This is a genomic window from Amorphus coralli DSM 19760 (genome assembly GCF_000374525.1).
In the GTDB taxonomy this organism is placed as follows: domain Bacteria; phylum Pseudomonadota; class Alphaproteobacteria; order Rhizobiales; family Amorphaceae; genus Amorphus; species Amorphus coralli.
On the sequence record NZ_KB894570.1, the window covers coordinates 1 to 56933 of the forward strand.

The 56933-nt window shown below is 68.4% G+C and carries 54 protein-coding genes and 1 riboswitch; of the genes, 28 read left to right on the forward strand and 26 right to left on the reverse strand.

Translation table 11 applies throughout. The features are described from left to right. Positions 1–303: IS630 family transposase (locus C507_RS0100005; protein WP_018697585.1), on the forward strand; the 303-nt coding region annotated here is incomplete at its 5' end. A gap of 31 nt (positions 304–334) precedes the next feature. Here the strand turns inward: C507_RS0100005 and C507_RS0100010 are convergent. Next, the gene (locus tag C507_RS0100010; RefSeq protein ID WP_156829105.1) at positions 335–1498 is read right to left on the reverse strand and encodes a patatin-like phospholipase family protein; all 1164 of its coding nucleotides are present in this window, start codon (positions 1496–1498) and stop codon (positions 335–337) included. A gap of 498 nt (positions 1499–1996) precedes the next feature. On the opposite strand from C507_RS0100010, the gene lipA reads away from it, so the two are divergent. Continuing rightward, on the forward strand, positions 1997–2983 hold the full coding sequence (lipA, locus tag C507_RS0100015) for a lipoyl synthase (RefSeq protein WP_018697587.1): 987 nt from the start codon (positions 1997–1999) through the stop codon (positions 2981–2983). Between the two features lie 84 nt (positions 2984–3067). Further along, complete coding sequence (locus C507_RS0100020; protein ID WP_018697588.1) at positions 3068–3520, forward strand: type II toxin-antitoxin system RatA family toxin; 453 nt, start codon at positions 3068–3070, stop codon at positions 3518–3520. Positions 3521–4096: 576 nt separating this feature from the next. On the opposite strand, the gene C507_RS0100025 is transcribed toward C507_RS0100020, so the two are convergent. The 4 genes from C507_RS0100025 to rsmI form a co-directional block, all read right to left on the reverse strand. Next, the gene (locus tag C507_RS0100025; protein WP_018697589.1) at positions 4097–5626 is read right to left on the reverse strand and encodes a YifB family Mg chelatase-like AAA ATPase; all 1530 of its coding nucleotides are present in this window, start codon (positions 5624–5626) and stop codon (positions 4097–4099) included. 113 nt (positions 5627–5739) lie between these two features. Beyond that, positions 5740–6684: a glutathione synthase gene (gene gshB, locus C507_RS0100030; RefSeq protein ID WP_018697590.1), complete on the reverse strand. Its 945-nt coding sequence runs from the start codon at positions 6682–6684 to the stop codon at positions 5740–5742. 106 nt (positions 6685–6790) lie between these two features. After that, positions 6791–7168, reverse strand: a complete 378-nt coding sequence (locus C507_RS0100035; protein WP_018697591.1) for a YraN family protein — start codon at positions 7166–7168, stop codon at positions 6791–6793. Continuing rightward, positions 7165–8079 (reverse strand): 16S rRNA (cytidine(1402)-2'-O)-methyltransferase, encoded by a 915-nt coding sequence (gene rsmI, locus C507_RS0100040; RefSeq protein ID WP_018697592.1) that lies wholly within the window; start codon positions 8077–8079, stop codon positions 7165–7167. The genes C507_RS0100035 and rsmI overlap by 4 nt, the downstream gene beginning before the upstream one ends. Before the next feature lie 134 nt (positions 8080–8213). Between rsmI and C507_RS0100045 the strand changes: the two genes are divergently transcribed. The 11 genes from C507_RS0100045 to C507_RS0100095 all read left to right on the forward strand — a co-directional run bounded on the left by C507_RS0100045 (position 8214) and on the right by C507_RS0100095 (position 19551). Continuing rightward, complete coding sequence (locus tag C507_RS0100045) at positions 8214–9407, forward strand: penicillin-binding protein activator (RefSeq protein WP_018697593.1); 1194 nt, start codon at positions 8214–8216, stop codon at positions 9405–9407. A 35-nt stretch (positions 9408–9442) separates the two neighbouring features. Next, positions 9443–10687: a bifunctional phosphopantothenoylcysteine decarboxylase/phosphopantothenate--cysteine ligase CoaBC gene (gene coaBC / locus C507_RS0100050; RefSeq protein WP_018697594.1), complete on the forward strand. Its 1245-nt coding sequence runs from the start codon at positions 9443–9445 to the stop codon at positions 10685–10687. Next, positions 10684–11154, forward strand: a complete 471-nt coding sequence (gene dut / locus C507_RS0100055) for a dUTP diphosphatase (protein ID WP_018697595.1) — start codon at positions 10684–10686, stop codon at positions 11152–11154. Before coaBC ends, dut begins: the two co-directional genes overlap by 4 nt. A 55-nt stretch (positions 11155–11209) precedes the next feature. Next, positions 11210–12004 (forward strand): HesA/MoeB/ThiF family protein, encoded by a 795-nt coding sequence (locus C507_RS0100060; protein ID WP_018697596.1) that lies wholly within the window; start codon positions 11210–11212, stop codon positions 12002–12004. Between the two features lie 122 nt (positions 12005–12126). After that, a complete protein-coding gene (locus C507_RS0100065; protein ID WP_018697597.1) occupies positions 12127–13398 on the forward strand; it encodes a multidrug effflux MFS transporter in 1272 nt (423 codons plus the stop codon). A 173-nt stretch (positions 13399–13571) separates the two neighbouring features. Next, positions 13572–15026, forward strand: a complete 1455-nt coding sequence (gene ccoG, locus C507_RS0100070) for a cytochrome c oxidase accessory protein CcoG (RefSeq protein ID WP_026318705.1) — start codon at positions 13572–13574, stop codon at positions 15024–15026. Positions 15027–15100: 74 nt separating this feature from the next. Next, a complete protein-coding gene (locus C507_RS0100075; protein ID WP_018697599.1) occupies positions 15101–15634 on the forward strand; it encodes a FixH family protein in 534 nt (177 codons plus the stop codon). Next, a complete protein-coding gene (locus C507_RS0100080; RefSeq protein ID WP_018697600.1) occupies positions 15631–17883 on the forward strand; it encodes a heavy metal translocating P-type ATPase in 2253 nt (750 codons plus the stop codon). The genes C507_RS0100075 and C507_RS0100080 overlap by 4 nt, the downstream gene beginning before the upstream one ends. Beyond that, on the forward strand, positions 17880–18062 hold the full coding sequence (ccoS, locus tag C507_RS0100085) for a cbb3-type cytochrome oxidase assembly protein CcoS (protein WP_018697601.1): 183 nt from the start codon (positions 17880–17882) through the stop codon (positions 18060–18062). The genes C507_RS0100080 and ccoS overlap by 4 nt, the downstream gene beginning before the upstream one ends. Before the next feature lie 39 nt (positions 18063–18101). Next, on the forward strand, positions 18102–18527 hold the full coding sequence (locus C507_RS0100090) for a DUF427 domain-containing protein (protein WP_018697602.1): 426 nt from the start codon (positions 18102–18104) through the stop codon (positions 18525–18527). Between the two features lie 157 nt (positions 18528–18684). Beyond that, positions 18685–19551, forward strand: coding sequence for a dienelactone hydrolase family protein (locus C507_RS0100095; protein WP_018697603.1), 867 nt, complete (start codon positions 18685–18687; stop codon positions 19549–19551). Between the two features lie 176 nt (positions 19552–19727). Here C507_RS0100095 and C507_RS0100100 read toward each other — a convergent pair whose 3' ends face one another. The 7 genes from C507_RS0100100 to C507_RS0100130 form a co-directional block, all read right to left on the reverse strand. Next, positions 19728–19922 carry a heavy-metal-associated domain-containing protein gene (locus C507_RS0100100; protein WP_018697604.1) on the reverse strand — a complete coding sequence of 65 codons (195 nt, stop codon included), beginning with the start codon at positions 19920–19922 and terminating at the stop codon, positions 19728–19730. Positions 19923–20089: 167 nt separating this feature from the next. After that, positions 20090–21424, reverse strand: a complete 1335-nt coding sequence (locus tag C507_RS0100105; RefSeq protein ID WP_018697605.1) for a M16 family metallopeptidase — start codon at positions 21422–21424, stop codon at positions 20090–20092. Positions 21425–21509: 85 nt separating this feature from the next. Next, on the reverse strand, positions 21510–22880 hold the full coding sequence (locus tag C507_RS0100110) for a M16 family metallopeptidase (RefSeq protein ID WP_018697606.1): 1371 nt from the start codon (positions 22878–22880) through the stop codon (positions 21510–21512). A 237-nt stretch (positions 22881–23117) separates the two neighbouring features. Next, entirely contained in the window at positions 23118–23837 is a 720-nt protein-coding gene (locus C507_RS0100115) for a hypothetical protein (protein ID WP_018697607.1), read from the reverse strand. A gap of 165 nt (positions 23838–24002) precedes the next feature. After that, positions 24003–24548, reverse strand: a complete 546-nt coding sequence (gene lspA, locus C507_RS0100120; RefSeq protein ID WP_018697608.1) for a signal peptidase II — start codon at positions 24546–24548, stop codon at positions 24003–24005. Between the two features lie 20 nt (positions 24549–24568). Further along, positions 24569–27607: an isoleucine--tRNA ligase gene (ileS, locus tag C507_RS0100125; RefSeq protein WP_018697609.1), complete on the reverse strand. Its 3039-nt coding sequence runs from the start codon at positions 27605–27607 to the stop codon at positions 24569–24571. 271 nt (positions 27608–27878) lie between these two features. Continuing rightward, positions 27879–28364, reverse strand: coding sequence for a peroxiredoxin (locus tag C507_RS0100130; protein ID WP_018697610.1), 486 nt, complete (start codon positions 28362–28364; stop codon positions 27879–27881). Between the two features lie 219 nt (positions 28365–28583). Between C507_RS0100130 and C507_RS0100135 the strand changes: the two genes are divergently transcribed. The 5 genes from C507_RS0100135 (at position 28584) to C507_RS0100155 (ending at position 35710) form a co-directional block, all read left to right on the forward strand. After that, complete coding sequence (locus tag C507_RS0100135) at positions 28584–29180, forward strand: YqgE/AlgH family protein (RefSeq protein WP_018697611.1); 597 nt, start codon at positions 28584–28586, stop codon at positions 29178–29180. 149 nt (positions 29181–29329) lie between these two features. Further along, on the forward strand, positions 29330–30742 hold the full coding sequence (thrC, locus tag C507_RS19880) for a threonine synthase (RefSeq protein WP_018697612.1): 1413 nt from the start codon (positions 29330–29332) through the stop codon (positions 30740–30742). After that, positions 30739–32040, forward strand: coding sequence for a M16 family metallopeptidase (locus C507_RS0100145; RefSeq protein WP_018697613.1), 1302 nt, complete (start codon positions 30739–30741; stop codon positions 32038–32040). The genes thrC and C507_RS0100145 overlap by 4 nt, the downstream gene beginning before the upstream one ends. 3 nt (positions 32041–32043) lie before the next feature. Beyond that, on the forward strand, positions 32044–32670 hold the full coding sequence (locus C507_RS19885; RefSeq protein WP_018697614.1) for a GNAT family N-acetyltransferase: 627 nt from the start codon (positions 32044–32046) through the stop codon (positions 32668–32670). A 223-nt stretch (positions 32671–32893) separates the two neighbouring features. Next, complete coding sequence (locus C507_RS0100155; RefSeq protein WP_051089678.1) at positions 32894–35710, forward strand: EAL domain-containing protein; 2817 nt, start codon at positions 32894–32896, stop codon at positions 35708–35710. Positions 35711–35819: 109 nt separating this feature from the next. Here the strand turns inward: C507_RS0100155 and C507_RS0100160 are convergent, their stop codons facing one another. From C507_RS0100160 to ispH, 4 genes are read right to left on the reverse strand one after another with little or no spacing between them, the layout of a single operon-like run. Continuing rightward, positions 35820–36785 carry a diacylglycerol/lipid kinase family protein gene (locus C507_RS0100160; RefSeq protein ID WP_018697616.1) on the reverse strand — a complete coding sequence of 322 codons (966 nt, stop codon included), beginning with the start codon at positions 36783–36785 and terminating at the stop codon, positions 35820–35822. A gap of 42 nt (positions 36786–36827) precedes the next feature. Then, entirely contained in the window at positions 36828–37307 is a 480-nt protein-coding gene (rnhA, locus tag C507_RS0100165; protein ID WP_018697617.1) for a ribonuclease HI, read from the reverse strand. Continuing rightward, a complete protein-coding gene (locus C507_RS0100170) occupies positions 37304–38269 on the reverse strand; it encodes a homoserine kinase (protein ID WP_018697618.1) in 966 nt (321 codons plus the stop codon). The genes rnhA and C507_RS0100170 overlap by 4 nt, the downstream gene beginning before the upstream one ends. A gap of 10 nt (positions 38270–38279) precedes the next feature. After that, positions 38280–39242, reverse strand: a complete 963-nt coding sequence (ispH, locus tag C507_RS0100175; protein WP_018697619.1) for a 4-hydroxy-3-methylbut-2-enyl diphosphate reductase — start codon at positions 39240–39242, stop codon at positions 38280–38282. Between the two features lie 371 nt (positions 39243–39613). Here ispH and C507_RS19890 point away from each other — a divergent pair, with 371 nt between their 5' ends. The 5 genes from C507_RS19890 to gcvPB all read left to right on the forward strand — a co-directional run bounded on the left by C507_RS19890 (position 39614) and on the right by gcvPB (position 45112). Next, on the forward strand, positions 39614–40204 hold the full coding sequence (locus tag C507_RS19890) for a hypothetical protein (protein ID WP_156829106.1): 591 nt from the start codon (positions 39614–39616) through the stop codon (positions 40202–40204). Between the two features lie 125 nt (positions 40205–40329). After that, positions 40330–40418: riboswitch (glycine riboswitch) on the forward strand. Between the two features lie 161 nt (positions 40419–40579). Next, positions 40580–41722, forward strand: coding sequence for a glycine cleavage system aminomethyltransferase GcvT (gcvT, locus tag C507_RS0100185; protein ID WP_018697621.1), 1143 nt, complete (start codon positions 40580–40582; stop codon positions 41720–41722). Positions 41723–41775: 53 nt separating this feature from the next. Continuing rightward, a complete protein-coding gene (gene gcvH, locus C507_RS0100190) occupies positions 41776–42147 on the forward strand; it encodes a glycine cleavage system protein GcvH (protein ID WP_018697622.1) in 372 nt (123 codons plus the stop codon). 37 nt (positions 42148–42184) lie between these two features. Then, positions 42185–43525, forward strand: coding sequence for an aminomethyl-transferring glycine dehydrogenase subunit GcvPA (gene gcvPA, locus C507_RS0100195; RefSeq protein WP_018697623.1), 1341 nt, complete (start codon positions 42185–42187; stop codon positions 43523–43525). A gap of 3 nt (positions 43526–43528) precedes the next feature. After that, a complete protein-coding gene (gene gcvPB / locus C507_RS0100200) occupies positions 43529–45112 on the forward strand; it encodes an aminomethyl-transferring glycine dehydrogenase subunit GcvPB (RefSeq protein ID WP_018697624.1) in 1584 nt (527 codons plus the stop codon). Between the two features lie 100 nt (positions 45113–45212). Here the strand turns inward: gcvPB and C507_RS0100205 are convergent, their stop codons facing one another. The 5 genes from C507_RS0100205 to C507_RS0100225 form a co-directional block, all read right to left on the reverse strand. Continuing rightward, entirely contained in the window at positions 45213–46844 is a 1632-nt protein-coding gene (locus C507_RS0100205) for a BCCT family transporter (RefSeq protein ID WP_018697625.1), read from the reverse strand. Between the two features lie 237 nt (positions 46845–47081). Continuing rightward, on the reverse strand, positions 47082–48119 hold the full coding sequence (gene ruvB, locus C507_RS0100210) for a Holliday junction branch migration DNA helicase RuvB (protein WP_018697626.1): 1038 nt from the start codon (positions 48117–48119) through the stop codon (positions 47082–47084). A gap of 31 nt (positions 48120–48150) precedes the next feature. Next, on the reverse strand, positions 48151–48771 hold the full coding sequence (gene ruvA, locus C507_RS0100215; RefSeq protein WP_018697627.1) for a Holliday junction branch migration protein RuvA: 621 nt from the start codon (positions 48769–48771) through the stop codon (positions 48151–48153). Then, the gene (ruvC, locus tag C507_RS0100220) at positions 48771–49289 is read right to left on the reverse strand and encodes a crossover junction endodeoxyribonuclease RuvC (protein WP_018697628.1); all 519 of its coding nucleotides are present in this window, start codon (positions 49287–49289) and stop codon (positions 48771–48773) included. Before ruvC ends, ruvA begins: the two co-directional genes overlap by 1 nt. 115 nt (positions 49290–49404) lie before the next feature. Then, positions 49405–50253, reverse strand: coding sequence for an alpha/beta fold hydrolase (locus C507_RS0100225; RefSeq protein WP_018697629.1), 849 nt, complete (start codon positions 50251–50253; stop codon positions 49405–49407). A gap of 277 nt (positions 50254–50530) precedes the next feature. Here C507_RS0100225 and C507_RS0100230 point away from each other — a divergent pair, with 277 nt between their 5' ends. After that, complete coding sequence (locus C507_RS0100230) at positions 50531–51280, forward strand: YebC/PmpR family DNA-binding transcriptional regulator (RefSeq protein ID WP_018697630.1); 750 nt, start codon at positions 50531–50533, stop codon at positions 51278–51280. A gap of 108 nt (positions 51281–51388) precedes the next feature. Beyond that, positions 51389–52915 (forward strand): cryptochrome/photolyase family protein, encoded by a 1527-nt coding sequence (locus C507_RS0100235; protein ID WP_018697631.1) that lies wholly within the window; start codon positions 51389–51391, stop codon positions 52913–52915. Here the strand turns inward: C507_RS0100235 and C507_RS0100240 are convergent. Further along, on the reverse strand, positions 52912–53088 hold the full coding sequence (locus C507_RS0100240; RefSeq protein WP_018697632.1) for a hypothetical protein: 177 nt from the start codon (positions 53086–53088) through the stop codon (positions 52912–52914). The two genes, C507_RS0100235 and C507_RS0100240, sit on opposite strands and share 4 nt — an antisense overlap. Before the next feature lie 58 nt (positions 53089–53146). Here C507_RS0100240 and C507_RS0100245 point away from each other — a divergent pair, with 58 nt between their 5' ends. Beyond that, a complete protein-coding gene (locus C507_RS0100245; protein ID WP_026318713.1) occupies positions 53147–53500 on the forward strand; it encodes a c-type cytochrome in 354 nt (117 codons plus the stop codon). 629 nt (positions 53501–54129) lie between these two features. After that, complete coding sequence (locus C507_RS0100250; RefSeq protein ID WP_018697634.1) at positions 54130–54489, forward strand: hypothetical protein; 360 nt, start codon at positions 54130–54132, stop codon at positions 54487–54489. 182 nt (positions 54490–54671) lie between these two features. On the opposite strand, the gene C507_RS0100255 is transcribed toward C507_RS0100250, so the two are convergent. The 4 genes from C507_RS0100255 to C507_RS0100270 form a co-directional block, all read right to left on the reverse strand. Beyond that, positions 54672–55226 carry a VOC family protein gene (locus tag C507_RS0100255; protein WP_026318714.1) on the reverse strand — a complete coding sequence of 185 codons (555 nt, stop codon included), beginning with the start codon at positions 55224–55226 and terminating at the stop codon, positions 54672–54674. A 178-nt stretch (positions 55227–55404) separates the two neighbouring features. Next, positions 55405–55947: an MOSC domain-containing protein gene (locus C507_RS0100260; protein ID WP_018697636.1), complete on the reverse strand. Its 543-nt coding sequence runs from the start codon at positions 55945–55947 to the stop codon at positions 55405–55407. A gap of 79 nt (positions 55948–56026) precedes the next feature. Further along, positions 56027–56557, reverse strand: a complete 531-nt coding sequence (locus tag C507_RS0100265) for a hypothetical protein (protein ID WP_018697637.1) — start codon at positions 56555–56557, stop codon at positions 56027–56029. Between the two features lie 16 nt (positions 56558–56573). Beyond that, positions 56574–56810, reverse strand: a complete 237-nt coding sequence (locus tag C507_RS0100270; RefSeq protein WP_018697638.1) for an Lrp/AsnC ligand binding domain-containing protein — start codon at positions 56808–56810, stop codon at positions 56574–56576. Positions 56811–56933 lie beyond the last annotated feature (123 nt).

Genomic DNA, 56933 nt, shown 5'->3' on the forward strand with positions numbered 1-56933 from the left:
CTCGTGCCGGTCCTTGCGGCCGGCGACATCGTCATCCTGGACAATCTCGGCTCCCACAAGTCGGCCGCCGTGCGCGAGATGATCCACGACGCCGGCGCCGAGCTGCGCTTCCTGCCGCCCTACTCACCCGATCTCAATCCCATCGAGCAGGCCTTCGCCAAGATCAAACACTGGATGCGCCACGCCCAGAAGCGCACGATCGAGGACACATGGCGCCACCTCGGGCAGCTCGTCCACACCATCGAACCCGACGAATGCCGGAACTACCTAACAAACGCTGGATACGCTTCCGTCAAAACATGAAACGCTAGATCAGGGCTGCGCCGGAGCCCCCTCAGTTCTTTGCGAGCGCGCCGCCGGTGGGCGGCGCCGTGCGCCAGACGTCGCCGGAGAGCGCGCGCTGGTAGCCGTAGTCGTAGAGGGCGCGCATGTAGTCCGGGTCGAACGGCTCGCCCAGCTCCACGTCGAAGTCCAGCCCGACATAGGTCACGTAGAAGGCTGCGCCCCGCGCCTTGGCGATGTCGTACATGATCTCGATCGACTGGATGCCGTGGCGCTTGATGATGGTCGACAGCGACCGGCCGGCGATGGAGAACGTCTTCGTCTTCGTCTGCTCGAAGCGCGGCCGCATGGTGTTGTTCATGAGGACGTAGACGGCGCGCTTGCGCCGGTCGAGCCGCTGCCTTGGATCCCGCACCGACTGGATGGTGGTCGGCAGCGTCAGGACCTGCATGCTGGAGCCGCCATCCACGTGCATCTCCTGGAACACCGTGCCGTCGGCTTCCGCCTCGATGAACACCGGCGGAAAGATGCCGGGAATGCTGGCGGAGGCCTGCAGCACGTCGAGGAACAGCTTGCGCCGGTCCGGAGAGGGGCTGTTGGCGATGGCGCCCATGTCCCAGACCACCGGGCGCTGGGCGTCGAGGTCGGTGGTGACGACGTAGAGCCGCCGGCCGGACCGGTGCTCTGCCGCGATGGCGTCGAGCGTCCGGTCGGAGAGCTTTTCCTCCATGGTCGCGCGCAGCGGCGCGGAGCTGGCCGCCGCCATGCCGCCGAAGATGCCGCGCAGGCCGACGATGGAGAAGATCTGGTCGCGGCCGACCTCCGTGTAGATCGAGGTCAGCTCGTCGTCGTAGGACGGGCCGAGGAACACGAACGGCGCCATCAGCGCGCCCGTCGAAACGCCGGAGACCAGGTCGAAGTCCGGCCGCTTGCCGGCCTTGGTCAGGCCGACCATGACGCCCGCGCCATAGGCGCCGTCCTCGCCGCCGCCGGAAATCATCAGCCAGTCGGACCGTCCCCCCTTCAGGATGCCACGGCCGTGCACCGCGACCTGGTTCTGGATCTGGGCGAAGACGCGCTCGCGGAAGTTGGTGCCGTCGTCGTCGGCGTAGAAGCGGACATTCTGGAAGCCGGGAACGACAGGATTGGCTTCCGCCGACAGCGTGAAGTCGGGGCGGTTGGGGCCGGAGGAACAGGCGGCCAGCCCGGTTGCCACGAGCCCCAGAGCCGCGACTGCGGCGAGCGACTGCCGGGACGCAGCGCCTTTCGATGCGGGCGCGCTGTCCCGGGGTGCCCGCGTCCGGGTGGAGGCGGAAACGACGGCTTGGATCCTCGTCCAGGCGACAAGGGCGCGGATGGCCCGGTCTGCGCGGCGGGCGAAACGGTTCTGTTGCAAGCTGGCCCCCAGGCGCGGCGGCTTCCGGCCGCGCTTTCGCGGTGACGCTATAGGGCGGACGCGGTCACGGCAACGATGGTGCGCATCGCGGCGTCGTTTGGTGGGCCCTTCCGGGAAAGGCGGGCCGCCTGACCGTCATCGGGATGGCTGCCCTGCACGTGCGCGATACCGGAAGCGAAGCGCCTCGGCTATGGCTGACGGGCTCCGCCACGCGGGGCGGGGGGTTGACCCGCCGCCTGGAAGGGGCAGCTATGTGGGACAGGGCGATTGCTCGCCCGACCTTGATTCAGGGCTCTCGGCGCTCGACAATAGGCCATCATGGTTACACTCATCGATCTCAACGACCGAACCCGCTCCGAAACGGCCGCAAGGGACGCCCGTCCGCGCCACCCGGAAAAGGCCCGACGGGCCGACACGCCCATGCAGCGCAAGCCCGACTGGCTGCGCGTCAAGGCGCCGGGATCGCCGGTCTATCGCGAGACCCAGAAGATCGTGAAGGACAACGGCCTCGTCACCGTGTGCGAGGAGGCGGGCTGTCCGAACATTGGCGAGTGCTGGTCGAAGAAGCACGCCACCTTCATGATCATGGGCGACACGTGCACCCGCGCCTGCGCCTTCTGTAACGTGCGCACCGGCCGGCCGGAGCCGCTCGACAAGGCCGAGCCGCAGAAGGTCGCGGAAGCCGTCGCCACGCTCGGCCTCAACCACGTCGTCATCACCTCCGTCGACCGCGACGATCTCGATGACGGCGGCGCGGAGCATTTCGCCCAGGTGATCGAGGCGATCCGCGCGGCGGCTCCGGGCACCACCATCGAGATCCTCACGCCCGACTTCCTGCGCAAGCCGGGCGCGCTGGAGCGCGTCGTGGAGGCGCGGCCCGACGTCTTCAACCACAACCTTGAAACCGTGCCGGGCCTCTATCTGACGGTCCGGCCAGGCGCGCGCTACTATCACTCCATCCGGCTTCTCGACCGGGTGAAGCAGCTCGACCCGGCCATGTTCACCAAGTCCGGCATCATGGTCGGGCTCGGCGAGGAGCGGAACCAGGTGCTCCAGCTGATGGACGACCTGCGGGCCGCCGAGGTCGACTTCCTGACCATCGGCCAGTATCTGCAGCCGACCCGCAAGCACCACGCGGTGATCCGCTTCGTCACGCCCGAGGAGTTCAAGTCCTATGAGGCGATCGCCTACGCCAAGGGCTTCCTGATGGTGTCGTCGAGCCCGCTCACCCGCTCGTCCCACCATGCGGGCGAGGATTTCCAGCGCCTGCGCGCCGCCCGTGAGGCGAAGCTCGGCGCCGCGTGACGCGGGGAGGGGCACACGGCGGGCGTCGAACCGTCCGCGCCGCCCCGCGTTGACCCAGACAGCGATCCAGGATCTTCAGCCGGTATGCCGCATTTCGACACCTCCCGCCGCGTTGCCCATTCCGCCGAGGACATGTTCGACCTCGTCGCCGACGTGGACAAGTATCCGGGCTTCGTGCCGCTCTGCCAGTCGCTCACCGTGCGCGGCCGGCGCCAGCAGGACGACGGTACGGAGCTTCTGATCGCCGACATGACCGTCGCCTACCGGTTCATCAAGGAGACCTTCACATCCCGGGTCGTGCTCGACCGGCCGAACCGCAAGATCCTGGTGGAATATCTCGATGGCCCCTTCCGCCACATGGAGAACCGCTGGACCTTCCAGCCCATCGACGAGGGCCATTGCGAGGTCGGTTTCTACATCGACTACGAGTTCAAGAGCCGCACCCTCTCGGCGGTCATGGGCTCCGTCTTCGACCGCGCCTTCCGCCGCTTCGCCACCGCCTTCGAGGAACGCGCCGACCAGGTCTACGGCACCTGAGGGCGCACCAAGCGCCTGACCCGACGGACGGGCCCGGATCCCAGGCCTGCCGCCCTTGGGTCTCGGCTTCCGGCCTTGTCGCCCGGGGCCGAGACGCAGACACCGCATCAACCGCAGCCGGCGGACGGGTGAACGGGGCGGCCACTGCTGTACCGCACGCGAAGCACCGTGCGCTCGCAACTGTCGGGCAGCCCTCCGTCAGGCGCTGATCATTGATCAGGCCGCCATATCCGAGGCGGCCTGCTCGGTCCGATGGGTCGCGGGATGCCCTGATCCCCGATCGGGCGATCCCGGATCGTCGGCTTTTCCGGTGCCGTCCTGTCTTTCTCCCTCCATATCTCGGGCCAGACTGTCCGCCCTGTCTGGCGCGGCCCGGCCAGCCGGTCACCCGGCCAACCCGTCGGCCGGTCTCATCCGGGCGCGACCCCGAGGGCCGGGCACCCGATCCCGCGGGGCCTGGTGCCGATGGCCGCGGAGGTCGCACCACCGTCCCGCGCATTGCCGCGTGCCACATCGGCTGCGCAGGCTCCCGCGGCTGCGCAAGATCGCGCATGTCTGCGCAGGACTGCGCAGGCCTCAGGCCGCCAGCGCAAGCCGCGGTCCGGCCTGGCGGTAGGCCAGCGCCTCGGCCAGGTGCAACCGGCCAACCCGGGGGCATTCTTCCAGGTCGGCCAGCGTCCGGGCGACCTTCAACACCCGGTGATAGCCGCGCGCCGACAGCCGCATGGCGTCGGCGGCATCGTTGAGAAGGCGGGCGCCATCGGCATCGGGGGCGGCGATTTCCTCGATCAGGCGCGGTCCGCACTCGGCGTTGGTGCGGGCCGGAACGTTCAGGTCGGCGAAGCGGCGCGTCTGGAGGGCGCGCGCTGCTGCCACCCGCGCGGCCACCTCCCGCGATCCTTCCGTCGGCGCGGGAAGGGCAAGGTCCGTCGCGGGAATGGCCGCAACGTCGATGCGCACGTCGATGCGATCGAGGAACGGGCCGGACAGGCGCGCCTGGTAGTCGGTGGCGCAGCGCTCGCCGCGCCGGCATTGGTGGCCGGGCTCGCCATAATAGCCGCAGCGGCAGGGGTTCATGGCGCAGACCAGCTGAAAAAGGGCGGGATAGTTGACCCGGTGGTTGGCCCGGGCGATCACGGCGCGGGCGGTCTCGAGCGGCTCGCGCAACGCGTCGAGGACGGCCGGGTTGAATTCCGGCAACTCGTCAAGAAAGAGGACGCCGAGATGGGCGAGCGAGACCTCGCCGGGCCGCGCCTTCACTCCGCCGCCCACCATGGCGGCGGTGGTGGCGGAGTGGTGCGGCGAGCGGAAGGGGCGGCGCGCCGACAGCCGGGCCTCGCCGAGCTCGCCGGCGATGGACTGGACCATCGAGACCTCGAGCAGTTCGCGCGGCGACAGCGGCGGCAGGATGGATGGCAGGCGCTGGGCGAGCATCGACTTGCCGGCACCGGGTGGGCCGACCATCAGGAGATTGTGGCCGCCAGCGGCAGAGATTTCCAGCGCCCGCTTTGCCGTCTCCTGGCCCTTCACGTCGACGAGGTCGGGCAGCGGCCCGCCGTCCTCGCGCACTTTCGGGTCCGGCCTCGACAGGACCTGGGTGCCCTTGAAGTGGTTGGCGAGCGCGATCAGGCTGCGCGGCGCCAGGATCGCCATGTCGCCGGAGGCCCAGGCCGCTTCGGGCCCGCTCTTGCCGGGGCAGATGAGCCCCTTGCCGAGCGCGTTGGCGCCGATGGCGGCGGGCAGCACGCCGGCGACCGGCGCGATGGTGCCGTCCAGCGAAAGCTCCCCCAGAACCACGTAGTCGAGCACCTGGTCGGCCGGGAGTACGCCCATCGCCGCCATCAGCCCGACCGCGATGGGCAAGTCGTAGTGGCTGCCTTCCTTGGGCAGGTCGGCCGGGGCGAGATTGACGATGATGCGCTTCGGCGGCAGCGACAGTCCGGAGGCGAGCAGCGCCGAACGGACGCGCTCGCGGCTTTCCGCAACGGCCTTGTCCGGCAGGCCGACCACGGCGAAGGCGACGGCGCCCGGCGCGATCTGCACCTGCACGTCGACCGGCACGGCCTCCACGCCCTGAAAGGCAACCGTCGTCACGTGGGAAACCATCCGCAACCCTCCCGGCCCGTCCGCAATTCAAGGTAGCGGACGGGGAGGGGCTGCGCAAGAACAATATGAGAACAAGTCGTCCGGGCGGCGACCCGCTGCCCGGCTGCGAGGCCTCACTTCGCCCGATCGGCCTCGATCGTGTCCCAGATCAGTGCCGCGATGTCGGGGCCGCCCAGGCGGGCGACGGCGCGGATGCCGGTGGGGGAGGTGACGTTGATTTCCGTCAGGTTGCCGTCGATCACGTCGATGCCGGCGAACAGGATCTTCTCGTCGCGGAGCGCCGGCCCGACGGTCGCGACGATCTCCTGCTCGCGCGGCGTCAGCTCGGTCTCGGCCGCGGCACCGCCGCGCACCATGTTGGAGCGGATGTCGCCCTTGGCGGGCACGCGGTTGACGGCGCCGGCGAACGCGCCGTCGACGAGGATGATGCGCTTGTCGCCTTCCGTCACCTTCGGCAGAAAGCGCTGGACGACCCAGGGCTCGCGGAAGGTGGCGGCGAAGAAGTCGTAGAGCGAGCCGTAGTTGAGATCGTCCTCCGTGACCCGGAACACCGCCTGGCCGCCGGCGCCGAACAGCGGCTTCATGACGATGTCGCCGTGCTCCGCCCGGAAGGCGTCGATGGCAGCGCGGTCACGGGTGATCAGCGTCGGCGGCATCAACTCCGGAAAGCGCATCACGTAGAGCTTTTCCGGCGCGTTGCGCACGGCGGCCGGGTCGTTGACCACAAGCGTGTCGGGATGGATGCGCTCCAGCATGTGGGTGGCGGAGATGTAGGCGAGGTCGAAGGGCGGATCCTGGCGCATGAGGATCACGTCCACCTCCTTCAGCGAGGTGCGAACCGCCTCGCCGAGGGTGAAGTGGTCGCCGGCCTCGTCCTTCACCGTCAGCGGCTCCAGCGCCGCAACCACGTCGTCCGCCGTCTGGGCCAGCCGGTCGGGCGTGTAGTGGTAGAGCGTGTGGCCGCGCTTCTGGGCTTCCAGCAGCATGGCAAAGGTGGAATCCCCGGCGATCTTGATCGTCTCGATATGGTCCATCTGGACCGCGACCTTGAGGGGCATGTGCGTCTCCAAGCGGTGTCGGGGCCGCGCGGCGGCCTGTTGCGCCCTTGATGCGCCAGAACGGTGAGCGGGTCCAGCCGGCGGACGTGCCGATCGCGTGAGGCAGCTATGCGGCCGCCTCGAAGGCGTTGACGAGATGGTGCGGCCAGCGGCGCGGCCGGACGACAACGATGTCGAAGCGGATCGTGTGTCCGCCATAGCGCGGATTGCGGGCGAGCCAGGCGTGCGCCGCGCGCACCAGCCGGGCCTGCGAGCGGGGGCCGACGGCCTCCAGCGCGGTGGCGAGCTCGCTGCGGGCCTTCACCTCGACGATGGCGACCGTCCGCCCCCTCAGCGCGACCAGGTCGATCTCGCCCGCCCCGGTGCGCACCCGCCGGCCAAGGATGCGGTAGCCCTTCAGCATCAGGGCCAGCGCGGCACGCGTCTCCGCCGTCAGGCCGCGCCGATAGGCGCGCTGGCGGGCGGGCGGCGCCGCGCCGCTCACGAGGCGTCGTCCTCCGCAGGGGCTGCCTTCAGCGACAGCGCCATCTTGAACAGCTCCTGGCGCTCGCGGCCGGTGATGCGGGCCACTTCCGCCGCCGCCTTGCCGGCGGGCAGGCGGCCGAGCGCCGCCGCAAGCAGGGCCTCGGCGTCCTCGGCGCTGGTGGTCTCCTCCGGCGGCGGCGCGATCACCACGGCGATCTCGCCCTTGACCGTGGCGCCGGCCGGGTAGGCCGCGCAGAGCTCGGCGAGCGGCCCGCGGGTGACCGTTTCGAATCGCTTGGTGAGTTCCCGACAGACGGCCGCCGGTCGATCAGGCCCGCAGATTTCCGATGCGTCTTCAAGGGCTTGCGCCAGCCTGTTCGGGGATTCGTAGAAGACGAGGCTGGCCGGCTGGCGCGAAAAGGTTTCCAGCCGCCGCCGGCGCGGGCCGGACTTCGAGGGCAGGAAGCCGAGAAACACCACCGTGTCGGTGGGCAGCCCGGCCGCCATCAGGGAGGCGGTCAGCGCCGAAGCGCCGGGAATCGGAAACACCCGGTGCCCGGCCGCCGCCACGTCTTCCACCAGCCGGAAGCCGGGGTCGGAGACAAGCGGCGTACCGGCATCGGAGACCAGTGCGATGGCCTGGCCGGCGGCCAGCCGCTCCATGAGCTTCGGACGCTGCCGGACGGCATTGTGTTCGTGGTAGCTCGTGGTGTGCGCCCGGATGCCGTAGCGTTCCAGCAGCACCCGCGTCACGCGGGTGTCCTCGCAGCAGACGAGATCGGCGGCGGCCAGCGTCTTCAGGGCGCGCAGGGTGATGTCGTCGAGATGCCCGATGGGCGTCGCGACGATGTACAGACCCGGCTCGAGCGTCGGCGCGTCGAAGCGCGCGCTGTCGATGGAAAAGGAGGGCGTGCGTCGCTCTTCGGTCATAAGTCTTTGCCAATGCTGGCGTGCGTACCCCTTGCGGATCCGCAATCGCCGGTGTTTGTTGGGGCCGACCCCCGGCCAGAACCCTGCGCCGGGTCGGGGGGCGCGCGCAAGGCTCGCAAGAGGATCCTATCGTCATGACCATCCTCCGGTCGCTCCGTTCTGCTGTTCTGGCCCGCCTGGGTGCCGTGGTCGGCGTGTCCGCGCTCGCCGCCGCCTGCGTGGCCACGCCCACGGGCCCGCAGACCTCCCAGCCCACCCAGCAGCGCCCGGCCCCCGCCGGCGAGACCATCGGCTCGGGCTCGGTCCCGGTGGCGCTGCTCTTGCCGATGTCGGCCGGCGGCGAGGCATCCGGCCTTGCCACGGCGTTCCGCAACGCCGCCGAGCTGGCGATGAACGATTTCCCCAGCGCCGACGTGCGCATCCTGGTGCGTGACACCGGCGGCACCGACACCGGCGGCCGCGATGCCACGCAGCGCGCCATCGGCGAGGGGGCCAAGCTGGTGCTCGGCCCGGTCTTCTCGCCCGCCGTTGCCGGCGCTTCGGCGCCCGCGCGCCAGGCCGGCGTGCCAATCATTGCGTTTTCAACCGACGCCACCGTCGCCCGCCGCGGCGTCTACCTCCTGAGCTTCCTGCCGCGCCAGGACGCCGACCGCATCATCTCCTACGCCGCCTCCCAGGGCCGCACGTCCTTCGCCGCGCTGGTGCCGGACAACGGCTACGGCCTGGTGATGGAAGCTGCCTTCCGCGAGGCGGTGTCGCGCTCCAAGGGCCAGGTGGTCACCGTGGAACGCTACGCAGCCGACGCCGGCGACATGGCTGCCAAGGCTCGCGCCGTCGCCGCCAAGGGCAACGTCAATGCGGTCTTCATGCCGAACGGCGGCCAGGACCCGCAGATCCTCGCTGCAGCGCTGTCGGAAGCCGGCATGGGTGGGGCCAAGCTGCTCGGCTCCGGCCAGTGGGACAACCCGGCCGTGCTGCAGTCGTCGGCGCTGGCCGGTAGCTGGTTCCCGGCGCCGCAGAAGCGCGGCTACCAGTCCTTCGCCTCCAAGTACCAGGCGAAATTCGGCTCTGCGCCGCCGCGCACCGCCTCGCTCGCCTACGATGCCACCAGCCTTGCGGCCGGCCTTGTCCGCGCCCGCGGTGCCGGCGCCTTCACCGACGACATGCTGACCAACCCGGACGGGTTCCTCGGCGTGGATGGCATCTTCCGCTTCCTCTCCGACGGACGCAGCCAGCGCGGCCTGGCGGTCTACGAGGTGTCGGGCGGTGGCAACAGCCGGGTGGTGTCGACCGCTCCGCGGTCGTTCACCAGCGGCGGCGGCTTCTGAGGCGGCGGGCGCCGCATCGCGATCGGGGACGGACCATGCTGGCCGGCAAGCGCATCCTGCTCGTGATCGCCGGCGGCATCGCGGCCTACAAGGTGCTGGAGCTGATCCGTCGCCTGAAGGAGCGCGGTGCCGGCGTGGTGCCGATCCTCACGCCGGCGGCGGAGGAATTCGTCACGCCTCTGACGGTCGGGGCGCTGGCGGGCGAGCCTGTTCACCGCGATCTCTTCGACCTGACCCGCGAAAGCGACATCGGCCACATCCGCCTGTCGCGCGACGCCGATCTCCTGGTCGTGGCGCCGGCCACCGCCGACCTGATCGCCAGGATGGCGAGCGGTTTCGCCAACGATCTCGCCACCACGGCGCTCCTTGCCACCGACAAGCCGGTGCTGATCGCACCGGCCATGAACCCGCGCATGTGGGATCATCCTGCCACCCGCCGCAACATGGCGCGACTGGTGGAAGACGGCGTCATGGTCGTCGGCCCCGGCGTCGGCGAAATGGCGGAGCGTGGCGAGGCGGGCACTGGCCGCATGGCCGAGCCGATGGAGATCCTGGCCGCCATCGAGGCCGCGTTCTCCGGCGAACCGGCGCTGATCGGCGGGCCGAAGCCGCTTTCCGGTCGGCGCATGATCATCACGTCGGGCCCGACTCACGAGCCCATCGACCCGGTGCGCTATCTCGCCAACCGCTCGTCGGGGCGCCAGGGTCATGCCATTGCCGCCGCCGCGGCGCGCGCCGGCGCCGAGGTGACGCTGGTCTCCGGCCCGGTGACGATCCCCGATCCTGCCGGTGTCTCGGTGGTGCCGGTGGAAAGCGCTGCCGATATGCTGGCCGCCGTGGAAGCCGCGCTGCCGGCCGACATCGCGGTGATGGCGGCGGCCGTTGCCGACTGGCGCGTTGCAAGTGCGTCGGAGAAGAAGCTGAAGAAGCAGGCGAGCGGCGCGCCACCGATGTTGGAACTCGTGGAGAACCCGGACATCCTGGCTTCCATCGGCCGTCATCACACGCTGCGCCCGCGCCTGGTGGTGGGGTTCGCGGCGGAGACCAACGACCTGATCGAGAACGCCCGCTCCAAACTGGAGCGCAAGGGCGCCGACCTGATCGTGGCCAACGATGTCAGCCCGGAGACCGGCGTCATGGGGGGCGGCGACAACACGGTGCGGCTGGTCAGTGCGGCCGGGGTTGAGGACTGGCCGAAGCTTTCCAAGGACGAGGTGGCCAACCGGCTTGTCGCCCGCATCGCCGAGCTGCTGCCGGCCCCGGACGGGGAAGGGGCATGAGCGGCCAGCCGAGCCTGATGGTGCGCCGGCTTCCGCACGGCGCCGATCTGCCGTTGCCGGCCTATCAGAGCGAGGCGGCGGCGGGCATGGACCTCCTTGCGGCCATCGATGCCGACGCCACGCTGGTGGTGGAGCCGGGCGCGCGCGTCCAGGTGCCGACCGGGCTGCAGATTGCCTTGCCGGCAGGCACGGAGGGTCAGGTTCGACCGCGCTCGGGGCTCGCCGCCCGCCATGGCCTGACGGTGCTCAACGCGCCCGGCACCATCGATGCGGACTATCGCGGCGAGGTGGGGGTGTTGCTGGTGAATCTCGGCGCGGAGCCGGTGACGATCTCACGCGGCGACCGCATCGCCCAGCTTGTAGTCGCGCCGGTGGTGCAGGTGACGGTGGCAGAGGCCGAGACGCTGCCGGAAACGGTCCGCGGCGCGGGCGGCTTCGGCTCCACCGGCGGCATGACCCAGGCCTGACGCGGCGGTCGACCGGCGCGCTTGACCAGAACGCGCAGCGGGGGCAGATCAGGCCATGAGCTTTTCTCCCGACGAGATCGAACGCTATGCCCGCCACCTGGTCCTGCCGGAGGTGGGCGGCCCCGGCCAACAAAAGCTGAAAGCCGCGCGGGTGCTGGTGATCGGCGCCGGCGGGCTTGGCTCTCCGGTCATCCAGTATCTCGCTGCCGCCGGCGTCGGCACCATCGGCATCGTCGACGACGACATAGTGGCGCTCTCCAACCTGCAGCGCCAGATCCTGCACGGCACGGGGGATGTCGGCCGGGAGAAGGTGGCGTCCGCTTTCGACGCCGTGGGGCGCCTCAACCCTCACGTCACGGTCGAGACCCACGCGACGCGGCTGACGGAGGAGGGGGCCCGGGCGCTGGTGGCCGACTACGACATCGTCGCCGATGGATCCGACAACTTCGCCACCCGCTACGCCGTCTCCGATGCCTGCTGCCTGGAGGGCCGGCCGCTGGTGACGGCCGCGGTCGGACGGTTCGATGGCTCGCTGACGACGCTTCGGCCGTTCGAGACCGGTCCGGGCGGCGCACCGAACCCGACCTATCGCTGCCTGTTTCCGAAGCCGCCCGCGGCCGGCGTCGTGCCGACCTGTGCCGAGGCGGGCATCCTGGGTGTGCTCACCGGCCTCGTGGGCACGCTGCAGGCGCTGGAGGTCCTCAAGGAGATTCTCGGTATCGGGCAGGGCCTTGTGGGGCGCCTGCTGCTCGTCGATGCGTTGTCGCTTCGCTTCGAGACGCTGGGCTATGCTTACGATCCGGCCAATCCGCTGACCGGCACCGGTCCGAGGTCCGGCGCGCCGGCCTAACCGCGCGGGTCCGACCGGAACCGAATTGTTGTGCTATACATTTATGCTGCTATGCGGCATGGGCGGGGGAGCAATTCCCGTCTCGTCGTGGCAGGCCCTGACGAGAACGGCTATCAGACCGCATGAACAATCCGGATCCTTCCTCCTCCGCGCAGGCCGCCCCGCCGAGCCAGACTAGCACGCCCATCGGCATGCCGTTCGCGGAGTTCATCTCGCTGCTGGCGCTGATGATGGCGCTGACGGCCTTCTCCGTCGACATCATGCTGCCGGCCCTGCCGGAGATCGGTGATGCCTTCTCCGTCACCGACGAGAACCACCGCCAGCTGCTGGTCGGCGTCTACATGCTGGGCTTCGCGCTCGGCCAGATCATCTACGGCCCGTTCTCCGACCGCTTCGGGCGCAAGCCGATCCTCTATGTCAGCCTGACCGTCTACCTGGTCGGCACGGTGCTGTGCATGCTCGCCCCGGAATTCGGTCATCTTCTCATCGGCCGGCTGGTACAGGGCATCGGCTGCGGCGGCCCGCGGGTGATCGCCATCGCCATCGTGCGCGACCGGTTCGAGGGCCGGGGCATGAGCCGGGTGATGTCCTTCGTGATGATGGTCTTCATCATCGTGCCGGTCATCGCGCCCTCCGTCGGCGGTGCCATCGGCGCGTTCGGTCCGTGGGTGTGGATCTTCGCCTTCCTGCTGCTCGTCGGCGTCGTGCTGTTCATCTGGGCCGGCCTCCGGCTGCCGGAGACCTGCCCTCCGGAAGACCGGACGCCGCTGACGCCGGCCGGTCTCTACCGGGCCGCGGCCACGGTGCTGACGACGCGTCAGACGGTGGGCTATGCCATGTCGCTCGGCTTCATGTTCGGCACGCTGATCGGGTACGTCAGTTCCGCCCAGCAGATCTACCAGGGCGTCTTCGGCCTTGGCGCCTCGTTCCCGATCTTCTTCGGGGCGGTTGCGATCTTCATGTCGGGTGCATCGCTCGCCAACGCCCGCCTGGTGGAGCGCCTCGGCATGCGGCGTCTTTCCCATAGCGCGCTGGTGGTGATGGCGCTGATCCTGTTCGTGCTGATGGTTCTGGACGAGATCGCGCCGGTTTCGCTGCTCACCTTCTCGGTCATGTTCGGCATGGCGTTCTTCTGCGTCGGGCTGATCCTGCCCAACTTCAACGCCATCGCCATGGAGCCGCTCGGCAAGGTGGCCGGCATGGCCTCGTCGCTGATCGGTGCCTACATGACCGGCATGGGCGCGATCCTGGGCACGCTTATCGGCCAGCAGTTCGACGGGACTGCGCAACCCCTGACCCGGGGCCTTGCCGCCTTCGCCGTGGCGTCGCTGGTGGCGGTGTTCATCACAGAGCGTGGCCGGCTGTTCGGCGTCGGCGAGAGCCACAAGCGCTGAACGCCGCCGGCCGCACGGGGCAGGGGACGCTTCCGGCGTCCATCGGCTCGCGCGGCTGCGGCATAGCGCCCGGCCCTTGATGCCAATCAAGGCGATCGGACCCCTTCGCGATCACAGTCGGTGCACCCTGGAACGGGTCTCAGGCGGACGGAACGATTGCGAAGGACATGACGATGCGCGCCGACACAGCGGGCGGGGGAGCGGCCGGCGACGGGCCGATGTACGTCGCGGCTAAGAAGATCTATCCGCAAGCCGTGCAGGGCCGCTTCCGCCGCATCAAGTGGGGTGTGCTCGCCGTCACGCTTGGCATCTACTACTTCCTGCCATTCGTGCGCTGGGACCGCGGCGCCAACGCGCCGAACCAGGCGCTGCTCATCGATATGGAGGGGCGGAGGGCCTATTTCTTCTCCATCGAGATCTGGCCGCAGGAGGTCTACTACCTCACCGGGCTGCTGATTCTCGCCTCGCTGATGCTGTTCCTCATCAATGCCGTGGCGGGCCGGATCTGGTGCGGCTATCTCTGCCCGCAGACGGTGTGGACCGACCTGTTCATGCTGATCGAGCGCTGGATCGAGGGCGACCGGCGCGAGCGCATGAAGCTCGACCAGCAGCCGATGAGCGCCCACAAGCTGGCCAAGAAGGGCATCAAGCACGTGCTCTGGCTGGCGATCGCCATGTGGACCGGCGGCGCGTGGATCCTCTATTTCGGCGACGCGCCGACGATGGTGGTGAACCTGTTCACCGGCCAGGCGTCGCTTCTCACCTATGTCTTCGTCGCCATCCTGACGTTCACGACCTACTCGCTCGCCGGCATGATGCGCGAGCAGGTCTGCATCTACATGTGCCCGTGGCCGCGCATCCAGGCGGCGCTGACCGACGAATGGGCCCTCAACGTCACCTACAAGACCGACCGGGGCGAACCGCGCGGCTCGCTGAAGGAGATGCAGAAGCGCGCCCAGCAGGGTCTGCCGGCGGGCGACTGCATCGACTGCTACCAGTGCCTGCACGCCTGTCCGACCGGCGTCGACATCCGCGACGGCCTGCAGCTCGACTGCATCCAATGCGGCCTGTGCATCGACGCCTGCGATACGGTGATGCAGAAGATCGGCCGTCCGACCGGATTGATCGGCTACGACACCGACATGAACCTGGCGCGCCGCGCCGAGGGAAAGCCGCCGATCTACAAGCTGATCCGCGCCCGCACGGTGCTCTACGCTGCGATCATCGTCTTCGTGGGCTCGTTCATGCTCTACACGCTGACATCGCGGTCCTTCGCCGACATCAACGTCCTGCACGACCGCAACCCGGTCTTCGTCAAGCTGTCCGATGGCGGCGTGCGCAACGGATACACGGTCCGCTTCCTCAACAAGCGGCCCATCGAGCGCACCTTCCTCCTGCGGGTCGAGGGACTGCCGGATACTGCCCGGGTCGAGGCCGTCGGCAATGCCGAGGCGGTGGGCAGCAACCCGCTCATCACGGTCGGGCCCGATCGCACCCGCGAGGTGCGTGTGCTGGTGTTCACGCCGGGTGGTGAGGCGCTTCCCGCCTCAACCGACGTGACCTTCCAGATCGTCGATCTCAAGGACGGCGAGCGGGCCACGGCCAGCGACAAGTTCATGACCGAGTAGGCCGCCGGCATCCGTGTTCCTCCTGACTTGCGGGAGGCCACCCGCCGGAGGCACCTGATGCGAGGCAGAAACAGATGACCACCATGTCCCTCCAGGAACGCTCCACCGGATTTCGCATCACCGGCCGCAAGGTCTTCCTCGCGCTGGTCGCCTTCTTCGGCATCATCACGGTAGCCAACGTCGTGATGATCTGGCTCGCCGTCGGCTCGTTTCCCGGCGTGGTCACCGAGAGTGCCTACAAGTCCGGTCGCGAGTACGCGTCCGTGCTGGAGGCGGCGGAAACCCAGCGTGCGCTCGGCTGGCGCCTGGACGAGCAGGTCGTCTCCTCCGGTCCAGCGGGAGGCGTTGCCATCCGGATCGACGCCAACGATCGCACCGGCGCGCCGCTGTCCGGATTGTCCGTCGTCGCCACCCTGGCCAGCCCGACCCATGACGGGCTGGACCGGCGCGCGACCCTGCGCGAAGGCGAGGTCGGCCTGTACACCGGCACGGCCGAGGGGTTGCCCGCCGGCCAGTACGATCTGGCCATCGAAGCCACCTCGGGCAGCGGCGAGGTGTTCCGCTCGGTCAACCGGATCGTCCTGTCGGAGACCGGCGGGGCGCAATGACCGCGGCGGAGCGCGACTGGAGTGCCTTTGCGGAGACCGGGGACGACGGCCAGCTGACCATGCAGCTCGCGGTCGACGGCATCCATTGCGCCGCCTGCATGACCACCATCGAACGCTCCCTGTCGGCCCTTCCGGGAGTGGAGCGGGCGCGGGTCAACCTCTCCAACCGCCGCCTGGCCGTATCCTGGCGCCCCGAGGAGACCGATGGCGGAACCATCGTCTCCACGCTGGCCGACATCGGCTACGACGCCCGGCCGTTCGTGCGCGGCCAGATCGACGACGGCTACCGGCGGGAGCGCAACCGGCTGCTGCGCGCCATCGCCGTCGCCGGCTTCGCCGCCATGAACGTGATGCTGTTCTCTGTGTCCGTCTGGTCCGGCAACGTCACCGACATCACGCCGGAGACCCGGCTCCTGTTTCATTGGCTGTCGGCGCTGATCGCGCTTCCGGCCGCCGCCTATGCTGGCCAGACCTTCTATCGCAGCGCCTTTTCCGCCATCCGCCGCGGCCGGGTGAACATGGACGTGCCCATCGCGCTGGGTGTGATCCTGGCCATTGGGCTGTCCTTCTACGGCACGCTGACGGCGGGCGCGGACACCTATTTCGAGTCCGCCCTCATGCTCCTGTTCTTCCTGCTGGTGGGTCGGCTCCTCGACCATCTCATGCGCCGGCGCACGCGCACCTTCGCGGAAAATCTCGCCGCGCTGCGCGCCGAGACGGCGGTGCTTCTCGGCCCGGACGGGCATCTGCGCGAAGTGCCGGTCGGCCAGGTTTCGCCGGGCGCGCTCGTCCAGGTCGCCGCCGGCAGCCGCGTGCCCGTCGACGGGACGGTGGTGGAGGGGACCTCGGAGATTGACCAGTCGCTCGTCACTGGCGAGACGATGCTGGTGGAGATCGGCGCCGGTGACCGGGTCTTCGCCGGCACCCTCAACGGCGAGGGCGTGCTCACGGTGCAAGTGCAGGCGGCCGGTGAAGGGACGCTCCTCGACGAGGTGAACCGGCTGCTCGATCAGGCCATGACGGCGCGCTCGCAGTCGGTGGCGCTGGCAGACCGGGTGGCGCGCTGGTACGCGCCCGTGGTGCACGGCGCCGCACTCCTGACCTTCCTGGGCTGGCTGGCGCTGGGCGCGGGCGCCGAGCGCTCGCTGGTGGTCGCCATCACGGTGCTCATCATTACCTGCCCGTGCGCCATCGCGCTGGCCGTTCCGGCGGTCCAGGTGACGGCCGCCGGAGCCCTGTTCCGCAACCGTTTGCTGCTGCATTCCGGCGATGCGCTGGAGCGCCTCGCCGAGGCCGACACCGTTGTCTTCGACAAGACCGGCACGCTGACCACGCCGACCGCGCGGATCGCCAATGCCGGCGAGGTGCCGGAGGTGGCGCTGGAGGCGGCCCGGGCGCTCGCGGCGCGCTCTCGCCATCCCATATCCCAGGCCATTGCCGCCGGATCAAAGCCGGCCTCCGCCGTCCTTGAGGCATCCGAAGTGGCGGGGCAGGGGGTCACCGGCATCGTCGACGGCCACCGCGTCCGCCTCGGCCGTCCCGGATTCGTCGACGCCGAGGAGGAGGCCGCCGCCCTGGCGGACCGCTTCCCCGATGCCACCCTCGTTGGTGTCTCTGTCGATGGCTGTCGCCCGGCGGTGCTGGCCGTGCAGCAGGTTCTGAGGCCGGATGCGGCGGAGACCGTCGCCGAGCTCGGACGCCACGGCTTCCGGCTGGTGATCCTCTCCGGCGACCGAGGCCCCGCCGTTGCCCGGGTCGCGCAGACGCTGGGGATCACGGAGTGGCAGGGCGGGCTGAAGCCGGCCGAGAAGATCGCGGCGCTCGAAAGCCTGTCGGCCGAAGGGCGGAAGGTCCTGATGGTGGGTGACGGGCTGAACGACGCGCCGGCGCTGGCCGCCGCGCACGTCTCAATGTCGCCGGTTTCCGCCGTCGATCTCAGCCAGGCCGCGGCCGACATCGTGTTTCTCGGGGAGCGCCTCGCGCCGGTGCCGCTGGCGCTTGCCATCGGTCGGCGCGCCCGCCGCATCATGTCGGAGAACCTGGCGCTCGCCCTGGTCTACAACCTGATCGCGGTGCCGATCGCCGTGACCGGGAACGCCACCCCGCTGATCGCGGCGGTGGCCATGTCGGCCTCCTCCATCCTGGTGACGGCCAACGCGCTCAGGGCGCAGTCAGTGCGCACAGCGACGCCCGACCCGAGCACGGAGGTGGCGACCCGGAGCACTCGCACCGAGGCAGCACCGGCGTGAACATCCTCCTGATCCTCATTCCGGCCGCCCTGCTTCTCGGCCTTGTCGGGCTCGCGGCGTTCCTGTGGTCGCTGCGCACCGGCCAGTACGAGGACCTGGAAGGGGCCAAGTGGCGCGTCCTGTCCGACGACGACCTGCCGGAGGACGAGCGGCCACGCCACGACCCGGACCGGGACTGAGCGCACGGGCAGGACTTGCCGGAGGAACCTTCCGGCCCGATGTGTCTTGTTTGGCTCATCGCCTTGTCCAACGCCCATTGGAGGCCCGCCGTGATCGAACCCAATCCCGACCATCCGATTGTCGTCGCCCCGTTTGCGGGAACCGTTGTCGTGGCGCATGGCGGCACCGTCATCGCCGAGACGCGCCACGCGCTCGCACTGCATGAATCCACGTATCCGGTCGTCTATTACGTGCCGAAGGCGGACGTGGCGCAGGCCTTCCTGGTGCCCTCCGATCACTCCACCCATTGCCCCTACAAGGGCGATGCCAGCTACTGGTCGGTGGAGATCGCCGGGACGCGGATCGAGAACGCGGTGTGGAGCTACGAGCGGCCGCTGCCGGGCGTCTCTGCCATCAAGGACTATCTGGCGTTCTACCCGAAGAAGCTCACCGTCACCGCGACCGAGGCCGGCCGCGCGGCCTGAGTGCGGATAGACCGGGCAGGCGCGGCAATCGAGACAATGTGATCCGGCCGATGTGGTTTCGTGAGGGGGCCTCCCACACGGTGCGTCTATCCTTGCGGCCTCCGGTCGCGGCAGGCGCACGGCGCGCCACCTGGCTGGGGGAGCCGGGAGGACACCCATGCCAATCCGTCAGGACATCATCGATCTCTTCGACCGCTTCACCCATGGCGACATGAGCCGCCGCAGCTTCATGCAGCGGCTCGCTTCGCTTGCCGGCGGCACCGCCGCCGCCGCGGCGCTGCTGCCGATGCTGGAGAACAACTACGCGCACGCCGCCATCGTCGCCGAGGACGACGGGCGCATCGAGACGGCGCGGGTCAGCTTTGCGGCTGACGGCACCGAGATCGGCGCCTACCTGGCGCAGCCGGCGGACTCCGGGACGCGTCCCGGCATCATCGTCGTTCACGAAAATCGTGGTCTCAACCCGCACATCGAGGATGTCGCGCGGCGCCTGGCCACCGACGGCTTCGTGGCGCTCGCGCCGGATCTTCTCTCGGTGAAGGGCGGCACGCCAGCGGATTCCGACCAGGCCCGCACGCTGATCGGCGACCTCGACGACGCCCACGTCGCGGCCGCGCTGAAAGCGGCGGTGACGTGGCTCAGGGACAATCCGGCGACCAATGGCGAGATCGGCATTGTCGGCTTCTGCTGGGGCGGTGGCTGGGCCAACCGGATGGCGGCCTCCGACGCAGGGCTTGGCGCGGCCGTGGCCTATTACGGGCGCCAGTTGCCGGCCGAGCGGGCGGGGGACGTCTCTGCGCCGCTGCTCCTCCACTATGCCGGGCTGGACGAGCGCATCAATGCCGGCATCGAGGCCTACACGACGGCGCTCGACGCGGCCGGCAAGCCCTACGAGGTGGTCGTCTACGAAGGCGTGAACCACGCCTTCAACAACGACACAAACGCTGCCCGCTACGACAAGGCCGCCTCCGACAAGGCCTGGGCACGAACGGTCGCGTTCTTCAACGATTATCTGGGCGGGTAGGGGCAGGAGGCATCCGCGTTCGCCCTTTTCCTGGGGTCGCGGAGCCAGCGCGCAACCGTGCGCCGGCCCGAGGCCGCCCTCGCGGAGCCGGTGCTCGCAGCCAGCTCGGCGTGCGCGGAATCATGTCACGGCAATCCCGGACCGCGAACCGGTTCCCACTTCGCCTGGGATTGCTCTCAATGCTCGACGTTGAAACCAGCGCGCTCGATGGCGATCACGACGCGGTCGAGGGGTTCGGGCGTATCCACGTCGACGCGGCCCTCCTCGACGTCCACCTCGATCACCGCGGACGGGTCGACGGCGTGGACGGCCTGCGTGATCAGGCCGCCGCACTGGCCACAGTCCATGCCGCTGACGATCAGGGAGATCATCGCTCAGGCACCTCTTCCGGACCGGTTCGGCGCGCCAATGCGGACGCCCGAACCTCGCCCATGACGCGCCGGCATCCCCGATTCGTCAAGGCGCGGTGCGGCATCGCGTTGCTGCGCTGCCGTTGCATGCGGCCGTCCGCCGGTGGAGGCCGGCCGGCCATTGCCGGTCAGGAGCCGGACGGGCCCACGGTGACGAAGGTCGGCTCGCCCTGGCCGAGCACCCGGTCGGCCGCACGCTTCACGTCCTCCAGGGTAACGGCCTCGATGAGGTCGTTGCGCTCGTCGACATAGTCCACGCCCAGATCTTCCAGCTGAATGCTCAAGAGCTGGCTGGCGATGGAGGCGGAGGAATCGAAGCGCAGCGGATAGGCGCCGGTCAGGTAGGCCTTTGCCTCCTCCAGCTCCGCCTCGGTCGGACCCTCGGCGGCCATCTGCGCGATCTCCTCGCGGATGATGCGCACCGTCTCGTCGGCCCGATCGGCGCGGGTCGCCGTGCCGCCGCCGAAGATGGCGGAGTGGTCGAGCGGCACGATGTAGGAATAGACCGAATAGGCGAGGCCGCGCTTCTCGCGGATCTCGTCGAACAGGCGCGAGGAGAATGAGCCACCGCCCAGGATGTAGTTCATCACGTAGGCCGGAATGAAATCGGGATCGTCGCGCTCCAGACCAGGGCCGCCGAAGCGGATGGCCGTCTGCGGCACGTCCATGGTTTCCGTGACGATTTCGCCGGTGATCGGCTCGACATTCGGCACCGTCACCAGGTCGGCCGTCTCCGGCAGACCGCCAAAGGCCTCGTCGAGCAGCGGCTCGAGCGTCTCCGCGTCGATGGCGCCCACCACCACCACGTGGAGGTTGTCGCGGGCGAAGGTGCGCGCCTTGAAGGCTTCGAGGTCCGGCTTGCCGATCATCGCGACCGTCTCCTCGGTGCCGTCGGACGGCCGGCCGTAGGGGTGGTCGGGATAGGCGCTGGCCGACCAGGCGCGAGCAGCCACCTGGTTGGGATCGCGCAGGTCGCGGCGAATGCCGGAAATGATCTGGGCGCTCATCCGTCCGATCGCCTCGTCGGCGAAGTGCGGGTCGTCCAGGGCGGTGCGCAGGAGCTCGATGCCGTCCTGCGGATTGTCGGCGAGCATCTTCATCCGGCCGTAGAAGCTGTCGCGGTCGGCGGAGAACGACATGCGCACCGAGCGGTCCTGCAATACGGCCTGGAAGGCTTCGGAATCGTACTCGCCGGCGCCCTCGTCCAGAAGGGTTGAGAGGAGGTTGGCGACACCGGGCTTGTCGGCAGGATCCTGCGACGAACCGGCGCCCTGGAAGGCAAAGTTCATCATCACCACCGGGACGGTGTCGTCTTCCACCAACCAGGCCTCGACACCGCCCGGGCTGGTGACGGTTTCGATGGTGATCGCCTGGGATGGCGTCGCCCACAAGACGACGGCGGCGGTGGTGAAGCCTATGGCTGCGAGCGAGCCGCGGGCGGAGCGGGCGAGCATGGCAAACATCAAGAGAGCTCCTCTCTTCGGGGCAGCCGGCGCGGATCGCGGCGCGGCGCCCGGGTCATGACGGGGCAGGCGTGGCGCGGCGGGATCAGGAATCCTTGCCGGTCGCCTTCTTCTCCAGATAGCCGGTGACGCCGGTGGTCGGCGACAGGTAGGCACGTGCGGCCGCCTGCACCTGCTCCGCCGTCACTTCGCCGATGCGCGCCGGCCATGTCTGGACGTCCTCGATGCTTCCGCCGGTGGTCAGCGCCAGCCCGAAGATGCGAGCGAGCCGCTGCTGGCTGTCCTGGGCGAAGAGCGCCTCGGCCACGAGCGACCGCTTGGCGCGCTGCAGCTCCTCGTTGGTCACGCCGCTCTCGGCGATTTCGGCAACGGCGGCGTTGATGGCCGATTGCACAACGTCGAAGTCCACACCGTCGCGCGGGATCGCGTAGACCAGGAAGGTGTCGGGATCGAGCGCGTTGCCCTGGTACCAGGCCCCCACCGACGACGCCGGGCCGCCATCGCGGACAAGCCGGTCGTAGAGGCGGCTGGTGGAGCCGCCGCCGAGGATCTGGGCCAGCACGTCGAGGGCTTCCGCCTCGCCGGGCTCGGCGGTGGCGTAGCTTGGCACGATCCAGCCATGCCTCAGCGAGGGCTGGCCGACGCGCTCGTCGGCGTAGCGCACGGTGCGCAGCGACCCGAATTCCGGCACCTGCGAGCGCACCCGCGGCTTCAGGTCCACGCGGCTTTCCAGCTTGCCGTAGGTCGCCTCGGCCAACGCCCGGACCTCGTCGGGCGTGACGTCGCCCGCCACGATCAGAACGGCGTTCTCCGGCGTGTAGAAACGGTCGTAGAAGGCAAAGGCGGACGCGCGGTTGAGCGCGTTCACCTCGTCGGGCCAGCCGATCACCGGGTCGCCGTAGGGGCTGTTGACGTGGAGCGTTGCGCTGAATGCCTCGCCGAGAATGGAGGAGGGATCATTGTCGACGCGCATGCGGCGCTCCTCCAGCACCACGTCGAGTTCGCGGGCGACCTCCTCCGGCTCGAGCGCCAGGTTGGCCATGCGATCCGCTTCCAGCTCCATCATCTGGCCGAGGTGTTCCTTGGCGATCTGCTGGAAATAAGCGGTGTAATCCTGCGATGTGAAGGCGTTCTCCTGGCCGCCCAGGGCCGTCACGGTGTCGGAAAAGCCGTCCGGGTGCTTGTCCGTGCCCTTGAACATCAGGTGCTCAAGGAAGTGCGCGGCGCCCGACTCACCGGCAGCCTCGTCGGCGGCGCCGGCTTTGTACCAGACCATATGGGTGACAACCGGGGCCCGGTGATCGGGGATCACCACGACCTGCAGGCCGTTGTCGAGGGTGAAGCTGGCCGTGTCGGGAGCGATCCTCAGATCGGCGAGGGAGGTGTCGGCCGAGGCGGCCGGTGCGGCGAGGAGGCTGGCGCCGAGAGCCGCGACAAGCGCGAACCGTGCGGTCATCCGCTGCATTCCTTCCATGTTCGGCGATCGCTGGCCGTGGGACCGGCCCACGTCCGGATCGCTAGCCTGGACCGCCACTGTTCAGAGCGGTCTGTCTCAGTCACGAGGTATAGGGGGCCGATCGGGAAGCGCCACTGAACAATCGGTAATGTTCGCGCGAGCGTCCCATGGCCGCGAAACGAAACCGCCCGCCGGGTGAGGGCGGGCGGAATGCATCGATCGGGAGCGGCCGGCCAATCAGTTGACCGTGTCGTAGACCGGGTTCGAGTTGCCCTGCTGGCCGTAGATCTGGTCCTTCGCCCACTTGCTGTTCTTGATGCCCTTGCGCTCAGGAAGCTCGGCGGTCGCGGCGGGCTGGCGATACTCGTCCGGCGGCTGGATCAGATACTGGCGCGGCTGCGCCTGGCCCTCGGCGGTGAGCACCCGGCCGGAGCCCTTTTTGTCCGGGCTGTCGAAGCCGGCCTTCATCTCAGACGGCGTCAGCGTCATCTTGCCCGTGTCGCGCAGGAAGCGCTCGTCGTAACCCTTGGAGCCTTCCGGCACAGGCATGCCGCCGGCCACGCGGCCGGCCTGAATCTCCTGGGGCGACAGGCGTTCGCCTTCCAGCGTCGCGCGCGAGGACGGAGCCGGTGTCACGTCGGCCCGGTCGTCGGGATCGTCCGGCCAGTCCACTGACGCCACCGCGGCGCCGCCGGGGGCTTCCGGGTCGGGCAGCTCGTTGGACGGGGGCAGGGCGATCGGCGAGCGCTGCTTGTATTCGATCGGCGCCGTTTCGCGGCTCACCACGCCGGTGCCTTCGAGAATCGAGCCGAACAGGCCGATGTCGCGGCTCTCGTTGGGCTGCTTCTCCTCGTAAAAATAACTCTGGCTGGTGTTGCAGCCGGCGACGCCCGCGGCCACCAGCGTCAGCGTCAACAGCCGGGTTGCCGTTGCGTACGGATGCGAACGCTTGCCCACAGTGTCACCTTTCGGTTCGTGCTCCGCGAGGCGCCGCGCAGGGCGGTGCCGGGCGGACCTCAATGCAATTTGATCTCTCGACACGACGGTCACGATCGAAGACGCGGCCGGATCGCGAGACGAGGAGACTGCGCGCGAGAGCACGACAGTCTACCCCATCGGATCTTACTGTCGCCTTTCACCGGACGGCTCCATTGCGGCATTATTACGACGTCCGCGCAGGGCATCGAGAAGCAGCCCCACGACACCCAGCGCAATGGCCGCGTCCGCGACGTTGAAGACGTACCAGGAAAACGATCCGACAAAGACATGGACGTAGTCGACCACCGCACCGTAAGCGATTCGGTCGATCAGGTTGCCCACCGCGCCACCGACGATCAGCGCCACGCTGGCCGAGATCCAGCGGTCGCCCGCGCGTGCCAGCCACACCGCAAGCACCACGATGACGGCGAAGGTGACGCCCACCAGCAACCAGCGGCCGGTATCGGTATCCTGCTGGAACAGGCCGTAGCTGACGCCCTGGTTCCAGACCAGCACCAGATCGAGAAAGGGCGCCACCCGGATCGGGCCGGTCGCGCCCAGGTCCACCACGCGCAGCAGCCACAGCTTCACCGCCTGGTCCAGGATCAGGACCAGCACGGCGATGCCGAAGCCGAACCGCCAGAGTGACGGGGCCGGCTTCGGCGAAGAGGGCGTGTCGGCCTCTGCCACGGTGGCTCCTTCCCGTCGCCTCAGGCCGCGCCGGTTCGGGCGTCGAGCTCGCGCATGGCTTCGGCGTCGCGCAGCGTCAGGTCCGGATAGTCCGGGTCGCTGCCCACTTCCGGCAGCACCTTCCACGAGCGGGCGCAGCGGGTGCCCTCGGCGTGGGTGACCACCACGGCCACGCCCGGCACGTCGTCGAGGCGGAATGCGTCGGCCGGTGCGTTCTCGTGGTCGAGCTTCGCCTGGCTCGTGATCGACACGTCGGCGAGTTCGACGTCCGCCACCGCGGCGTAGAGCGCCGGGTTGGTGACGTGGACGGCGACGTGCGCCTCCAGCGAGCCGCGGATGCGCTTCTCCCGGCGTTCGATCTCCAGCGCGCCGAGCACGACGCGGCGAACCTCGCGCACCCGGGCCCACTTCTCGGCAAGCTGCGGGCTCTCCCACGCGGGATCGATCTCCGGGAAGAGCTCCAGGTGGATGGATCGACCGGCCTCGTCGCCGTGACGGGAGAGGTGCGCTTCTTCCATGGTGAAAGGCAGCATCGGCGCCAGCCACCGGGTCAGCGCCTCGAACAGGATGTCGATCACCTGCAGCGCCGCCTTGCGCCGTGTCGAGGAGACCGGATCGCAGTAGAGCGCGTCCTTGCGGATGTCGAAATAGAAGGCCGACAGGTCGATGGTGGTGAAGTTGATCAGGGCGTGGGCGATGCGCTTGTAGTCGTAGTCGCGGTAACCCTGCCGCACGAGACGGTCGAGCTCCACCAGCCGGTGCAGCATCAGCCGCTCCAGCTCCGGCATGTCGGTGAGTGCGACCCGCTCACCGTCGGCGTGACCAAGCGTACCCAGCATCCAGCGCACGGAGTTGCGTACCTTGCGGTAGGTCTCCGAGGTGCCCTTGAGGATTTCCGGGCCGATGCGCTGGTCGTCGGCATAGTCGGTTGTCATCACCCACAGGCGCAGGATGTCGGCGCCGGACTGCGCGATCACGTCTTGCGGCGCCACCGAGTTGCCGAGCGATTTCGACATCTTGCGGCCGTCCTCGGCCATGGTGAAGCCGTGTGTGACCACGGTGCCGTAGGGGGCGCGGCCGCGGGTGGCGCACGATTCCAGCAGCGAGGAGTGGAACCAGCCGCGGTGCTGGTCGGATCCCTCTAGGTAGACGTCGGCGGGCCACTTCAGGTCGGGGCGCTTCTCCAGCACGAAGGCGTGAGTGGAGCCGGAATCGAACCAGACGTCGAGGATGTCGGTGACCTGTTCCCAGTTCTGCGGATCGTCCACGAACGGCGCGAGGAAGCGCTCCTTCGCGCCCTCGGCGAACCACGCGTCTGCGCCCTCCGCCTCGAAGGCGTCGGCAATCGCTGTGACGAGGGCCTCGGATGCCTCGAAGTCCGGTCCCGGCGCGAGCCGGCCGTCCTCGGTGTTGCGGAACACGGTGATCGGCACGCCCCAGGCGCGCTGGCGCGACAGGACCCAGTCCGGCCGGTTCTGGATCATGCCGCGCAGCCGGTTCTTGCCGGCCGCCGGCACGAAGCGGGTGTCGTCGATGGCGGCCAGCGCGCGGGTGCGCAGCGTGTCCTCGCCCGCGGGCGGCTGGCCCTCGGCCAGGCCGTACCCGTTCAGCGGCTTGTCCATGTGGACGAACCACTGCGGCGTGTTGCGGAAGATCACCGGCTTCTTGGAACGCCAGGAATGCGGGTACTGGTGCTTCAGGCGGCCGCGGGCGAACAGCATGTCGCGCCCGATCAGCGCCTCGATGACGGCCTTGTTGGCGTCGCCCTTCTTGCCGGCGGCCGTGTAGACCGCACGTCCTTCGAAGCCGGGCGCGTCGCTCGTGTAGGTGCCGTCACCGTCGACGGTGTAGGGGATCGCCGTGTCGATGCCGCGCGCTTCCAGTTCGCGGCGGCGATCCATCCACACCTCGAAGTCGTCGGTGCCGTGGCCCGGCGCGGTGTGCACGAAGCCGGTACCGGCATCGTCGGTGACGTGATCGCCGGAAAGCAGCGGAACGTCGAAGCTGTAGCCGCCGCCGAGGCCGTTGAGCGGATGGGCGCAGACCACGGTGCCGAGCTCTTCCGCCGGGACGTCCCGGACCCGTTCGAAACCGAGCTTCGCCTTGGCGAAGCTCTCCTCCGCCAGCGCATCGGCGAAGACGAGCTTTTCGCCCGGCTGCGGACCGAAGTCGTTCTCGGCCGCCGTCACCTCGTAGAGGCCGTAGGCGATGCGGGGGGAGAAACAGATCGCGCGGTTGCCGGGGATGGTCCAGGGCGTCGTCGTCCAGATGACCACGAAGGCATCGGCCAAGTCGTCGGCGACGACCGGCTGAGACGGGATTGGCTTGTTCGGCTCGAGATCCCACCCTTGTTTGAGGTCGCGATGATGCTTGACCGGGAACTTCACCCAGATCGTGTCGGACTCGTAGTCCTGATACTCGATCTCCGCCTCGGCCAGCGCGGTCTTCTCCACCACCGACCACATCACCGGCTTGGAGCCGCGATAGAGCTGGCCGGATCCTGCGAACTTCATCAGCTCGCGGGCGATTTGCGCCTCCGCGGCGAAGCTCATGGTCAGGTATGGGTCGGCGAAGTCGCCCTCGACGCCGAAGCGGCGGAACTCTTCAGACTGGACGCCCACCCAGTGCTCGGCGAACTGGCGGCATTCCTTGCGGAACTCCACCACCGGCACCTCGTCCTTGTCGAGGCCCTTGGCGCGGTAGCTTTCCTCGACCTTCCACTCGATGGGCAGGCCGTGGCAGTCCCAGCCGGGCACGTAGTTGGAATCGTAGCCCAGCATCTGGTGCGAGCGGGTCACGACGTCCTTGAGGATCTTGTTCAGCGCGTGGCCGATGTGCAGGTTGCCGTTGGCGTAGGGCGGGCCGTCGTGCAGGACGAACTTCTCGCGCCCGGCGGAGGTCTCGCGCAGGCGCTTGTAGAGCTGCATGGCGTCCCAGCGTTCCAGCAGCTGGGGCTCCTTCTTCGGCAGCCCGGCCCGCATCGGGAACTCGGTCTTCGGCAGGAACAGGGTATCGGAATAGTCGCGCGCCTCGGGCTGCGCGGTGGTCGTGTCGGTCATCGGATCGATTTCGCTCGGCGGTTGTTGCATGGCAGACGGCTTGAGGCGGAAGGCGGCGTCGGAGGATGTCCGCGCGGCAGCAACCGCAATCCCGGTCCGCCGTGCCTCGTCATCGCACGGCGGCCGGGCCGCTAATTCGCCGGTAATCGAACGGGAGGCCGAAGGGTCTGCGCATGGGCGCCTTCTAGCAGCGCTCGCCGCCAGGATAAAGCCTTCCGCAGCGCAATGTGGGCGCCGCGGAGGGCAGGGTCGGTGAACCGGGTGTCGGCCCTCAGAGGGCTTCCAGAACCGCCGCCGCGCCGGAGGCCACGGCCTGGCCGGGAGCGTCCTCGACGTTGAGGGTCTTCACCACGCCGTCCTCGACGATGGCGGCATAGCGCTTGGAGCGCGTGCCCATGCCGAAGCCGGAGGCGTCCAGCTCGAGGCCCATCGCCTTGGTGAAGTCGGCGGAGCCGTCGGCCAGGAACAAAATCTTGTCCTTGGCGCCGGAGGCTTCGGCCCAGGCGTTCATCACGAACACGTCGTTGACGGACACCACGGCGATGGTGTCGACGCCCTTTTCCTTGAGCACCGCGTGGTTCTCCAGGAAGCCGGGCAGATGGTTGCGGTGGCAGGTGGGCGTGAAGGCGCCGGGAACGGCGAACAGGACCACTTTCTTGCCGGGGAAGATCTCGCCGGTCTTGATCGGGGTCGGGCCGTCGGCGCCCATGGTGGTGAAGGTCGCCTCGGGGATGGTGTCGCCGGGTTGAATTGCCACTTGTGTTTCTCCATGGCTCGTCTCGGACAGTTGCCTCCATGTAGCCGTTCGCGCCGGACGGGCCAAGCCGAACCATGCGAACGCGGCCCGACGCCGGCGGTGCCGGGGCGTTAACAATTCGCCCCGGGCGCATTACCTTCTTTCGGACGAACCGCCTTGCGGACCGGGCAGCCTCCCCATGCCCGTGTCCCGACACCGAGAAAGCCAGGATTTCGAGTGATGAGTGCCACCAACATGGACGGCTATCTTGAAGGGCAGCTCCTGGTCGCGATGCCGACCATGGGAGACACGCGCTTCGAACGCGCCGTGATCTTCATGTGCGCGCACTCCGACGAGGGGGCGATGGGCATCGTCCTCAACCAGCCGGCGGAGGAGGTGTCCTTTTCCGACCTCCTCGTGCAGCTCGACATCGTGCCGGAGGGCGAGCCGATCCGCCTTGCCGTGCCGGAAGACAACTTGCCGGTCCACAAGGGCGGGCCGGTGGAGACCGGGCGCGGCTTCGTGCTGCATTCCGGCGACTATTTCATCAGCGATTCCACGCTCGCCATCGACAGCGACATCTGCCTCACCGCCACGGTGGAGATCCTCAAGGCGATTGCCGAGGGGCGGGGCCCCCGGCGCGCTTTGCTGGCGCTCGGCTATGCCGGCTGGGCGCCGGGGCAGCTGGAGGCGGAGATCCAGCGCAACGGCTGGCTGACCTGCCCGGCCGACCCGCGCATCGTCTTCGAGCCGGACCTCGACGAGAAATACGACCTTGCGCTCAAGAAGATGGGCATCGACCCGCGGCTGCTGTCCGGCCAGGCCGGCACTGCCTGACCGGCTCGGCGCTGGCCAAGTCCGTCACGCGCGGCGTTCTTGTCCGCCGCCCGGCGTAAGGATAGGTTCGCGGCCCGACTTCACGAGCGGGTGAGGCGTGGGCGCGGCGCGCGCCCGGCCGCCCGGACGGACCGAGAAAGGATCACCGCGTGAGATATGTCAGCACCCGGGGCGAAGCGCCGGTGCTTGGATTTTCCGACGTCCTCATGGCGGGTCTTGCCGCCGACGGCGGCCTGTATGTTCCGGAGACCTGGCCGACCCTGTCGCGCGAGGAGATCGCAAGCTTCGCGTTCCGCCCCTATGCGGAGATCGCTGCGCGGGTGATCGCGCCCTTCGTGGGTGACGACATGGAGCGCGCCGAGCTGGAGGCGATGGTCGCGGCCGCGGCGGACACGTTCCGTCATCCCGCCACGACGCCGGTGACCCAGATCGCGCCGAACCATTTCCTGCTGGAGCTGTTCCACGGGCCGACGCTCGCCTTCAAGGACGTGGCGATGCAGCTGCTCGCGCGCCTGGTCGACCGGCGGCTGGCGGAGACCGGCAAGCGCGCCACCGTGGTGGGCGCCACCTCCGGCGACACCGGTGCCGCGGCGGTGGAGGCCTTCCGGGGCCGCGAGAACGTCGACGTGGTGATTCTGTACCCGCACGAGCGGGTATCGCCGGTGCAGCGCCGGCAGATGACCACGGTCGGTGACGACAACGTCCACGTGCTCGCCATCGACGGCACCTTCGACGACTGCCAAGCCATCGTGAAGGACATGTTCGCCCATGCCTCCTTCCGCGAGGCGGTGGGGCTGACCGGCGTCAACTCCATCAACTGGGCCCGCATCGTTGCCCAGGTCGGATATTATTTCGCCGCCGCCGCGGCGCTGGGCGCGCCGGAGCGGCCGGTGTCCTTCACCGTCCCCACCGGCAACTTCGGCGACATCTTCGCCGGCTACGTCGCCAAGCGCATGGGCCTGCCCATCGACCGCCTCGTCATTGCCACGAACGTCAACGACATCCTTGTGAGGGCGCTGTCGAGGGGCGACTATCGCACCGACACCGTGACGCCGACGAGTTCGCCCTCGATGGACATCCAGGTCTCCTCGAATTTCGAACGGCTCCTGTTCGAAGCCTATGGCCGCGATGGCGCGGCCGTGGCGGCGCTGATGGGCCGCCTGAAGCAGGGGGGTGGCTTCGACATTGATACCGAGCCACTGGCGGCCATCCGGCGCGAGTTCTCCGCCGCGTCCACCGACGAGGCCGGAACGCTCGCCACCATCGGCCGGATCCACAAGGCGACCGACCTGGTGATCGATCCCCACACCGCCGTGGGCGTTGCCGCCGCCGAGAGCCACCTGACCGAGGGTGTTCCGATGGTCACGCTCGCCACCGCCCATCCGGCCAAGTTCGCCGAGGCGGTGGAGAAGGCGACGGGGCTGACGCCTCGTCTGCCGGAGGCGCTTGCCGACCTGGAAAACCGGCCGGAGCGCGTGATGCGACTGCCGGCCGATACCGGTGCCGTCGAGACCTTCATCGCCGACACCTGCCGGGCAACGCGCGAGGACGCAGCGCAATGAGCGTCGAGGTCACGAAGCTCGCCAATGGTCTCACGGTCGTTACCGACCGGATGGGCCACGTCGACACCGTTTCGCTGGGACTTTGGGTCGGGCGCGGGTCGCGCTCGGAAAGCGAAGCCGAGCACGGCATCTCGCATCTGCTCGAGCACATGGCCTTCAAGGGCACCCGGCGGCGCACCGCCCGCGGCATCGCCGAGGAAATCGAGGCCGTCGGTGGCGAACTCGATGCCGCCACCAGCGTCGAGACCACGGCCTACTACGGCCGCGTGCTGCGCGAGGACGTGCCGTTGATGGTCGACATCCTCGGCGACATCATCCGCAATTCCGTCTTCGACGGCGAGGAGCTGGCGCGCGAGAAGCACGTGATCCTGCAGGAGATCGGGGCCGCGCGCGACACGCCCGACGACTACCTGTTCGATCTCTTCCCGCAGGCCGCCTGGCGAGCGCAGCCCATCGGCCGGCCGATCCTCGGTACGCCGGAGACGGTGATGGGCTTCGATGCCGACGCGCTGCGCGCCTATCTCGGCCGCCACTACCGGGGCCCGGAAATGGTGTTCTCCGCCGCCGGCGCGGTGGAGCACGACGAGATCGTGCGGCTGGTGTCGGAACAGTTCGCCGACCTGCCGTCCGACACCGGACCCGAGGTTCAGTCCGCCGCCTATTCCGGCGGCTCGCTGATCGAGGCGCGCGACCTGACGGAAACCCAGATCGTGCTGGGCTTTCCCGGTGTCGGTACGCGTGACACCGACTATTTCGCCGTGCAGGCGCTCGCCACGCTGCTCGGCGGTGGCATGTCCTCGCGCCTCTTCCAGGAGGTGCGGGAGCAGCGCGGGCTCTGCTACTCCATCTATGCCTTCCACTGGGGCTTCGCCGATACCGGCGTCTTCGGCGTGCACGCCGCGACCGGGCCGGACGACGTGGCCGAGCTGATGCCGGTGGTGGTCGATGAACTCGCCCGGGTGATCGACGATGTCGATGCCGGGGAAGTGGGCCGCGCCCGGGCCCAGCTGCGCGCCGGCCTCCTGATGGCGCGGGAACGCTCGTCCGCCCGGGCCAGTCAGATGGCCCGCCACATCCTCGTCCACGGCCGCATCGTGGGGCCGGAGGAACTCGTCTCGCTGATCGATGCGGTGGACGTGGACACCGTCCGCCGGGTCGCCGGCCGGCTTCTCTCGGGCGCTGCGCCGACCCTCGCCGCGGTGGGCTCGGTGGACGCGGTGCCCGAGGTCGGATGGATCGCGGAGCGCATGGCGTCGCCCGGCCAGCCGGTGCCGCGCCGGCGCACGGCCACGGGATAGGCGATGGGTTTCTTCTCGCACGGCACCTCGGACGGATTCGGACCGGTCCTGAAGGGCGAGCGCATCTATCTGCGTCCGCCCACCCAGTCCGACCATCCGGCCTGGGCGCAACTGCGGGAGGAGAGTCGGTCGTTCCTGAAGCCCTGGGAGCCGACCTGGCCCAACGACGACCTGACCCGGCTGGCCTTCCGCCGTCGCCTCCGGCGCTACCAGCGCGACATGCGCGAGGACGGTGGCTACGCCTTCTTCCTGTTCGACGCGACGAACCACGCGCTCCTCGGGGGGCTGACGCTTGCCCACATCCGCCGCGGCGTCACCCAGTCCTGCTCGCTCGGCTACTGGATGGGGGAGCGGTTCGCGGGCAAGGGCCTGATGACCGACGGGGTGCGGCTCGCCGTCGGCTTCGTCTTCGACAGCCTGCGCCTGCACCGGCTCGAGGCGGCCTGTCTGCCCTCCAATTCCGCCTCGATCCGTCTCCTCGAAAAAGTCGGGTTTCAGCGGGAAGGGTATGCGCGCAGTTACTTGTGTATTAATGGGGCATGGCAGGATCACCTGCTGTTCGCGCTGGTAGCGGGCGATCTCGGGGGAGGGGACGCCACCAGCCGGTCCAAACTCGTCGCCGAGGCATGAGCGTGCCGGTCTCCCGGATCGCCGGGTGGCTGGTCCTGTGCCCGAATGCAGGCGGGAGGGGACCGTCGGGCCCGTTGGCCCGGTGCAACCGCGTGGACCTCGGGTCCCCGACAAATGCCGACCGACCGGGCCCTGCGGGGGCCGGAGAACCGGAGATGTGTGTGTGTTTCGGTTGAACCTCATCGTCGCGCGCCTGCTGGCCTTTTTCGTGATCGCGTTCGCGATGGCGCCGGCGCAGGCATTGGAGGCCGTGCCCGTCTCGCCTGACGCCTCGGTGATCAATCTGCTTCCCGACCTGGACATGTATCTCGACGTGGAGGACCGACTGCAGGTCTCCACCGCGCCCGGTCCCGACGGCATCGTGCGGCGCATCGAGGTGCGCGCCATCTCCCGGGACCACCGCAACTGGGCGGTGTTCGCGCTCTCCAATCCGAGCGACGAGCAGATTGACCGGATTCTGGTGGCGCCGCATTTCCGGCTGGTGGGATCCGGGATCGTCTGGCCGGATCTCGGCTCCGAGCGCATCGCCGCCATCACGCCCAGCCAGGGTTTCCCGCCCGAGCGCGAAGCAAGCCAGGACGCCGACGTCTTCCGCATCACTCTCGATCCGGGCGCCGTCGTCACCTACATGGCCGAGCTGTCGTCGCCGCGCCTGCCGCAGCTGCGGCTGTGGGAACCGAACGCCTACAAGGATTCCGTCAACGCCTACACGCTGTACCAGGGCATCATCCTGGGCATTTCCGGCCTGCTGGCGCTGTTCCTGACCATCGTCTTCGTCATCAAGGGCACCATCCTGTTCCCGGCCACCGCGGCGCTCGCCTGGGTGGTGCTGTCCTATGTGATGGTCGACTTCGACTTCTGGGGCGAGGTGCTGCAGGTCTCACCGACGGATGACCGGATCTATCGGTCGGCGACCGAGGTGCTGATGGCGCTGATGCTGGCCGTCTTCCTGTTCGCCTATCTCAATCTCAACCGCTGGCACGTGCGCTACAGCCACGTCATGGCCGGCGTGTTCCTGCTCTTCCTCGGCGTGCTCGGCATAGCCATCGCGGATCCGCCCATTGCAGCCGGCATCGCGCGCATCGCTCTCGCCGTCATCGGCGTGGCGGGGCTTGCCATCGTCGGCATTTTCGCGGTGCGCGGCTACGACCGGGCAATCATGCTGATCCCCACCTGGAGCCTGCTGCTCGTCTGGCTGTTCGGCGCGGGCATGGCGGTCACCGGCCGGGTCGACAACGACATCGTCCAGCCGGCGCTCGATGGCGGGCTTGTGCTGATCGTGCTCCTGATCGGCTTCACGGTCATGCAGCACGCCTTTGCCGGCGGGGCCATCGCCCAGGGGCTCATCGGCGACGTGGAACGCAGCGCCCTGGCGCTGGTCGGCTCTGGCGACATCGTCTGGGACTGGGACGTCTCCCGCGACCGCATCGTGGTCGGCAAGGAGGCGGAACAGCGCCTCGGCGCAGAGGCGGGGGCGCTGCAAGGGCCGCCGCAGGACTGGTTCGCGCTGCTCCATCCACAGGACCGCGACCGCTTCCGCGCCACCCTCGACACCATGGTCGAGCAGCGCCGCGGCCGCATCTCCGACGGCTTCCGGCTGCGCGGCGTCGACGGTCATTTCCGCTGGTTCCACCTGCGCGCCCGCCCGGTGATCGGCTCCGACGGCGAGGTGATCCGCTGCGTCGGCACGCTGCTCGACGTCACCGACACCAAGACGCGCGAAGAGCGGCTTCTCCACGATTCCGTCTTCGACAATCTCACCGGCCTGCCGAACCGGATGCTGTTCCTCGACCGGCTCGACATGGCCATGGGCTGGGCCGACGAGGAGACCCGCTCGCGCCTGTTCGTGGTGTTGGTCAACATTGACCGTTTTTCCGAGGTGAACGACCAGTTCGGCCTGTCGGTGGGCGATTCCGCGCTGCTCACCATCGGTCGGCGGCTGGCCCGCATCCTGAAGCCGCACGACACGATCGCGCGGCTCGGCGGCGACACCTTCGCCATCCTGCTTTATTCCGATTCCACCGAGCTGCGCGGCTTCATCGACCATGCCCGCCGCCTGATCCGCACCGCCATCGAGTTCGGCGATCGCGAGATCTTCCTGTCCGCCTCCATCGGCATCGCCTCGCTGCGCGCCGAAACCGCCAACGGCGAGGAACTGGTCACGGACGCCGAGCTGGCCATGCGCCGGGCCAAGCGGCTGGGCGGCGACCGCGGCGAGATCTACGACCCGCTCATGCGCAAGCTGTCGGCCACCGGCAAGTCCATCGGCGTCGACCTGCGCCAGGCGGTTCAGCGCGACGACCTGGCGCTCAGCTACCGTCCGGTGGTCCGTCTCGTCGACAAGGATATCGCCGGCTTCGCCGTGGATGCGTCCTGGCGCCATCCGATCCAGGGTCAATTCACCTGGTCGTCGCTGCTGCCGCTCGCCGAGCGGGAAGGGTTGTCGACGCCGCTCATCCTGTCGGTGCTGGAGCGCGCGGCGCAGCAGATGCACGACTGGACGAGCACCAACGCCGATGCCGCGCCAGATTTCGTGCTTGTGCCGATCCCGGTGGGCGGGCCGTTCCGATCCGAACTGGTCAACGACGTGAAGGCCGTGATCGTCCGCAACCAGCTGGCGCCGGGTGCGCTCAAGCTGGCCATCGGCGAGCAGGTGATTGCCCAGAACCCGGAGTTCGCAGTCCAGCTCATGCACCGGTTGCGCGACGTCGGCGCGTCGCTGGCTTTCGACCGGTTCGGTGCCAGCTCGACCTGGCTCAGTTACCTGGAGCGGATGCCTGTGGACACGATCCGCGTCGACCCGGGCTACGTCCGCGTGGATGGGCGTGGCCGGCGGTCGCTTCTGCTGCGCTCGCTGGTAAGCGCCGGGCAGGATCTCGGCCTGCGGGTTCTGGCTTCCGGGCTCGAGACCGACACCGACGCGCTCGACCTGCTGCAGCTCGGTGTGGAACTGGCCGAAGGCGATCTCTTCGGCCGGCCGTTGGCGGCGCCCGCCGCCACCCGCATCCTTCAGGACAACGCCGCCCAGGCGGCGGAATAATGTCCCGTCGAGCCTCGGCCGATATGATAATCGGTGCGAAAACGCCGTTTTTGCAGCATCTTGCGCGCGACTGTTGATCGCGTCTCGCTTTTGAGGCCGGGCGCGCCGGTTACGGCACGATGATCGGAATTGGCCGCGCGCCGGGCTGGATCGACACCGGCGTCGTGGCGAACCGGTCGCCGTCGATCTGGCATGGGACCGCGGCCATGGCCGACAGCCGCACATGGCTCGCCGGTCGGATGATCACGTCCGGTTGCCGGGCGATGCGGCCGGTGAGAAGCGCCAGCCCGATGCGGACGATGGCGACCGGATCGTCCCGGCGAAACCCCAGGAAGTAGAGGCCCGGTTCCGCTGCGGACGCATCCGGGCAGATCACGAACGGCCCGCCATAGCGCGAGACGTTGGTCACGGCCGCGAGCCGGCAGCGGATGGCCTCGCCGTCCACTTCGGCCAGCACGTCGGCGGTGCGGCCGCCGATGACGTTCTTCATGGCGACCAGCGCGTAGGCGAGCTTGCCGAACCGGCGCTTGAGCCCAAGGGGCAGGCCGTGCACCACGGCAGCATCGTAGCCGGCGGAGACCACCAGCACGAACGGATGGCCGTTCGCCTCGCCGAAATGCAGCGGCATGGTGCGCCCGGCGGAGATCATGGCGGCGAGCGCCTTTGCACGGCGGGGCAGCTTCAGCTCGAGCGCCAGCACGTTGGCGGTGCCGAACGGGATCACGGCCAGGTCCGGCGGTGCTGTCACCCGCTGGAAGCCGGCCAGCGCCTCGTTCACCGAGCCGTCGCCGCCGGCGATCACCACCAGATCGAACCGGTCCGGCAGCGTCTGGCAGGTTTCGCGGATATCGCCGGCGCGGCGGGTGAGTTGCACCGTCACGTGATGCCCGGCGCTCGCCAGGTGCCGGGTCACGGCGTCGAGCTTCACCCGGCGGAAGGCACCGGCCGTGGGGTTGGCGAGGATCAGGATCCGGCGGTTCGTCACCGCCCCTGGCGGGTGGGTGGCCGTGGCCTCGTCCGAGGCGGACGGAGGGACGAGTTCGGTTTCGGCGGCATGGGTACGGAACTGGGTCACAAACGGCCTCGCGGCGGACGTCGGATCGGGAAGCCCGCCGGTCTAGTCCGCCTGTGCCGCGCGCACGGCATCGACGCCCGAACGGGCCAGTTCGTCGGCGCGCTCGTTGCGGGGATCGCCCGCATGGCCGCGCACCCAATGCCAGTGAACGTCGTGTTGCGCGGTGAGTTCGTCCAGTGCCTTCCACAGGTCGGCATTCTTCACGGGCTTCTTGTCGGCGGTGCGCCAGCCGTTGCGGCGCCAGTTCTTGATCCAGCCGGTGATGCCGCCGCGCACGTACTGGCTGTCGGTGAACAGGTCCACCGAGCTCTTCCGTTTCAGCGCTTTCAGAGCCTCGATGGCGGCGGTGAGCTCCATGCGGTTGTTGGTGGTCTCCGGCTCGCCACCGGACAGCTCCTTCACTGAGCCCTTCCACTCCAGGATCGCGCCCCAGCCGCCGGGGCCGGGATTGCCGGAGCATGCGCCATCGGTGTGGATGACGACACGGCTGCCGTCCGAGGCCGGCTGGGAGGCTGCGCTCATCGGTCGAGGCCGTAATCGTGGGTGGAGGCAACGCCCTGGTGAAAGCGCAGTCGACGGAGATATTCCACGGGATCCTTCGGGGTCACGAGGGCGCCGGGCGGCACGCGCAGCCAGTCGTGCAGCCGGGTCAGCAGGAAGCGGATCGCGGCGCCCTCGGCCAGCAGCGGCAGGGCATCATATTCCGCGTCGGAGAAGGGCCGGACCTCGGTGTAGCCGGAGAGCAGGGCACGGGCCTTGGTGACGTTGAATGACAGGTCCGGCTCGAAGCACCAGGCGTTGAGGCAGATGGCGACGTCGTAGGCCAGTGCGTCGGTGCAGGCGAAGTAGAAGTCGATCAGGCCGGACAGCTCGCGGCCCAGGAAGAACACGTTGTCGGGAAAGAGGTCGGCGTGGATCGTTCCGGTCGGCAGCGCCGAGGGCCAGCGGGCCTCGATGCGGTCCAGCGCCCGGCCGATCTCCGCCGCAAGGCCGGGGCGGATTTCATCGGCCCGATCTTCCGATTGGGCGAACAGCGGGCGCCAGGCGTCGACGCCGAGGGCGTTCGGCCGGGTCATGGTGAAATCGGCGGCGGCGGCGTGCATGCCGGCCAGCGCCCGTCCAAGCGCCTGGCAGTGGACGGCCTCGGGTCGGCGTCGCCACATGCCCTCCAGGAAGGTGATGACGGCCGCAGGCCGGCCGGCGATCTCCGCAAGCGCCTCGCCGTCGCGGTTGTGGACCGGGGTCGGGCAGGGCACGCCGCGATGCGAGAGATGATCCATCAGGCCGAGGAAGAAGGGCAGGTCGTCGCGTTCCACCCGCTTCTCGTAGAGCGTGAGGATGAACGGGCCCTTCTCGGTCCGGATCAGGTAGTTTGTGTTCTCCACGCCCTCCGCGATGCCCTTGGAGGAGAGCACCGCGCCGAGCTCGAACTGCTCGGCGAACCGCGTGAGTTCGTCGTCGGAAACCTCGGTATAGACCGCCATCGTCCGCCGCTTACTCGGCCGCTTCGGTTCTGAGTTCGCGGGGCACGTTGAAGGCGATTGTCTCCTCCGCCGTGCGCACGGTCTCCACGGTCACGGCATAGCGCTCCGCGAACACGGCGATGATCTCTTCCACCAGCGTTTCCGGGGCGGAGGCGCCGGCGGTGATGCCCAGCGAACGGACACCGTCGAAGTCGCTCCAGTCGAGGTCGCTGGCGCGCTGGATCAGGACGGAGACGGGGCAGCCGACGCGCTCGGCAACCTCGCGCAGGCGCTGCGAATTCGAGGAATTTGGCGCTCCAACGACGATCATCGCATCGACGTCCGGCGCCACCGCCTTGACCGCTTCCTGACGGTTGGTGGTGGCGTAGCAGATGTCGTCCTTGTGCGGGCTGACGATCTCGGGGAAGCGGGCGGTCAGAGCCTCCACGATGGCGTGGGTGTCGTCGACGGACAGCGTGGTCTGGCTCACCCAGGCAAGGTTTCCCGCATCGCGCGGCTCGAACCGGGCGACGTCGTCGACGGTCTCGATCAGCGAGATCGTGCCCTCCGGCAGTTGACCCATGGTGCCGACCACCTCCGGGTGGCCGGCATGGCCGATCAGCACCACCTCGCGGCCACGCTTGTGATGCAGCTGCGCCTCCTTGTGAACCTTGGAGACGAGCGGGCAGGTGGCGTCGAGATAGAACATGTTGCGCGACGCCGCTTCCGACGGCACCGCCTTCGGCACGCCGTGGGCGGAGAAGACGACGGGTGCGTCGGTCTCGGGGATCTCCGAAAGCTCCTCGACGAAGACCGCGCCCTTGGCCTTGAGCGAATCGACCACGAACCGGTTGTGCACGATCTCGTGCCGGACGTAGACGGGCGGACCGTAGCGCTCCAGCGCCAGCTCGACGATCTGGATGGCCCGGTCGACACCGGCGCAGAAACCGCGCGGGGCGCAGAGCTTGATGGTCAATCGCGGCAGGTCGCTCACGGAACCGATTCCCGGTGCTTGGTCGTCAGGATCGCGTCCATCCTCAGGGACGGGCGCTGCGCATTGCTCTAACACGTAATTGACTGGGGTCCGAACGCAAGTGAGGAGGGCTGAGATCCCGCATCCTGCCCCGAGCGAGCGGAACGGTTTTCGCCGCATTTGCATGGCGAAAAGCGGGCGCGGAGCTTGCTGCCCCTTCGCGTTGTGGCGGGGGCGGTGCTATAGGCGTCCGTCGTCCGTGTAAATGAGCGTGCCGGGTTCGCCCGTGCGGGCCCGGCGGACGAGGGTTGTTGAGCCGGTGCCGCCGCGCCTTCATACGGGTATCGCGCGCGCCAAAGGCTTCGGAGAGTGTCGGTATGGGAGACGTCAGCATGCGTCCAGTTCGCCGGGTGGCCCGCATCGCCGCCTTGTCCGCGCCCCTCCTGGCGTTGAGCCTGGGTGCGTGTTCCTCCATCTCGTCGGTGACGAGCGCGGTCACGCCGGATGCAAACAGCAGCATGGGCAAGTTCCTGCGCGGCACGTCGGCCGAGCCCACCACCATCGACATGACCCAGTTCGAAAAGACGGTGACCTGTCCGCGGGTTCAGATCCTGCCGGAGACCCACACCCTGCGCGTGACCTTCGGCGGGACCGAATACGAGCCCGGCGTGGTCCGCTACCAGGCAACCATCGCCGACACGGCCCGCGAGTGTGTCCAGGGCTCCGACGGCAAGATCGTCAAGGTCGGGGTTGCCGGGCGCGCGCTGTCGGGTCCGCGCGGCAGCGCCGGAACCATCAAGCTGCCGCTGCGCATCGTCGTGCAGGAAGGCGACACCGTCACCTATTCGAAGCTGCACACGGTGTCGGTGAACCTCACCGATTCCAACCCGTCGCAGAAGTGGGCGTTCGTGCAGCCCGATATTGCGGTGACCGATCCCGACAGGGCCAAGATCCTCGTGGGTTTCGACGACAAGGGCCGGTGATAAGTCGCGCCTGACTGCATCCACGATTTGACATCGGGTCGGTCACCACCATAATCGCAACCGTTCGCCGGGCAGGGTTGTCGCGGTCCGGCGACGGCGGATCGGCACTCGATCCACCGACACGTTAAGACGTTGCGGGAGAGGCCGGCACACTGCCGGCGCCGAAGGAGCAACCGCCCCGGAAACTCTCAGGCAAAAGGACCGCAACGTCCTCTGCGACACTCTGGAAAGCAGCCGTTCGGGCGTTCCGATCGGCTCACCGAAGGGGTAACCGGCGCGTCCTGCCGGGAAATCTCTCAGGTCACGTGACAGAGGGGGCACACGGTCGGCTCATGTCGGGTCGTCTGCGTGTGTGTCCCTGTGCCGACGTGAGAGATGATGTCCGACGCCCCCGCGACTGCCCTCCTGAAAACCCCGCTCGCCGACCGCCACGCCGCCCTCGGCGCGCGCCTGGTGCCGTTCGCCGGTTACGAGATGCCCGTCCAGTACGAGGGCATCATGGCTGAGCACCTTTGGACGCGCGAGCACGCCGGCCTGTTCGACGTCTCCCACATGGGGCAAGTCGTTCTGACCGGCCCGTCGAAGAGCCACGACGCCATCGCCGACATTCTCGAGGCCATCGTGCCGGCCGAGGTGCGAGGTCTCGCGCCCGGGCGCATGCGTTACAATTTTTTGGTCAACGACGAGGGCGGGATCCTCGACGACCTGATGATCACGCGCCCGGCCGATCCGGCCGAGGAAGGGTCGCTGATGATCGTCTGGAACGCCGCCTGCAAGGATGCCGATCTCGCCCATCTCAAGGCCAGGCTTCCCGACGGCGCGTCCGTCACGGAGCTGTCCGATCGCGCGCTCTTGGCTCTGCAGGGCCCCGACGCCGCAGCGGTTCTGGCGGCCCATGTTCCGGTCGCCGCCGATCTCGCCTTCATGGAAGCCGTCAAGACCAGCTTTGACGGCACCGAGTGTTTCGTCTCGCGCTCCGGATACACCGGCGAGGACGGCTTCGAGCTTTCCGTTCCCGCTTCCGAGGCAACCCGTGTCTGGGATGCGCTGATGGCCGACGAGCGGGTGAAGCCGATCGGGCTGGGCGCCCGCGATTCGTTGCGGCTGGAAGCCGGTCTCTGTCTCTACGGTCACGATCTCGACGAGACCACGAGCCCGGTCGAGGCCGGCCTGACCTGGGCGATCGGCAAGCGCCGGCGCGCCGAGGGCGGCTTCCCGGGCGCGGGACGCATCCAGCGCGAACTCGCCGACGGACCGGCACGTCGCCGCGTCGGTATCCGGCCGGAGGGCAGGGCGCCGGCCCGCGAGGGGACTCTGATCTTCTCAGAGGGCGGCGAGGAGATCGGCATCGTCACCTCCGGTGGCTTCGGCCCGTCGGTCGGCGCTCCGGTGGCCATGGGCTATGTCGGCACCGGCCACCACGAGCCCGGTACCGCGATCCTTCTGGAGGTGCGCGGCAAGCGCCTGCCGGCGGAGATCGTGAAGCTCCCCTTCGTTCCCAACCGTTTCAAGCGATAACCGGACGCGGCCTCCCACCGCTCCCCCACCCCTTCCAGACAAGAGGCATCCCCATGACCAAGCGTTTCACCGAAGACCACGAATGGCTCGACATCCAGGGCGACGTGGCCACCGTCGGCATCACCACCTTCGCCCAGTCGCAGCTCGGCGACGTGGTGTTCGTCGAGCTTCCGGAGACCGGCGCCCAGGTCGCCAAGGGCAAGGAGGCGGCCGTGGTGGAATCGGTGAAGGCGGCATCGGAGGTCTACGCTCCGGTGAGCGGCGAGGTGGTCGAGGTGAACACCGCACTGCCGGATGCGCCCGACACCGTGAACTCCGATCCGGAGGGCTCGGGCTGGTTTATGAAGATCCGCTTCTCCGACGAGGCGGAGGTCGCGAGCCTCATGGACGAGGCCGCCTACAAGGCCTTCGTCGACGCGCTCTGATCCGACCCGCCCCGACACCCCGAACGGAGGCGATGCCATGCGCTATCTCCCCCTGACCGACACCGATCGCGCCGACATGCTGGCGGCGATCGGCGTCGACGCGATCGACGACCTGTTCGTCGACATCCCGGCCGACAAGCGCGTCGACGGCGCGCTGGATCTGCCGCCCCACCGCTCCGAGCTCGGCGTCGAGCAGGCGCTGAAGCGGATGGCGATGAAGAACGTCTCCGCCGACAGCGTTCCCTTCTTCGTCGGAGCCGGCGCCTACAAGCACCACGTGCCGGCGACGGTGGACCATTTGATCCAGCGCTCCGAGTTCCTCACCTCCTACACGCCCTACCAGCCCGAGGTGAGCCAGGGCACGCTGCAGGTGCTGTTCGAGTTCCAGACCCAGGTGGCGGAACTCACCGGCATGGAGGTCGCCAACGCCTCCATGTACGACGGCTCCACCGCCACGGCCGAGGCCGTACTGATGGCCAACCGGGTCACCAAGCGGCGCAAGGCCGTGCTCGCGGGCGGCCTGCACCCACACTACCGCGACGTGGTGCGCACGGTGGTCGACATGGCCGACGACAAGCTCGTCTGCCTTGAGGCCGATCCGTTGGGCACCGAGGACGTGATCGCCGCGATCGACGAGGAGACGGCCTGCGTCGTCGTCCAGACGCCGTCCTTCTACGGTCACCTGATCGATCTGAAGCCCATCGCCGAGGCGGCCCATGCCAAGGGCGCGCTGCTGGTCGCCGTCTTCACCGAGGTGGTGGCGCTGGCGGCCATCGAACCGCCGGGCGCGCAGGGTGCGGACATCGTCGTCGGCGAAGGGCAGTCTATCGGCAACCCGCTCACCTTCGGCGGACCCTATGTCGGTCTCTTCGCCACCCGCCAGAAGTTCCTGCGCCAGATGCCGGGCCGGCTCTGCGGCGAGACCGTCGATGCCGACGGGCAGCGCGGCTTCGTGCTGACGCTGTCCACCCGCGAGCAGCACATTCGCCGTGACAAGGCGACGTCCAACATCTGCACCAACTCCGGGCTGTGCGCGCTGGCCTTCTCCATCCACGCGACGCTGCTCGGCGGGGCGGGGCTGACCAAGCTGGCAGCCCTCAACCACGCCCAGGCGGTAATGCTGGTGGAGCGCCTCGACACCGTGCGCGGCGTCGAGGTTCTCAACGACACCTTCTTCAACGAGGTCACAATCCGGGTGGACCGCAACGCCGAAGGCGTCGTCGACGACCTGGCCGGCCGCGGCATCCTCGCCGGGGTTCCGGTGTCTCGGCTGCTGCCGAAATCCGGCCACGACGACCTGATCGTGCTCGCCGTCACCGAATGCGTCTCCGACGACGACATCGAGACGCTCGCCACCGCGCTTTCGGAGGTTCTCTGACCCATGATGAACCAGAACGGACGTCCCACACGGCCCGAGGCGGCGAACGCCGCCGAGACGGTCGGCACCTTCACCGGCAACGCCGCCCTCGACATCGAGGAGCCGCTGATCTTCGAGGTCGGCACGAACGAGGCCACCGGCGTCGACCTGCCCGATCCCGCACCGGTGACGTCGCGCCTCGGCGGCCATGCCCGCAAGACGGCGGTGAACCTGCCGGGCCTGACCGAGCCCGAAACCATGCGCCACTACGTGCGCCTGTCGCGGCAGAACTACGCCATCGATCTCGGCCTCTACCCGCTTGGCTCGTGCACCATGAAGCACAACCCGCGGCTCAACGAGAAGATGGCCCGGGTGCCGGGCTTCGCAGACATCCATCCGCTGCAGCCGCTGGCGACCGTTCCCGGCGCCATCGAGCTGATGGCGGAGCTGTCGCACTGGCTGATGGAGATGACCGGCATGGCGGCCGTCGCCCTGTCGCCCAAGGCGGGCGCTCACGGCGAACTCTGCGGCATGATGGCCATCAAGGCGGCGCTGAAAGCCCGGGGTGAGACCCGATCCAAGGTGCTGGTGCCGGAATCGGCGCATGGCACCAACCCGGCGACCGCCGCGCTTCTCGGCTATTCCGTGGTCTCCATTCCGGCCCGCGCCGACGGCACGGTCGACGTGGAAGCGGTCCGGGAGCGCCTCGACGAGGACGTCGCGGCGATCATGCTGACCAACCCCAACACGTGCGGGCTCTTCGAGCGCGACATCGTGGAGATGGCGGAGGCGGTGCACGCCGTCGGCGCCTACTTCTACGGGGATGGTGCCAACTTCAACGCCATCATGGGCAAGGTGCGGCCGGGCGATCTCGGCATCGACGCCATGCACATCAACCTGCACAAGACCTTCTCCACGCCGCACGGCGGTGGCGGGCCGGGCGCTGGCCCGGTTGTGCTTTCCGACAAGCTCGCGGCCTACGCGCCGTTGCCGTACCTGCGCATGGAGGCGGGCGGCGCGGTGCTGGTCGAGCATCCGTCCGACACGGAGGCCGAGGCGCATCCCTTCGGCCGCATGACGGCTTTCCACGGCCAGATGGGCATGTATGTGCGGGCCCTCTCCTACATGATGTCGCACGGCGAGGATGGTCTGCGCCAGGCGGCGGAGGATGCGGTTCTGTCGGCGAACTACGTCAAGGCGCGGCTCGCCGACGTGATGACGGTCGCCTATCCGGAGCGACCCTCCATGCACGAAGTCCTGTTCAAGGACGACTTCCTGGATGGCACCGGTGTTTCCACCCTCGACTTCGCCAAGGCGATGATCGACGAGGGCTTCCACCCCATGACCATGTACTTCCCGCTGGTCGTGCACGGCGCGATGCTGGTGGAGCCGACGGAGTCGGAGAGCAGGGCGAGCCTGGATCTGTTCATCGCCACCCTGCGCGATCTCGCCATGGCGGCGTCGAACGGCCAGGTCGAGCGGTTTAAGCAGGCGCCGCAGCACGCCCCGCGCCGCCGTCTCGACGAAACCCGCGCGGCCCGCAGCCCGAGCCTCAGGTGGACGCCGCCCGAGCCGCGTTCCATCGAGCCGGCGGAAGCGGCGGAGTAGGGCGAACCGCCCGATCCCATCCGAACGACAAAGGCCCGCGCTCCGATCGGAGCGCGGGCCTTCTCCTTTTTGCGGCGGTCCTTCAGGCGGACAAGCTGGCCTAGTTCGGCCGGCCTGTGGCCGGGGCGGGCCGGAACGATCCGCCCTGGGGCGCGGCGTTGTCGGCCGTCCGCTCTTCCTGGGGTACCTTGTGGATGCCGGCCCGCTCGAAGCGCAGCTGCCGCACCAGGCCCCAGCACATCAGCGCGATGACGATGGAGAAGGGCAGGCCGGAGGTGATCGACGCGGTCTGCAGGGCCGTCAGCGCATTGCCTTCGGTCATCGAGCCTGCAACCAGCAGCACGGCCGCCACGACGCCTTCCAGCACGGCCCAGAACAGCCGCTGCTGCCAGATCGGGTTCGGGTCGCCGCCATTGGTCAGCATGTCCACCACCAGCGAGCCGGAATCCGACGAGGTGGCGAAGAAGATGGCCACCACGACGATGCCGAGCGCGGCCAGGACCGTCACGAACGGCGCCGCCAGCGGCAGCTGTTCCAGCAGCACGAACAGCGCGGTGTTGGTGTCGGCGTCGATCAGCGCCTCGCCGCCATTTCCGTCCATGATGTAGCGCAGCGCCGAGCCGCCGAAGATGGTGAACCAGACGATGGAGGCGCCCGTGGGGGCGAGAAGGCAGCCGGCGATGAACTGGCGGATGGTGCGGCCGCGCGAGATGCGGGCGATGAACATGCCAACGAACGGCGACCAGGCGATCCACCAGCCCCAGTAGAACAGCGTCCATGAGGAAAGCCAGTCGGCCCCCTCGCTGTTGAAGACGAACATGCGCAGGCTGGTCTCCGGCAGATGCTGCAGATAGTGGCCTGTGGAGCCCACCATGAACTGCAGGATGAACAGCGTCGGTCCGGCCAGGAACACCACCGTCGCCAGGATCACCGCAAGCCAGAGGTTGACGACCGATAGCCGGCGCACGCCCTTGTCCAGCCCCGCCATCACCGATAGCACTGCCACGCCGGTGACGGCGGCAATAATCAGAACCTGCACCGTCGGTGTGTCCGGCACACCGAAGATGGCGTTTAGGCCGGCGCTGATCTGGGTGGCGCCGAGGCCCAGCGAGGTTGCCAGGCCGAACAGCGTGCTGAACACGGCGAGGATGTCGACCATGTGGCCGATCGGGCCGTAGATCCGGTCGCCGATGAGGGGATAGAAGGCCGACGCCGGGCGCAGCGGCAGGTCGTGCCGAAAGCAGAAGTAGCCGAGCGAGAGGCCGATCACGATGTAGACGGCCCAGGCGTGCAGGCCCCAATGGAAGAAGGTGATGTTCATCGCCTCACGCGCGGCAGCGGCCGTTTCCGGGTCGCTGGTCGGCGGGGCGGTAAAGTGGGAGATCGGTTCGGCAACGCCGTAGAAGACCAGGCCGATGCCCATGCCGGCAGTGAACAGCATGGAGAACCAGCCGAACGTGCTCCATTCCGGCTTTTCGTCCGGTTTGCCCAGCTTGATGGAGCCGTACGGCGTCACCATCAGGACGATGGCGAAAAGCAGAAAGCCGGAAACGGCCAGCATGTACCACCAGCCGAAATAGGTGGAGATCCAGCCTTTGACGGCGTTGGCGACGTCGCCGAGGTTGCCTGGTGCGATCACGCCCCACCCGACGAAGGCCAGGACGAGCAGTGCCGATGCAATAAAGACGGGTGGGTTGGTGTGCTCGCGTAAATAATCGCGCGCGGATGCCATCATTGTCTCCCGGTTCGAACTCAGGACAGACAAGTTGAAGCTTGGCAACCGGGCAGGAAGATCTTGATCGTGGCTGAAAAGTGCCCCGCCGCCATGGTTCGTCCACAAAGGGAACGAGCGTTTGGCGGCTTGGTTCAGAAAAAATCTTGGACGCTTGGAATAGGGCTGCGGTGCCTTGGCAGGGCGACATGTCGTCGGGCCATGCCGTCCGGGGCGGAAGGAGCGCGGGCGGCGTTCTCAGCCTTCGTCGCCGTTGAACAGGCCGATCTGCTCCGACGGCAGGCTGGTGGGCGGTGCCAGTCCGAGGTGGCGGTAGGCGGCGGGCGTCATCATCCGGCCGCGCGGGGTGCGGTGCACGAAGCCCTGCTGGATCAGGTAGGGTTCGACGATGTCCTCGATGGCGTCGCGCGGCTCCGACAGGGCGGCGGCGATGGTCTCGATGCCGACCGGGCCGCCGGAAAAGCTCTCCGCGATCACCCGCATGTAGCGCCGGTCGAGGGCGTCGAGACCGGCGGAATCCACGTCGAGCCGGGTCAGCGAGCGGTCGGCGAGATCGCGGTCGATGGTCTCCTGTTCACCGACGATGGCGAAGTCGCGCACCCGGCGCAGGAGCCGGCCGGCGATGCGCGGCGTACCGCGGGCGCGCCGGGCGATCTCGATGGCGCCGTCCGGCGTGATGCCCATGCCCATCAGGGCGGCGCCCCGGCTGACGATGGAGGTGAGCTCCTCCACCGAATAGAATTCCAGCCTGAGCGGGATGCCGAACCGGTCGCGCAGCGGCGTGGTCAGGAGCCCGAGCCGGGTGGTGGCGCCCACCAGGGTGAACTTGGCGAGATCGATACGCACCGATCGCGCGGCCGGGCCTTCGCCGATGATCAGGTCGAGCTGGAAGTCCTCCATCGCCGGGTAGAGGATCTCCTCCACCGCCGGCGACAGCCGGTGGATCTCGTCGATGAACAGCACGTCGCGTTCGCCGAGATTGGTGAGCAGCGCGGCAAGGTCGCCGGCCTTGGCGATCACCGGACCGGAAGTGGCGCGGAAATTCACCGAGAGTTCGCGGGCGACGATCTGGGCGAGCGTCGTCTTGCCGAGGCCGGGCGGGCCGACGAGCAGCACGTGGTCGAGGGCTTCCTGGCGCGCCGCGGCGGCCTTGACGAAAACCTGCAGGTTGGCGCGCGCCGCCGCCTGGCCGACGAAGTCGTCAAGCGCTTCGGGGCGAAGCGACCGGTCGAAGTCGTCGCCGCGTTCCTCCGCCGAGATCAGTCGCTCGCTCATCGCGTCCGGTTTCCGTCCGTGGTCGTCCGCATCAGCGGTCCGAGAGCAGCTTCAGGCCGCCGCGGATCAGCTCCGCGGTCTTGGCCTCGCCGCCGGCTTCCTCGCTCAGCCTGGCGACGACCTTGCGCACTTCCGCCTCGGCATAACCGAGATTGACCAACGCCGAAACCGCGTCCGCAACGGCCGGGTCGGACGGACGGCGCGACAGCGGCGTGGCCACGAAGGTCTGGTCGCCGCCGCTGGCCATGACGCTGCCGACCTTGTCCTTCAGCTCCGAGATCAGCCGCTCCGCCACGCGCTTGCCGACGCCCGGCGCGCGCACGATGGAGGTGGTATCCTCCACGGCGATGGCCTCGGTCAGCTCGTCGCCGGAGAGGACGCCCAGCACCGCCAGCGCCACCTTGGCGCCCACTCCCTGCACGGTCTGCAGCATGCGGAACCACTGGCGCTCGGTCTCGCTGGCAAAGCCGTACAGCCGGATCATGTCCTCGCGCACCACCGTGTCGATGGTCAGCGTTACCGCTTCGCCGGGGGCGGGCAGGTTTGCCAGCACGCGGGACGGGCAATACACCTCGTAGCCGACGCCGTGCACGTCGATGATGGCGGCATCCTCGCCGATGGCTTCCACGACGCCCTTGAGCCGGCCGATCATCACGCGCTCTCCGCCAGCCGGTCCGCCAGCACGCGGGCCTGCCGGTGCTGCGCGTGACACAGCGCGATGGCCAATGCGTCGGCGGCGTCGTCGCTGTCGAAGGTGGCCTTGGGCAGAAGCACGTTGACCATCATGCGGATCTGCTTCTTGTCGCCGTGGCCGACGCCGATGACGGTCTTCTTCACCAGGTTCGGCGCGTATTCCGAGACCGGCAGGCCGATGCGGGCGGGGGCGAGCAGGGCAATGCCGCGCGCCTGGCCCAGCTTCAGGGTGGCGGCGGCGTCGCGGTTCACGAAGGTCTTCTCCACGGCAACTTCGGCCGGGCCGATCTCGCCGAGAACGGTTTCCAGCCCGGCGTAGAGGCTCGCCAGGCGCTCGGCGAGGCTGTCGGAGGCGTTGGAACTGACCGTGCCGGCGCCCAGGAAACTGACGGCGTTGCCGGAAACGGCGATTGCGCCCCAGCCGGTGCGGCGGAGGCCTGGGTCGATACCGAGGATGCGAATCGGGTGCGGCTGCATGGAACATGGGTAGAACGGATGAGGGTCCGTGCCTACACGGCAGCCATCGATTTTCTCTGTCGTGGCGCGCCGCTCCGGCCCCCGAACCGCGCGGAACAGGGGCGGGAGCCTGTACTCACTCCGGATGCGCGCCGATAAAGTCGAGGATCAGCCGGGTGATCTCGTCGGGATGGCTTTCCATGACGAAGTGGCCGCCGCCCTCGATGATCGTCAGCGTCGAGCCCGGGATGGCGTCGTGCAGCCGGTGCGCCCAGTCGACCACCTGCCAGGCGTCTTTCTCGCCCCAGATTATCTGCACCGGCATGGCGAGCTCGCCGAGGCGGGCGCCGACGTCCATCGTGTGCTTCGGGTCGTAATGGGCGATCTGGTGCTGGTAGAGGCTCGCCTGGCCAACCGGCCCGGCGACCATCTCCAGGTAGGCGTCGACGGTTCCGTCGGTCAGCCGGTCCGGATCGGTGATGGCCGTCTCCAGCCACGCTTTTGTATGCGCGCGGTGCTCGGCGTCGGGCGCGGCGATCAGCGCGTCCAGCCCGGCGGCGATCTGCTGGCGGGTGCGCGGCGACGGCCAGCTGTCGAAGGAGACATTGTCGATCAGCGTCAGGGAGGCGATGCGCTCGGGGTGGAACACGCCAAGCCGCTGCGCCACCGCGCCGCCGATGTCGTGGGCGACGATGTGGGCGCGGTCCAGCCCCCAGGCGTCCAGCAGTTGCAGCAGGATCGGAAGCTGGGCCGTTACCGACGTATCCACGGCCGGATCGGCGGGCCGTTCCGAGCGGCCGAAGCCGAGAAGATCGTAGACGTGGACCCGGTATCCGGCCTGGACGAGGGCAGGGGCCACGTTGCGCCAGATGTGGGAGAAGGCGGGCGTGCCGTGCATCAGCACGACCGACGGGCCGTCACCCTTGATGCCATAGGCGATGCGGTGGCCGTCGACGAGAAGATGGTCGGGCGTCAGGTTGATCATGGTACGGTTCGTCCGGCTTCGGGATGAGCGGTCTCCAGCATCGCGTCGACGCTTCATCGCGAAAAGCGATTTTTTATGCCGAAACGCATCGATCATTACGATGTTTTGACTGTTCGGCGAGCCGTCTGGGCGGGGTGGACGCAGCGCCGGAAAGGGGCCACATCAGTCTGACGGACCGCGCCCCGTGCGCGTCCATGCGTTGCGATGCGCGCCGGACTTGCGTATTCCAGACCATCGCATTTCGCGGACCCATTTCAAGAACACGAACGGTTGGACGATGGCCGGACATTCACAGTTCAAGAACATCATGTACCGCAAGGGCGCCCAGGACGCGAAGCGCTCCAAGGTGTTCTCCAAGCTCGCGCGCGAAATCACCGTCGCTGCGAAGACCGGTGCGCCCGACCCGGGCATGAACCCGCGCCTCAGGCTGGCGATCCAGAACGCCCGCGCGGAAAACATGCCGAAGGACAACATCGAGCGCGCCCTCAAGAAGGCGGCCGGCGGCGACAGCGAGAACTATGACGAGGTGCGCTACGAGGGTTACGGCCCCGGCGGCGTCGCCATCCTCGTCGAGGCGCTGACCGACAACCGCAATCGCACGGCCTCCAACGTTCGCGCGGCCTTCTCCAAGCATGGCGGAGCACTGGGGGAGACCGGCTCGGTCGCCTTCATGTTCGACCGCGTTGGTGAGATCGCCTATCCGGCGGAGGCCGGCGACGCCGACACCGTCATGGAAGCCGCCATCGAGGCCGGTGCCGAGGACGTGCAGTCCGACGGGGGCGGCCACGTCATCACCTGCGCCTTCGAGGATCTCGGTGACGTCTCCACGGCGCTGCAGGATGCGCTGGGCGAGGCCACCTCGGTGAAGGCCGTCTGGCGGCCGCAGACCAACTCCCCGGTGGACGAGGAGAAGGCGCAGACGCTGATGAAGCTCATCGCCGTTCTCGAGGACGACGACGATGTGCAGGCCGTCTTCTCCAATTTCGAGGTCTCCGACGAGGTCCTCCAGAAGCTGACCGCCGCCTGATCCGGCACAGCCTTCCGCCGGCGGTGATCTGAACCGTCGGCGCATCCCGCGCGTACCCCTCGTGGCGGCTCCGATCCTGAAGCCGACCGACCGCGCGGGAGCCTGCCCTTGTCCGTCCTTCGTCTCGTTCTCGGCGACCAGCTCGACCGGGAGATCTCCGCCCTCGACGGTATCGATGAAGCCGCCGATACGGTGCTGATGGCGGAGGTGGCGGACGAGGCGACCTATGTGCGCCATCACAAGCAGAAGATCGCCTTCGTCTTCGCTGCCATGCGCCACTTCGCGGGCGAGCTGGAGGACGCAGGTCTGGCGGTGCGCTATCAGCGCCTCGACGACCGCAAGCGCGCGACCAGCCTGAAGGATGCGGTCCGCGCGGCCCTCAACGCCACCGGTGCGTCCTCCGTCATCGTCACCGAGCCGGGCGAGTGGCGCCTGCTACGGGACATGGAGGGCTGGGAGAAGGAACTCGGCGTTTCCGTCGAGATCCGCGAGGACACGCGCTTCTTCTGCAGTCGAGCCGCCTTCGAGCGTCATGCCGAGGGCCGCAAGACGCTGCGGATGGAGTATTTCTACCGGGAGATGCGCAAGCGCACCGGCCTCCTGATGGATGGCGACGAACCCGTCGGCGGGTCCTGGAACTTCGACGCCGAGAACCGCAAGCCGCTGCCGGCCGATATTGCCGTGCCCGACCTGCCGGCCTCGAAACCCGACGAGATCACCCAAGAGGTGCTCGATCTGGTGGCGGAGCGCTTTGCCGACCATTTCGGCGACCTCGACGGCTTCGCCTGGCCGGTCACGCGGCGATCCGCGCTAATCGCGCTGGACCGGTTTGTCACCGAACGGCTGCCCGACTTCGGCGACTACCAGGATGCCATGGCCGCGGGCGCGCCGTTCCTGTTCCACGCGGCCCTGTCGCCGCTCATCAACGCCGGGCTGCTGCGCCCGATGGAGGTCTGCGAGCGGGCCGAACAGGCGTACCGCGACGGCCACGCGCCGCTCAACGCGGTGGAGGGCTTCATCCGCCAGATCCTCGGCTGGCGCGAGTTCATCCGCGGCGTCTACTGGCTGAAGGGGCCGGACTACGGCCGCGAGAACGCGCTGGACGCCACCCGCGATCTGCCCTGGTTCTACTGGAGCGGCGAGACGGACATGGCGTGCCTGGCCGATGTCGTGGACGTCACCCGCCGCCATGCCTATGCCCATCACATCCAGCGGCTGATGGTGGCCGGCAACTTCGCGCTGCTCGCCGGTGTGGATCCGCGCCAGGTGCAGGAGTGGTTCCTGGTCGTCTACGCCGACGCCTACGAGTGGGTGGAACTGCCGAACGTGCACGGCATGGCGCTTTTCGCCGACGGCGGCGTCTTCGCCTCCAAGCCCTATGCGGCCTCGGGCAGCTATATCGATCGCATGTCCGACTATTGTTCCGGCTGCCGCTACGACGTGCGCAAGCGCGACGGCGAAGATGCCTGTCCCTTCAACTATCTTTACTGGGATTTCGTCGCCCGCAACTCCAAGCACCTGCGCTCCAACCGGCGCATGGCGATGATCTACAAGAGCCTCGAGCGGATGGACGGCGACAAGGTGCAGGCCATGCGCGCCAGCGCGAAGCGCTTCCTCGACAGGCTGGAAACCTAGCGTTGCGACACGGGCAGTGGCCCGTTCGTCTTCGCGGTCCAGATCTCGACGTTCGACCGGATGTCCTCGATCATCGGCTGGGTGAGCAGCCGTTCTCTCAGGAGGGCCTCGTAGGCGGGGGCAGGGGCCGACGCGCCCGATCGGCTGACCGGCTGCGGATTGAGCCAGCGCAACGACTTCCGATCCGGCCTCGGTCCAGTCTGCTCTGTCGCCATCGGCAGGAGAGGGGCCATGCCAGCGCACGCACCAACAACCCGACCACATCTTGCCGTCGTGCTGCTGCTTGCCGTTTCGGCCGTGATGCCGCATTGCGCCGCTCGCGCCTCCGATGGCGCGCCGCCCGAGGGGCGCGAGCTTGCCGAGGCCTATTGTTCCGGCTGTCATGCCATCGGCTCGGACGACACGAGCGCGCATCCCGAGGCTCCGGCTTTCCGCACGCTGGGCCGGCTCTATCCCGTGGAGAATTTGCAGGAGGCGCTGGCGGAGGGCATCGTCACCGGCCACCCGGACATGCCCGAGGTCGCCTGGCATCCCGACACCATCGCGGTCTTCCTCGCCTACCTGAAATCGATCCAGGTGCCCTGAGCAATCGCAGGAAAAGTGCTCTTGCGGTTTTCCGTCCGGCTTTGTGGTGGAAAGCGATCAATCGCAGGGAAAGTGGGCACCGGTTTTCCGTCCGCGATTGCGACTAAAAGAATTCCCTCACGCCGAGTGCGTTTCGCGCACCGGCTCCGGGTGGGCGGCCTGTTTTTCTTTGCCGCTCACGCCGAACTCGCTTGCGCTCGCCGGCTCCGCGTGGGCGGCCTCCGGCCGGAGGGCGGTCGTCCGCTGGTGGGTGCTGTCCGGCCAAGCCCGAATTTCTCCAGATAGCGACCGCCCCAACCTCCGCTCATTCCCGCGAAGGCGGGAATCCAGGGCCGCACGCCGCAGCCTGTGTCTTCCCCCCCGCGCCGAGTTCGTTGCGCGCGGGTGGGTGTGGTCCGGTGAGGCAGGGAGGTGTGTCTGACAGGACCAACCCCTAACACAGCCCATTCAGCCCAGCTCGCGTGATTTCTGGCCCGTGGCGTCCCGGCCACGGGCCGAAACAATCCGCCAGGCCCTCCGTAGGGGGCTTCTCCTGCTCGCGTTCAGACAAACACCCGGTCGGAAGTGCCGGGCCGCCGGCGCGCCATGTGCCACCGGTTCCGAAAATGTCTTGCGTAAGGATTAGGCCGATGTTCGAGGACGTAGATTTCGAAAGGCTGGCAACGCTTCGCTGGAGCGACCCGGACGAGCCCGGTCCGACCTACCGGCGGCGCGGCGTGGACGGCCCGCTGCGCGTGATGCTGCAGCGCTTCTCCCGGTTGTCGCGCGAGGAGCAGGCATCCGCGAGCGTGACGCTTTCGCCGGAGCCCGGCGACTGGTCGGCCACCATCATCGAGGGGCGCGAACTCCGGCAGATGGCGCGCCGGCACTCCTCCGGCCGGGTTCTCGGCTTCCTGGAAGCTGCCGCGCGGCTGCATCGGAGATCGAGCCGTGGCCCGACCCGGCTGGAATGGCCGGACGGCGACACCAGGCTTCGCAACGTGGGGTGATCGAGCAAAGCCAGGCGAAGTGGGAACCGGTTCGCCGTCCGGCTTTGCGGTGAAGAGAGAGCAAAGCCAGGCGAAGTGGGAAGCGGTTCCCACTTTTCCTGCGCTCGCTCGGGCGGCACGCAGTAGCGCGCTGGTGGGTGCGGTCCGGGGAGGGAGGCGGAAGTTGGCTTGCCGGGACCGCCTCAGGCGGTCTCGGTCTCCTTGTCGAGTTCGCGGGCGTGCAGCCAGGCGGCGTGCTGCGGCGCGCGCTTTGTCTTCGACCACTCCTCCAGCATGTCCCACTTCACCGCGTCCAGGTGCTTCAGCATCTCTTCTTCCTGCGGGTCGGGGCAGGCGAGCTCGACGCGGTGGCCGTTCGGGTCGAAGAAGTAGATGGAGTGGAAGATCGAATGGTCGGTGACGCCGAGCACCTCGATCCCGTTCGCTTCCAGGTGCTCCTTGAAGGCGACCAGCGTCTCGCGGTCCTTCACCTTGAAGGCGATGTGCTGAACCCATTTCGGGGTGTTCTCGTCGCGGCCCATCTCCGGCTTGGTGGGCAACTCGAAGAAGGCCAGCACGTTGCCATTCCCCGCATCCAGGAACAGGTGCATGTACGGGTCCGGCTCGTGAGTGGAGGGGACGTGGTCCTCCGCGATGGCCAGCACGAAATCCATGTTCAGCATCTTGGTATAGAACTCCACGGTCTCCTGCGCGTCCTTGCAGCGATAGGCGACGTGGTGGATCTTCTCGATCTTCAGGTCCGGTTTCATGGGGCAGCCTCCCTATTGGTTGCGTTTGTAACTAATTTGAGGCGTGCGCCCAGAAAAATCAATCAAAAACGTTTCATTTGAAACGAAATCTGCGCGACAACGCGCAGTCGCCGGTTGGCGGAGGCAGCAAGGGCGTTGGCGCGGGGGGCGGAGGGCCTGCCGAAGCCTAGAGGACCGGCATGGGCGTGTGCTCGCCGGCCGGCAAGTCTACCTGGACCGGATCGCCCGGCCGCACCGTGCCGCCGGACAGAACCACGCTCATCACGCCCGCCTTGCGCACCAGGTTGCCGTCGTCGTCCCGGTCGAGCACAGCCTGGACCAGGCCGTCGTGCAGGTCGTTGATGTACTTGCACGGGCTGCGCAGGCCGGTGAGTTCGACGACGGCCTCGTCGCCGAGGCGCAGCACGGTGCCGAGCGGCAGGGTTAGAAGATCGACCCCGGTGGTGGTGACGTTCTCGCCCATCTGGCCGGGCCCGACCGGGAAGCCCTTGTCGGCCAGCTCGTCAAAAAGCTCCGACTGGATGAGGTGCACCTGCCGCAGGTTCGGCCGGGTCGGGTCCTTCCGCCGGTCGTAACGATGCATGACGGTCGCGCCCGCATGGGCGTCGCCCTCCACCCCGAGCCCCTCGACGATGCGGATCGCGTCGACCGTGGGCTTGGAAAAGGTATGGCCGGCGGATCTGTGCACGGCGAGGACGGTGGCGGTCATGGGCTGTGTCGATCCTGATTGACCCGATCGGCGCCAGCCGCCGGGAAGCCATGCGGCAGCTCCTGATACGCGACGACGCTCAGTCCGCCTTCCGACATCGACCCTGCTCGGTCACGTAGTCGAAGGCCAGGCCATCGTCGAACACCTGCGGCTCGGAATAGAAGAGCGTGTAGCGAAACACGCCGCGCGCCGGGTGGATGTCCAGCATCGACGGGCCGTTCTGGAACGTCACCCGGCCGCCGAGCGCGATGCGACGGTCGCCGGCGAAGAAGGTGGCGAAGCCGGGCTCGTCGCGATCGGCAAGCGTCGCCGTGAAGAACGGCGCGTCCGTCTCCTGGCAGAAGTCGACCAGCGCGTCGCTGTCGGCATTGGAGGCCGCGATGCAGGTCATGAAGCTGTCGGCGGGGTCGGCCGGGGCCAGCAGAATGCGGAATGTCGGGGCGAGGGGATCCTCGGCGCCGCTGATCGGCTCGCTGCGCTCCTGGTTGCGGATGGAGACCGTCCGGTCCGCCTCGCACGCATAGGTGCCGAGCGTCACCTCCTGGGCGAGGGCGGGTCCCGTGGCCAGCGACGCGAGAAGAAGACCTGCGAGTGTGCGCCGGATCGGCATCGTCGCCGCCCTCCCGTCAGAAGGCCTTGAACGTGATGATGGTGCGGGTGTCGCGGATGTGCGGGATGGAGTGCAGCTTCTCGTTCATGAAGTGGCCCACGTCGTCGCTCTCCTCCAGGTAGAATTTCACCAGGAGGTCGTAGTCGCCGGCGGTGGAGTAGATCTCGGAGGCGATCTCGGCATCGGCGATGGCGTTGGCCACCTCGTAGGCCTTGCCGAGTTCGCATTTGATCGTCACGAAGAAGGGCTTCATAGGAAAGGCTCCGCGAGGGGGGCTGTCTGGGCGCGAAGTGAACCCGATCGGGCGGGCGAGGGCAAGGCCGCGGCGCCGCCGCACTTGACCTTGCACAGGCCGATAGCCCAGACCCTTGGACAG

What these genes read in the sequence shown, in the direction of transcription:
- lipA (WP_018697587.1), top strand. Translation starts at nt 1,997, where the DNA reads ATGGTTACACTCATCGATCTCAACGACCGAACCCGCTCCGAAACGGCC.
- C507_RS0100020 (WP_018697588.1), top strand. Translation starts at nt 3,068, where the DNA reads ATGCCGCATTTCGACACCTCCCGCCGCGTTGCCCATTCCGCCGAGGAC.
- C507_RS0100025 (WP_018697589.1), bottom strand. Translation starts at nt 5,626, where the DNA reads ATGGTTTCCCACGTGACGACGGTTGCCTTTCAGGGCGTGGAGGCCGTG.
- gshB (WP_018697590.1), bottom strand. Translation starts at nt 6,684, where the DNA reads ATGCCCCTCAAGGTCGCGGTCCAGATGGACCATATCGAGACGATCAAG.
- rsmI (WP_018697592.1), bottom strand. Translation starts at nt 8,079, where the DNA reads ATGACCGAAGAGCGACGCACGCCCTCCTTTTCCATCGACAGCGCGCGC.
- C507_RS0100045 (WP_018697593.1), top strand. Translation starts at nt 8,214, where the DNA reads ATGACCATCCTCCGGTCGCTCCGTTCTGCTGTTCTGGCCCGCCTGGGT.
- coaBC (WP_018697594.1), top strand. Translation starts at nt 9,443, where the DNA reads ATGCTGGCCGGCAAGCGCATCCTGCTCGTGATCGCCGGCGGCATCGCG.
- dut (WP_018697595.1), top strand. Translation starts at nt 10,684, where the DNA reads ATGAGCGGCCAGCCGAGCCTGATGGTGCGCCGGCTTCCGCACGGCGCC.
- C507_RS0100060 (WP_018697596.1), top strand. Translation starts at nt 11,210, where the DNA reads ATGAGCTTTTCTCCCGACGAGATCGAACGCTATGCCCGCCACCTGGTC.
- C507_RS0100065 (WP_018697597.1), top strand. Translation starts at nt 12,127, where the DNA reads ATGAACAATCCGGATCCTTCCTCCTCCGCGCAGGCCGCCCCGCCGAGC.
- ccoG (WP_026318705.1), top strand. Translation starts at nt 13,572, where the DNA reads ATGCGCGCCGACACAGCGGGCGGGGGAGCGGCCGGCGACGGGCCGATG.
- C507_RS0100075 (WP_018697599.1), top strand. Translation starts at nt 15,101, where the DNA reads ATGACCACCATGTCCCTCCAGGAACGCTCCACCGGATTTCGCATCACC.
- C507_RS0100080 (WP_018697600.1), top strand. Translation starts at nt 15,631, where the DNA reads ATGACCGCGGCGGAGCGCGACTGGAGTGCCTTTGCGGAGACCGGGGAC.
- C507_RS0100090 (WP_018697602.1), top strand. Translation starts at nt 18,102, where the DNA reads ATGTGTCTTGTTTGGCTCATCGCCTTGTCCAACGCCCATTGGAGGCCC.
- C507_RS0100095 (WP_018697603.1), top strand. Translation starts at nt 18,685, where the DNA reads ATGCCAATCCGTCAGGACATCATCGATCTCTTCGACCGCTTCACCCAT.
- C507_RS0100100 (WP_018697604.1), bottom strand. Translation starts at nt 19,922, where the DNA reads ATGATCTCCCTGATCGTCAGCGGCATGGACTGTGGCCAGTGCGGCGGC.
- C507_RS0100105 (WP_018697605.1), bottom strand. Translation starts at nt 21,424, where the DNA reads ATGTTTGCCATGCTCGCCCGCTCCGCCCGCGGCTCGCTCGCAGCCATA.
- C507_RS0100110 (WP_018697606.1), bottom strand. Translation starts at nt 22,880, where the DNA reads ATGACCGCACGGTTCGCGCTTGTCGCGGCTCTCGGCGCCAGCCTCCTC.
- ileS (WP_018697609.1), bottom strand. Translation starts at nt 27,607, where the DNA reads ATGACCGACACGACCACCGCGCAGCCCGAGGCGCGCGACTATTCCGAT.
- C507_RS0100135 (WP_018697611.1), top strand. Translation starts at nt 28,584, where the DNA reads ATGAGTGCCACCAACATGGACGGCTATCTTGAAGGGCAGCTCCTGGTC.
- C507_RS0100145 (WP_018697613.1), top strand. Translation starts at nt 30,739, where the DNA reads ATGAGCGTCGAGGTCACGAAGCTCGCCAATGGTCTCACGGTCGTTACC.
- C507_RS19885 (WP_018697614.1), top strand. Translation starts at nt 32,044, where the DNA reads ATGGGTTTCTTCTCGCACGGCACCTCGGACGGATTCGGACCGGTCCTG.
- C507_RS0100155 (WP_051089678.1), top strand. Translation starts at nt 32,894, where the DNA reads ATGGCGCCGGCGCAGGCATTGGAGGCCGTGCCCGTCTCGCCTGACGCC.
- rnhA (WP_018697617.1), bottom strand. Translation starts at nt 37,307, where the DNA reads ATGAGCGCAGCCTCCCAGCCGGCCTCGGACGGCAGCCGTGTCGTCATC.
- C507_RS0100170 (WP_018697618.1), bottom strand. Translation starts at nt 38,269, where the DNA reads ATGGCGGTCTATACCGAGGTTTCCGACGACGAACTCACGCGGTTCGCC.
- C507_RS19890 (WP_156829106.1), top strand. Translation starts at nt 39,614, where the DNA reads ATGCGTCCAGTTCGCCGGGTGGCCCGCATCGCCGCCTTGTCCGCGCCC.
- gcvT (WP_018697621.1), top strand. Translation starts at nt 40,580, where the DNA reads ATGATGTCCGACGCCCCCGCGACTGCCCTCCTGAAAACCCCGCTCGCC.
- gcvH (WP_018697622.1), top strand. Translation starts at nt 41,776, where the DNA reads ATGACCAAGCGTTTCACCGAAGACCACGAATGGCTCGACATCCAGGGC.
- gcvPA (WP_018697623.1), top strand. Translation starts at nt 42,185, where the DNA reads ATGCGCTATCTCCCCCTGACCGACACCGATCGCGCCGACATGCTGGCG.
- gcvPB (WP_018697624.1), top strand. Translation starts at nt 43,529, where the DNA reads ATGATGAACCAGAACGGACGTCCCACACGGCCCGAGGCGGCGAACGCC.
- C507_RS0100205 (WP_018697625.1), bottom strand. Translation starts at nt 46,844, where the DNA reads ATGGCATCCGCGCGCGATTATTTACGCGAGCACACCAACCCACCCGTC.
- ruvB (WP_018697626.1), bottom strand. Translation starts at nt 48,119, where the DNA reads ATGAGCGAGCGACTGATCTCGGCGGAGGAACGCGGCGACGACTTCGAC.
- ruvA (WP_018697627.1), bottom strand. Translation starts at nt 48,771, where the DNA reads ATGATCGGCCGGCTCAAGGGCGTCGTGGAAGCCATCGGCGAGGATGCC.
- ruvC (WP_018697628.1), bottom strand. Translation starts at nt 49,289, where the DNA reads ATGCAGCCGCACCCGATTCGCATCCTCGGTATCGACCCAGGCCTCCGC.
- C507_RS0100225 (WP_018697629.1), bottom strand. Translation starts at nt 50,253, where the DNA reads ATGATCAACCTGACGCCCGACCATCTTCTCGTCGACGGCCACCGCATC.
- C507_RS0100230 (WP_018697630.1), top strand. Translation starts at nt 50,531, where the DNA reads ATGGCCGGACATTCACAGTTCAAGAACATCATGTACCGCAAGGGCGCC.
- C507_RS0100245 (WP_026318713.1), top strand. Translation starts at nt 53,147, where the DNA reads ATGCCAGCGCACGCACCAACAACCCGACCACATCTTGCCGTCGTGCTG.
- C507_RS0100250 (WP_018697634.1), top strand. Translation starts at nt 54,130, where the DNA reads ATGTTCGAGGACGTAGATTTCGAAAGGCTGGCAACGCTTCGCTGGAGC.
- C507_RS0100260 (WP_018697636.1), bottom strand. Translation starts at nt 55,947, where the DNA reads ATGACCGCCACCGTCCTCGCCGTGCACAGATCCGCCGGCCATACCTTT.
- C507_RS0100265 (WP_018697637.1), bottom strand. Translation starts at nt 56,557, where the DNA reads ATGCCGATCCGGCGCACACTCGCAGGTCTTCTTCTCGCGTCGCTGGCC.
- C507_RS0100270 (WP_018697638.1), bottom strand. Translation starts at nt 56,810, where the DNA reads ATGAAGCCCTTCTTCGTGACGATCAAATGCGAACTCGGCAAGGCCTAC.